This window comes from Calothrix sp. NIES-2098, from assembly GCF_963875125.1.
Lineage (GTDB): Bacteria > Cyanobacteriota > Cyanobacteriia > Cyanobacteriales > Nostocaceae > Aulosira.
The window spans coordinates 6,365,832-6,423,502 of sequence record NZ_CAWNKJ010000001.1 but is presented as its reverse complement, the minus strand read 5'-3'; the positions used below and the strand labels follow the sequence as shown (position 1 = coordinate 6,423,502).

The window sequence follows — 57,671 nt, the reverse complement described above, 5'->3', positions numbered from 1 at the left end:
CCCGCGTACAACCTGTCCCTGACGATCTACAATTGCTCCGATCGCATTCACAATCGTAAATACAGCTAGCTTTGTCTCGCCAATTTGACGGAACGCACCGCCTTGACCAGCAGATTCAGCATTGCTAAAGTCAAAAACTTTACCAACAGTCGCAGAACGACCAGCGCCTCTTGCACCTAAAGGAAAAATATCGGGTTTTGCGGCTTTGAGTGCGGCTTTTCCTAATTCTTTATCTGGATAAATCGAGTTATCACGTGGTAAAAAGTCAAAAATAATTGCACCCCGCACCACAGCTATGTCATACCAATGAGTGCTATAATTCCGCAAAGCAAATAATTCCGCAGATACGCCAGTAGCAGCCTCTAAACCATAAAGTGAGCCTCCAGCGTAGCAAATGGCATCTACCCAACCGTCACCCGCCATGATTGTACCTGGCGCACCACCTCGAATATCAACAGATGCGATCGCACCATGAGGAAAATAGAAAACCGTGCAGCCAGTTTTGCCTAATTCGTATTCTGCAACGCCAATATGAATGCTAGGGAAGTCAAATTTTAAGAGTGGTTCGTCGAATTCTGTTTTCGGAGTCAACTTCATTTGTCTCTTGCTTGCCTAAATTCTATTCGTTACCAACGGCTACCAGCACCGCTTCTACCACTCACTGTAGCCAGAACTGCGATCGCTACTACCGCTACTGTAACAGTTATCGCTAATCAGGCGATCGGCACGATGATGTTGTTGAAACCTCACAAGTTTCTCAAACTATTTTTCTATGATGAAAATGCAGCAAAGTGAGAGAAACCAGATATAAAGATCGGCTTCACGAGTTTAACTCCCATTGTCACAGCTAATTAAACTCAAAAGGAGCAGGAAATTATGAGAACCGCAACACTACTTGACCCAGCGACAAAAATTCCCGATCGTTTAAGCGAACAAATTAAACACTACTTTCCCGATAAAGAATTAAACGATTTGACAATCCGATATTACGAAAGCGTAGAAGATGTAGGCTATGAGTACTTTCAAGACAAAGTCTTGCCAACTTCTAACTACGATCTGGTTGTTAAATATCTTGAACCCTTTATTTCCTACATCAAATTGGGAGAGGCTTTAACTCTGTCAACACCAGGAATAGTAGTCTACGACACTCAGGAAAATAACAAATGCACCGAAACAGGGCCATTTTGGTTTGTAACTGTTAAGTCGGCAGATGAAAGTTAATTATAAAACTGCCTGCTTTCAGTTTTACTTTTTTCCCTGTATCCTACATAGAAAAAATGCGATCGCTCTATTGTTGTTGATATTTAACCAGAGCGATCGCTTTTAATATGATTAGCCTTGAAAGCAATGGAAGCGCTGGCCAGATTTTAAGTAATCGGGGTGACTTCCTCACAAGTTCCTCAAGCTTTAGATATATCTTCAAGATGGTGCCAGAAAAATCAAGGCAGAGAAGCTGGCAAAGGTTGAACCAAAATGACGAACAGAACATTTGCAACCATTGATGGCAATGAAGCTGTAGCCCAAGTAGTCTATAAATTAAATGAAGTCATTGTCATTTACCCAATTACTCCTTCTTCACCAATGGCCGAGTGGGCAGATACGTGGTCTAGTGAAGGAAAACCTAACGTTTGGGGAACTGTTCCATCAGTAGTACAGATGCAGAGTGAAGGTGGTGTTGCTGGTGCTGTACATGGTGCTTTGCAAACAGGTTCGCTCACAACCACATTTACCGCATCTCAGGGATTATTGTTAACGATCCCGAATATGTACAAAATTGCTGGAGAATTAACACCTACAGTATTTCATATTGCCGCGCGATCGCTCGCTGCTCAAGCCCTCTCCATTTTCGGCGACCACAGCGATGTGATGGCAGCGCGGAGTACTGGTTTTGCTATGCTGTGTGCTGCATCAGTGCAAGAGAGCTACGATTTTGCTTTAATCTCCACGCGAGCGACGTTAGAATCACGAGTACCATTTCTGCACTTTTTTGATGGCTTCCGTACCTCCCACGAAATTAACAAACTGGAACTGTTAGCAGAGGAAGATTTACGAAAATTTATCCCTGATGAATTAGTACTGGCGCATCGTTCCCGCGCTCTCACTCCCGATAAACCCGTTTTACGCGGTACGGCGCAAAACCCTGATGTCTACTTCCAAGCTAGGGAAACCGTTAATCCTTACTATCTAGCCTGTCCAGAAATCACTCAAAAAGTGATGGATGAATTTGCGGCGATGACTGGACGACAGTACCAACTATATGAATATTACGGCGACCCAGTAGCCGAACGAGTTATTGTCCTCATAGGTTCTGGTTGTGAAGCTGTCCACGAAACCGTAGATTATTTAAATAATCGCGGTGAAAAAGTTGGTGTTGTTAAAGTCAGATTGTATCGCCCCTTTGATGCCCAAAGATTTGTCGCCGCTTTACCAGCAACTACCCGTAGCATCGCCGTCTTAGACCGCACCAAAGAACCTGGCGCATCAGGCGAACCTTTATATTTAGATGTGGTCGCTGCAATTCATGAAGCATGGGAAACAGGAAAAGCCTCATCTCCCTTGTCCCCCTTGCCTCTCCCCAAAATCATCGGTGGTCGTTACGGTTTATCTTCTAAAGAATTCACTCCAGCAATGGTGAAAGCCGTATTTGATAATTTGGCGGCGGCTGAACCGAAAAATCATTTCACGGTGGGAATTAACGATGATGTCACCCACACCAGCTTGAATTATGACCCAGAATTTAATATTGAACCAGACAATATAGTTAGAGCCATTTTTTATGGTTTGGGTGCAGATGGTACAGTAGGTGCTAATAAAAACTCAATCAAAATTATTGGCGAAGACACAAACAATTACGCCCAAGGTTATTTTGTCTACGACTCTAAGAAATCAGGTTCAGTTACAGTTTCCCATCTCCGCTTTGGTGCCCAACCAATTCGCTCTACATATTTAATTACTAAAGCGAATTTCGTTGCTTGTCATCAATGGGATTTTATAGAAAAATTCCCGATTCTTAAAGACATAATTCCCGGCGGTACATTCTTAATTAATTCTCCTTACGACAAAGAAGAAGTTTGGCAGCATTTACCAACCTCAGTACAAGAGCAAATTATTCAAAAACATCTGCAAGTTTATGTAATTAACGCTTACAAAGTCGCCCGTGCAGCAGGTATGGCTGGACGCATTAACACGGTAATGCAGGTTTGTTTTTTCGCCTTATCTGGTGTATTACCACGAGAAGAAGCGATCGCAGAAATTAAAAAGTCCATCCGCAAGACTTATGGTAAGAAAGGCGATGAAATTGTCCAGATGAATATCAAGGCCGTAGATACCACCTTGGATAATTTATATGCAGTAGAAATTGGAGAAAAATTCTCCGCATCTGCTGTTCAATCCCCAATCCCTGAGACTGCGCCTACTTTTGTCCGCGATGTCCTGGGTAAAATGATTGCCCGTGCAGGAGATGAACTACCCGTGAGTGCTTTACCATGTGACGGTACGTATCCTACTGGTACAGCGAAATGGGAAAAACGCAACATTGCTCAAGAAATACCTGTTTGGGTTCCCGATGTCTGCGTTCAGTGCGGTAAGTGCGTGATGGTCTGTCCTCATAGCGTGATTCGTAGTAAAGTTTACGAACCGCAGGAGTTAGAAAAGGCACCAGCGACTTTCAAGAGTACGAATGCTAAAGACCACGATTGGAAAGGTTTAAAATACACTATCCAAGTAGCAGCCGAAGATTGTACGGGTTGCGGTATTTGCGTAGATGTTTGCCCAGCGAAGGATAAAACAGAACTCCGCCGCAAAGCTATCAATATGGCTCCGCAATTGCCATTACGAGAACAAGAACGGGAAAATTGGGATTTCTTCTTAAGTATCCCTAATCCAGATAGACGAGATTTGAAGCTAACTCATATTAACCAGCAGCAAATGCAAGAACCGTTATTTGAGTTTTCTGGAGCTTGCGCTGGTTGTGGCGAGACACCTTATATTAAGTTAGCCACACAATTATTTGGCGATCGCATGATTGTCGCCAACGCTACTGGTTGTTCTTCGATTTATGGCGGCAATTTACCGACTACTCCTTGGACGCACAACGCCGAAGGACGCGGCCCGGCTTGGTCTAACTCGTTATTTGAAGATAACGCCGAATTTGGTCTTGGTTTTCGCGTTTCTATCGATAAACAGGCAGAATTTGCGGCGCAATTACTCCTTCAACTCACGCCAGAACTAGGCGAAAATTTAGTAAATAGTATTCTCAAGGCAGTACAAAAAGACGAAGCCGATATTTGGGAACAACGCAAACTAGTAGAAATACTGAAAAAGCAATTAGATGAACTGATTGCACTCGACACTCAAAACTCAAAACTCAGGACTCTTAAATCCCTGGCTGATTACCTGGTGAAGAAAAGCGTCTGGATTATCGGTGGTGATGGTTGGGGTTATGATATCGGCTTTGGTGGATTAGATCACGTCTTAGCTAGCGGACGCAACGTGAATATTCTCATCCTCGATACAGAAGTTTATTCCAACACAGGCGGACAAAATTCTAAAGCCACTCCGAAAGCAGCAGTAGCTAAATTTGCCTCTGGCGGAAAAGCTGCTGGTAAAAAAGACCTAGGCTTAATGGCGATGACTTACGGCAATGTTTATGTTGCAAGTGTGGCAATGGGTGCAAGAGATGAACACACTCTGAAGGCGTTCCTCGAAGCGGAAGCTTACGCAGGGCCATCACTAATTATTGCTTATAGCCATTGCATCGCCCACGGCATCAACATGAGTACAGCAATGCAGAATCAAAAAGCTGCTGTCGATTCCGGTCAATGGTTGTTATATCGGTTTAATCCAGAGCGAGTCAAGCAGGGAGAAAACCCATTACAGCTAGATTCGCGATCGCCTAAATTACCAATAGAGCAATATATGTACTTGGAAAACCGCTTCAAGATGTTGACTAAGAGTAGTCCAGAAGCGGCGAAGCAGTTACTTCAAGAAGCTCAAGAAGATGTAAATACCCGTTGGCAGATGTATCAGTATTTGGCTGCACGCCAACTACATAAAGCCTAGTGCAGGAGGTTATTATGGATTTAACTACATCTTATCTGGGAATGATATTGCGATCGCCTTTGGTTGCTGCTGCATCTCCCCTATCTGAAGACATTGACAACATTCGACGCATGGAAGACGCAGGTGCGGCGGCGGTAGTGATGCATTCGCTATTTGAAGAACAGTTGCGCTTAGAACGCTATGAACTTCACTATCACCTGACTTACGGTACTGAAAGCTTTCCTGAAGCTCTCACTTACTTTCCCGAACCCATGAGCTTTCGGGTAGGGCCAGAAACTTACTTGGAGCATATTCACAAAGCCAAACAGAAGGTAAGTATTCCAATTATTGCTAGCCTTAACGGCTCTTCGGTTGGCGGTTGGACGAACTATGCCAAACAGATTCAGCAAGCAGGAGCAGACGCACTGGAACTGAATATTTACAACGTCCCTACTGATATGGAATTGACGAGTGCAGAAATTGAGCAGACTTATATTGATATTCTGCTGGCAGTGAAAGCAACAGTAACTATTCCTGTCGCAGTCAAACTCAGCCCCTACTTTACGAACATGGCCAACATGGCAAAACGTTTAGATGAAGCAGGTGCAAATGCATTGGTATTGTTTAACCGCTTTTACCAACCGGATATTAATCTCAATCTTTTAGAGGTGGAACCCAACGTACTTTTAAGTACGCCGCAGTCATTGCGCTTACCCTTACGTTGGATTGCAATACTTTATGGTCGCATTCAAGCAGATTTAGCTGCAACTAGTGGCGTTCATAAAGGCGAAGATGTAGTCAAAACGATCGTGGCTGGTGCGAGTATCGCAATGTTTGCCAGCGTACTGCTACGACATGGTATCAACCACATTCGAGTCATCGAGCAGGAAATATGCCAATGGATGGAAAAACACGAGTACGAATCAATCAAACAAATGCAGGGCAGTCTGAGTCAGAAACATTGCCCAGATCCCAGTGCTTTTGAACGCGCGCAATATATGCGATCGCTCTCTACCTACAAGCCAGAATGGAAAGCTGCTCACGATACATCTTACTATTTTGGCTAATTTGTTCAATAAGGGAACAGGGAACGGAGAACAGCAAAACTGTGACTTTGGATATTGTCACTCTCCTCTGCTCCTCTGCTACCTCTGCTCCCTCTGCTATCTTTACGATGCCCCTTGGCAATCCGGCAAAAAGCGAATACACTAAAGTAACTCAATATGAGTACAGATGTTCTACGCTAGCAGACCTCTACTCAGGTCTAAAGTCGCCACGCCATTACTAATTAACCCAAAGTCGGGGCAAGATGAGTAACTTTCATCAAAATGGGAAAGGAGATGCAACTGATAACAGTCAGAGTCAGCAATACGCCTCCTTGGTAGAGCAACTTGATTTGATGATTCGGGCAAGGTATCCCTTACTGTATGTGATTTCCGTTGAAGAAGAACCTGTAGAAGAAGTGCTGCTACAAGTTGCGTCGCGTTCTGTGCCCAAACGACAGGTTTTATTTTGGGATATTGTTCGGGGTTGGAGTGACAATGGTGCAGATAAAGGTTCGGTGATGGCTGCATTAGCACGCATTGCCAAAGCTGATGCTCAAACAGCGGCGATGTTTGTACTGCGAGATTTGCATCCATTTGTGAAAAACCCTACCACCGAGAAGAATGCACCTATAGTCCGAGAGTTACGAAACTTGACCCGAGAGTTAAAGCGATCGCGTAAAACTATTATTACGACCAGCCATACTTTAGAACTTCCCGACGAGTTACTGCAAGAGGTGACAGTCGTTGATTTTCCCTTACCTAGCGTCAGCGAAATCGATTATTTAATTCAAAAATTAGTAGTACCTGATAAATTAAATGTTTCTGGTTTGGCGCGGGAACAGTTAGTTAAAGCCTGTCAAGGTTTAAGTCGCACTCGGATTTCTAGGGTGTTAGCAAAAGCCTTAGCCGCCAAACAGCAGGTAAATGAGTCTGACATTGATGGTGTGTTGGAAGAAAAAAAGCAAGCAATCCGACAAACTGGAATTTTAGAATTTTTCACACCGCAAGAATCACTCAAACGCGTCGGGGGATTAGATCAACTCAAGCAATGGGTACTGATGCGTCAAGATGCTTTTACCGAAGAAGCCAGACGCTACGGTATTCCTAACCCCAAAGGTATGTTGCTGGTGGGGATACAAGGAACAGGTAAATCCCTCTCCGCCAAAACTATCGCCCATGAATGGCGCTTACCCCTACTGAGATTAGATTCTGGGCGATTATTTGGTGGAATTGTTGGTGAAAGCGAAAGCCGCGTCCGCCAAATGATTCAGCTAACCGAAGCAATGGCACCTTGCGTTTTATGGATTGATGAAATTGACAAAGCCTTTGGCAATATTACCACTGGTATTGATGGGGATTCAGGAACATCGCGCCGGGTATTTGGCAGTTTGATTACCTGGATGCAAGAAAAAACCAGTCCAGTATTTATTGTCGCCACCGCAAATAATGTGCAAATATTACCAGCCGAATTGTTACGCAAAGGCAGATTTGACGAGATTTTCTTTTTAAATTTACCTACAGAACCCGAACGCCAAGAAATTTTTAAAGTGCATTTGCAAAGGTTACGCCCTAGTCGCCTGCGAGAATTTAACTTAGCTTTGTTAGCCAAACAGACTCCTAACTTCAGTGGTGCAGAAATTGAGCAAGTAATTATCGATGCCATGCACCAAGCATTTTCCACAAGAGTTGAGGGACAAAGACGAGACTTCAATACAGAAGATATTTTACAGGCTGTAGCGCAGACAGTACCCTTAGCTGCGATCGCCCGCAATCAAATTGAAGCCTTAAAGCAATGGGCCGCAGAAGCAGGTGCAAGGGCTGCATCCAATGATATTCAATTAGTGGAGGAATTAAAGCAATACTCAACCCAACAAGGAATCGGGCCATTAGAAGTTGATTAACAAGAAAAACTCTGCGTTCTCTGCAATTTTTTTGAAATCTACAAACCATAATCAATTATGTCTCATTTCACAACTATCAAAGTTCAAATCAAACGCGGTGAAATTCTCCATGAAGTGTTGCAAGAATTGGGCTATCAAGTTGAATGCAACACTAATGTACGCGGATATCAAGGTAGTACCACTCAAGCCGAGTATGTAATTCGCCAAAAAAACGGTTATGACTTGGGTTTTCGCCGCAATGGTGAAAACTACGAAATAGTTGCAGACTTTTGGGGAGCAAAAATCAATCAACAGCAGTTTGTTAATTCTATTAGTCAAAAATATGCTCATAAAACCTTGATGGCAACAGTGCAAGAACAAGGCTTTAATGTGGAGGACGAAGAAGTATTAGCAGATGGAACAGTGCGGGTAGTTGTAGGGCGTTGGGTGTAATTGATTGTCAGCAAAAAAATCCCCGACTTGAAGAAGTCGGGGATATGAAACTTACTATTCTTACAAATATGAGCGATAAATTAATGGAATTTGATAGTAGTATCCGGCTTCTGATGAGCTTACTAATTAGTATTCCCAATCACTTGAGTTAGGCGATCGCTTTTTCTAAGACTTAATACCCCATATTTTGATAGTTTTATCTCTACTGCCGCTGACAAGAGTCTTGCCATCAGGACTGATAGCTACACAATAAACTGCATCAGTATGTTCTTTGAGAATGCGTAGGCATTCCCCAGTTTGCAAGTTCCAAATTCTGATAGTTTTGTCTCTACCACAACTAATAATAGTGCTTTCGTCTGGACTAATATCTACACAATAAACCCAATCGGAATGCCCTTCAAGTGTGAACTGAAGCTGTTTTGTCTGTAAATTCCATACTTTAATTGTTTTGTCTTTACTACCACTAACAATTGTCTGCCCGTCTGGGCTAATAGCTACAGACTCAACACCATTTGAATGCTGTTTAAAAGTGTGTATTAGTTTTCCAGTTTCAAAATTCCACACTTTGATGTTTTTGTCATTACTACCACTAACCAGAGTTCTTCCATCTATGCTGATAGCTAATGCTTGAACTAAGTAGTGTGAATGTCCGCTAATAGTACGTATAATTTTTTCTGTCTGCAAATCCCAGACATTAATTTCACTATACTCGCTGCCGCAGGCAACAGTCTTTCCATCTGGACTAATAACTAGGGAAAAAACGCTGTCAGTAGATTCTTTTAAAGTTTTTTTATGATATCCAGTATATAAATTCCAAACTTCTATTTTTCGTCCCCCAGCATAAGTGCCTCCTCTACTAATTAAAGTTGTTCCATCTGGGCTAATAACCAAGGATTGAACGTTGAAATCTTTTATTGAAATAGTTTGAAGTTGTCCGCTATACAAATCCCAAATATTAATAGGGCTTCCAGCACTGACAAAAGTTCTCCCATTTGGGTTAATGGCAACAGATGTGATGCCTTTATTCTGCTGTAAACTATGTAGACAAGTGATATTTAGCCAGGGATTATATTCTTGTAAAGACTGTTTGACTCTTGCTTCTTCCCGGTGGCAAAGTAAGGAATAAGCAGCCCACTTTAACTTTCCTGATTCAGATTGCCAAGTATGAATTACTAAGTCTAAACCTGCTTGTCCGTAATTTAATGCTTCTTTTAGTGCGGCATTTTTTACTTCTATATCTAAACTTCTCAAGCGGCTTTTAACACCCTCTATGCCACCTAAAACAATACCATCAGCAGGTGGTAAGATTTGCCCACCTAACACAACATCATATTCTCTAGGTTGCTTCTGATTTTCTGGCATTGCATTTTACTAATTTATGGTTCTTGTTTAAACGAACCGCCAAGACGCAGAGGGCGCAGAGAGGGGATTATTTGAGTTTAGCGATCGCACTTTTATTTACTAACATCTTCCCCGTCAATAAATCTTTGACCGTTACTACTAATATCCGTTGTTCGTTAACTTCAAATTGTGCTTGTATTCTGTCTACTCCTGTTTGTCCAGGTGGTTCGAGATGGGCAACACATACTTGTTGATGATGAGTTTCTAAAGAACGATAGCTATCTTGTTTTACTAACTGGCTACTCGTCATTCTGCCTTGAACATCGTAAGAAACTTCTGCTTGCGAAACTTCTGCTACTTCGCCAATATCAAGGCGAATTTCTCGCTGTCCTTCGGTGGCTACTTGCAAAGTTAAATTTTCAGAACGCGCCCCTGGATATTTTGCACCTTTTTCAATCAAAGTGAAATAAGAATAAGTTTTGCTGTGGGGTTCCCAAAGCCGGATAGCATAACTGTGGCGCAGGTAATCATCAACTGCTGTCATCTCGCTAAGTGCTAATGCGCCATGTGCAACAGCTTCAAATGGTTTATCTAGCTTTACTTTTTGTCTGCCAAAATAAGAAATTACTAGTTGTTGGATCGCGGGAATTTGACAAGTGCCGCCGACTAATAAAACTTGTTCGATGGCAGATTTGGCGATACCTTTAGAAAGTGCGATCACTAATACTTCATCTATTGTTTGTCTTAACTGTTCTAATAATTGTTGATTTTCTAAAATTTCGCCTAATTCGTCCCTATCTAGCTGCAATTCATGGGACATAAAATTTTCATCATCAAACCAAGCTTCTTTGGCTTCATCTGTTGTTGAAAGTTGAATTTTCACCCTTTCTGCTACTTCCAATAAATTCATAAAACCGATTTCTCCTACTTCCGCACGGTAGGAACCGATTTTTTGCAGATAATGTTCGACAATCCAGGTATCAATATCTACACCGCCAATAAAAGCATCAGATTTGGCTAAAACTTCAGCGCGTACTGCTTGCTGTTCGGAAGCAACGCTAACAGTCCGCACTAAACTTAAATCTAGGGTTCCGCCACCAAAATCAACTACCAAAACTACAGCACCAGGACGCTTGACTGCATAACCAAGGGCGGCTGCTGTCGATTCATCCACAATTTGCACTGCGGGAATATTTAGCTTGTCGCCTAAGTTGCGGAACCAATCAAGATATCGTTCAAACGCACCTACGGGAACTGTGAAAATAGCGTGGCTTGGTTGTAGTTGCTGTTCAATTTGCTGCCAAATTTCTCTTAGAAATAGTTCTGAAACTACTTCAGCACTATAACTATTACCATCTAATTGTCGTGGAGGTGGTACAAAATCTGCTGCCAAATCGCGTTTGAAAGCGCGAAAACAGCGTTCGGGCTGGGCAAACCCTAAGCGTTTGGCGCGTACAGATTCACCAAATAAAACACTATTTTGCCCTTCCACAAACACCAAACTTGGTACAACGCTTACCTGTTCCGCCCCAAGTTCAAACCGACGCGACATCGAATCAAATCGCAATGTACGGGGTTTTTGCGTAATCAAATCTGTAGTACAAACAACAGTATTACTTGTACCAAAATCAATTATTACTGTAGTCATTGCTCAGTTGTCATTTGTCATTTTTCTCCCTTGTCCCCCTTGTCTTCCCCCTCTTCCATATCTCCCTTTTCCCTCACTTCCCCTGTCCTGGTAAAGTGCGGCTAACTTTGGCTGGGCAAAGAATTTTTCCTTGATGCTGATAACCGATAAATCGAATGTAAACTAACTCTCCTTCAGTAATATCAGCGGTGTCTGGTTGATGAAGTTGGGAATTATAAGTAACTTGTTCCCAAGGTTTGCCTATTTGTTCGTAGCCCCATTTACCAAGCAAATTATCTAGAGGCGTAAACAACGAAAGTAAATTTTTTGCAGGTAATTCTGGTTTCACACTCACCATTTGGTAAATGCTGGGATAGTTGGTCAGCAATGTCTGCAATTGCTCAAATGTAGAAATGCGAAATTCTTCTGTCAGTTCAAGATGCTGTTGTTGTAATTCTTCATGTAGTCGTAAGCCTTCTTGATGCAAGGCTGCTTTTTCGGAAATAAGTTTCTGTATCTTTTCTTGGGATTCTAAATATTTTTGATGTGACGTTTGGAGTTCATCTTCTAGAAGTTTAATTTGTAATCCTAAGTCTGGTTTTTGGCTTGTTACAGCCTTAATCGCTGGAACTATCAACAGCACTAGACAAAACTCTATTGCCATTGTTAAAAGGCTTAAAGGAGAAAACATTCCCATCTGCATCCCTCTTAAATTTGTTTGAGAGATTGGTTTTCTGTTGCTGTTTCACCTTCACTACCTTCGTAATACTCAGGCAATAATTCTTGATTTTCTACTTTTCCTAAAGCGTTTTCGATTTCTGATGTTGTATTCGTACAACTCGAACCAGAAGCATTAATTACTGTTTCAGTAATTTTCCCATCTTTACCAATGCGGTACTCAATTTTTTGATACTCAGCCATAAGTATAGATTTTTGATTTTTATCAGTTTGGAAGTGACATAATAATCACCATGTTGTAGCAAATTCCCAACAATGGCAATCAGTACTGGCACTAATACTTTTTCACATTAACGCTGATACATCTAGGCAAGCTGGGAGAGTTAAGTGTATCAAAATTTCTGCGAAATGGTATAACAGTATTTTCATATTTTAGTACTAAAGTACTACTATAAGTCAATCGGGCAGAAGATAATTAAAAAAAATAAGGTAAGCATCGCTTACCCTACTTTTGATGTCTATGTGTTTGTTATCTCTGAAATTATGTCAACGGACGATAAACGCGATAGTTGAGATTCGGGAAGATATTATCCATCAACTCGACTTTTTCTAGCCAGCCGCTATCAACTTTGCCAATTTTCACATCTTCGTAAAGCTTATTAAACCGCATTAAGTGCGATCGCGTCCTTCTCACGGCATAGGGAACCATTGTTCCCGTGCGCATAATAAACGCCCAATCGGAAGATTGTGCCAATAGTAACTCCCGCGCTGCTTGGTTTAAGGCTTTCCATTGCAATTCATCTTCTGGTTCCAAGTGGGAGATTTCAATCATGCGTTCGGCTGCTTTATGCAAATGCGGGTAAATCCAGGCATTTGTATCGTTTAACCAATACTCATGGAATCCCTTGAAACCCCAACTCGACTGGGAAGGACGACAAACTTGCTGAGTCGGTTCTGCCCGTAAATAATCTGCTAAGTGAGTCATGGCGTAGGTTCCTTGGTCATACCATGATTTACGGAATAGGTAATCAATAAACCAAGGGCCTTCATACCACCAATGCCCAAATAACTCGGCATCGTAGGGCGAAACAATAATCGGCGGACGCTGCATGATTCCATGCAAATGTTCAGCCTGCCGTTCTCGATTATACATAAAGTTGGCAGCGTGTTCTGCTGCTTTTTCTCTTGCCCAATAAGGATCGTAGAGTGCTTTATCTGAAAGCCCTAAGCCGCGTCCGGTAATTTTGTGATACTTAATCCCAGTATTCTTGCGCTGTCCATTGGGCATGATGTAGGGCTTGATGTACTCATACTCAGCTTCCCAGCCCAAGTCTTTGTAAAACTCGCGATATTCTGGCGCACCAGGATAGCCCACTTCCGAAGACCATACCTGTTGAGAAGATTCGTGATCTCGTCCAAAGGCAGCGACACCAGTTTCGGTAAAAATAGGGGCATAAGTGCCAAATCGCGGACGGGGACGGGCGTAAAGAATCCCATGTCCATCGGTGAGGAAGTAGCGCAATCCTGCATCTGCCAGCATTCGCTCTACACCTTCATAGTAGGCGCATTCCGGCAACCAAATACCTCTAGGTGCTTGTCCAAAGGTTTCTTCGTAGTGTTCGCAAGCTACTTTAATTTGTGCCCACACGGCTTGTGGATACATTTTCATCAATGGGAAGTAGCCGTGAGTAGCACCACAAGTAATGATTTCCAGGTTATTAGTATCTTGGTACTGCTTAAACGCTGTCACTAAATCGCCCTTGTAGCGTTCCCATATCTGACGCGCTTCGTTAAACTCTGCGGCGTAATGTTCGGCTAAATATTTAATATGACCGTTGTGAACATTACGTTCAGCTTCTAGTTCTATGAGTTCTTCTAGTTGGGCTAAGTGTGCATCATAGCGTTCTTGTAACAGCGGATCGCGGAGCATTGATACCAAAGGTGGTGTCATGCTCATCGTAATTTTAAAGTCGATGCCGTCTCGCTTTAAGCCTTCAAATACTTTCAATAAGGGAATATAAGTTTCAGTAATGGCTTCATATAGCCATTCTTCCTCCAACACATAATCACTTTCTGGGTGACGAACGAAGGGCAGATGTGCGTGGAGTACTAGCGCGACGTAGCCTTTAGCCATAGTTATTCTGGGGTGGTACGTGTAAGTTGAAGGTCGAGAGGTTTGGCAGAAATTAACAATATTTTAAGACTTTATTGGGATCGTGACATTATTTAATGATTTTTTCTGATAATTTTTTTATTTTGGAAAAATTTTAATCTGAATATTTTAATGAAGAGTCTAGATAAATTTTCTTGCAGATGCATTTGCTAGGCGATGTCTAACGACAAGCCGCTTTGCGCCTACGCAATTTTAAACAAACAAGCTTGAATTCTGGTATTTATAGACTACTCGATCGGGCGGCTCGGTAAATCTATTTGTTTGCAGTATAAATTAGATTCTCAGGGAGGTGCATCAATGTAAATATCGCCTGCGGGAAAAATTATACTTTCTGTGACATCTTTTGAACTAGGTGCAGCAACAAGGGTATTGAGACACAAGTAATTCAAAATTAGAAAGACTGATTTTTTATCAATCTTTTAATGGCTAATTCTATGTAAATTAAATAAAAGACAATGTGATTTAGTATTTATATCGTTACAAGCTTGGCGATTTTCTTATTCCTCACTGTCTTGATACAAATCTTGCAAAGCTTGCAGTTGCGTCTTGCGAGAAACACGACGATATTTTTTACTTTCTAACTTTGGTTCGTACTGAGTTTGACCTTTGCCTTTAGTTTTCAGTTTCAGGTTAGATTCGGGGTCTGCTTGCTGGTTACGCTGAGTTTGATAAGCGATCGCTTCGTCTAAAAATTGCAGATAATGTGGATAGCGTTCCCAATCACCCCGCACAGCACAGTCAGGCTCCTCCCGATGCAAACAATCACTAAATCTACAGCTAGCAACTGCTAACCGCGCTCTCGCTTCGGGGAAATAATATACTAATTCTTCTGGAGTGCAATCGAGGTCGGGTTGATTAAAGCCTGGAGTATCTGCTAGTAAACCTTGGCTAGGTAGTTCAAATAATTCTACATGACGGGTAGTATGGCGACCGCGAGCTAATTTCCCAGATACTTCCCCGACGCGCAAATTTACATTAGGAACTAGTGAATTTATCAAACTAGATTTGCCAACGCCAGAAGGGCCAGCAATTACAGTAGTTTTATGATTTAAATATTTAGATAAATGGTCAATATTTATACAATTTTTGACACTAATAAATATTGGTTGATAACCCCAGCCAACCAAGCGATCGCTAATTTCTTGCTGTATCTTTGGTGAAATTAAATCGCTTTTATTCAAGCATAAAACCACATCCAAACTAGTAGATTCAGCTTTCACTAGAAAACGACTTAGCTGATAAGGTTCCAGTGGTGGATCTGCCACAGCAAATACCAGCATAATCTGGTTGACATTGGCAATTGGCGGACGGTCTAACTGAGTTTGACGGGGTAAAACATCAGCGATCGCGCCTCTTCCCCCAGACCAATCGGGTTCTTCGATGACTACGCGATCGCCCACCATCACCTGTTGTCCAATTTTTTTTAACCGCGTTCTACGGGTACACAGAAGCATCGGGGGATGAGAAGAATCTTGCTTCCCCATCTCCCCAAACTCTTGATCCAGCTGGACTTGGTAAAAATTCGCTTGTACAGCTAACACTGTACCGAGTAACTGTCCAGTGGTGAAATTAGTTGCTCCTGTCATTGGGCGATCGCAGGACGGCGGACTAACAAAGAAAAATAACCAGTGCAATCTGCAATTTGTTCTACCTGATAGCCAGCCATTGCTAAACTATCAGGAACTTGCTCAATTGGCTCTCCAGGGTCTAGCCAAACTTCTAGCAAACCTCCCGGTGGCATTTTTTCCAGACGTAATTTTGTCCGGACAAAATTAATCGGGCAAGGAGTGCCGCGTAAATCAAGTTGAGCATCAGGAGATGATAGAGAAGATACACTCATTACTTAAACAGATTACCCAAGAATCCTTCTAAACCGCCTTTACCAGTCCGATCTCCCTTAATTTTAGCCAGCTTCTCTAACAATTCTCTCTCCTCTGGAGTGACTTTAGTAGGAATATCAATCAGTACCGTTAGCATATGATCGCCCCGACTGACTGGATTGCCTAAGCGTGGTACACCGCGATTTTCTAGCTTCATCACCGTATTTGGTTGAGTTCCGGGCGGGATAATTAATTCTACTGGCCCATCAACCGTATCCACCTCTAAACGGCAGCCTAAAATTGCTTGCAGGTAACTAACTTTGATTTCCGAGAGAATGTTAATCCCATCCCGGTGAAATTCTTCGTCTTCATTCACAAACAAGTAGACGTATAAATCTCCTGGAGGGCCACCTCTTTGACCTGCATCACCTTCTTGGGAAATTCGCAGGCGCGTACCATTATCTACACCAGCAGGAATGGTAATTTTGAGTTTCTTAGTGATTTGATTTGTGCCTTTACCGTCGCAAGCATCACATTTATCCTCAATCACCGTTCCCGTACCATTACAGGTAGGACAAGTAGAAACTTGAGTAAAACTACCAAAAGGCGTTCTCGTGACACGGCGTACTTGACCTGAACCGCTACAAGTCGAACAAGTCCGCGGCCGAGTTCCGGGTTTTGCACCCGAACCGCTACAAACATCACAGGTTTCTAAATGCGAAATGCGAATTTCTTTTTCACCACCAAATACCGCTTCCCGAAAATCTAACTTCAGGTCTAATCGCAGATCGTCACCGCGCACAGGCCCGCTGCGTCGTCTTTGCGTTGGGCCACCCATTCCACCAGCAAAACCACTGAAAATGCTTTCAAAGATATCGGCAAAACCGCCCATATCACCCATATCTTGGAAGCCAGCCGCCGCCGCACCAGAGACACCAGCCTCACCAAAACGGTTATAACGCTCTCTCATTTCTGGCTCGGAAAGCACTTCATAAGCACGGTTAATTTCCTTAAACCGCTCCTCTGCTCCCGGTTCTTTGTTCACATCTGGGTGATACTTCCGGGCTAGGCGGCGGTAAGCTTGTTTGATTTCTTCTTTGTCGGCGTCACGAGAGACACCCAGAATTTCATAATAGTCGCGGGCCATATAGCAAAGGTAAAAGTTAGAAGGAAGAAAGCAGAAGAGCCACTGCGCCCTTAAGGTTTTCCCAGCTTGTACTCCTAAGGAATCAAAGCTGGGTAGCATGTGGCGTGGCAGAAAGTAGAGGGCGAAAGGTACTAGTTAAATTTTGTTAATAATTGATTTTACCTTTTCCCCTTTACAAAAATCACCAGTAAGTATTAAGCAACAGGTGCTTTCCTCGTAGGAGACGATAAAAGCTACGAAAATGACGAGCAAAATCAAATATTTGCTCTGACTTCCCACTGCCTGAAGCTGTCTCTTTTACAATTGTGCTACGTGGCAGGTAAAACCCCGCCCATCCACTAGAGGGGCTAGCCGCACAATTAGGTGTGGAAAACCCCCCATAGGTGTTTTGGCATCTGTGCTGGGACAGATTTAGCCCACGGCAATCGCTTATACAATCTAGCAAACTTAAGGATTTTCAGGGAGATGAGGGTCTGAGGAAGAAAAAGAAGCAGCGAGCAGAAGGCAGAAGTTTCTCCCCTGCCACGCCAGTCGCCTCAAGTCGGGAAACCCTTTCGGCAGTTCCTCATGGGGGTTTCCCCCATGAGGAACTGCCTCACCACGGCGCTGGCTCCCCTACACCCTGCCCCTCTGTCTCTTCCCCAATCCCTAATCTATCGCTTCGTAATCAGCCTGTGCAGTGCTTTCTTCATCAAAATCAAAGTTAAATTGAGGTATTAGCGTACCGCCCATTGGTGGCTCTGGTTGGGAAGCAAACTGCTCCTGTGAAATTTCCGATTCTACATCTATGTGGCTGTTAGTACGGTTATATACGTTAGCACCAATGGCAAATAGAGTTTTTTGGAATTCCTCCAAGTTCTGCTGAAATTCTGGTAAGGAAATATTAGAGTTAGTCATGGCTGCTTGGAGTTGTTTGGCTTTCTCATTCGCCAAAACTTTCATATCATCAGCAATTAAGCCACCGTTGTCCTTGATAGTCGATTCGTAGCTCAAAAATAGACTTTCGGCTTGATTTTTCAGTTCTACGAGTTCTTTACGCCGTTTATCTTCTTCAGCAAACACCTCGGCTGCTTGCCGCATCTTCTCGACTTCTTGGGTACTTAAACCACCAGTATTAGTAATCCGAATACTCTGCTCTCTACCAGTGCCTTTGTCTTGCGCACCAACCTTGAGAATGCCATTCACATCGATTTCAAAAGATACTTCTATTTGCGGTACACCACGGGGAGCTGGAGGAATTCCTGCCAACAGGAACTTGCCGAGACTTTTGTTATCTCGTGCCATTGCCCGTTCACCTTGCAGAACGTGAATTTCTACTGAGGTTTGTCCATCAACTGCTGTGGAAAAAATTTGCGATCTACTAGTAGGAATTGTGGTGTTACGTTCGATGATTTTGGTAAAAACTTCACCCAAGGTTTCAATTCCCAATGATAGGGGGATGACATCTAATAACAGCAGATTATCGACTTCTCCACCCATAACCCCTGCTTGGATAGCAGCACCTAGCGCAACTGCTTCATCAGGGTTAACTGAGCGATCGGGTGTTTTGCCATTAAAAAATTTGATGAGAGCGTTTTGGACTGCGGGAATGCGCGTAGAGCCACCTACCAAAATTATCCGATCGATGTCTTGTGCTTTGCGATCGGCATCTTTCAGAGCTTGAATCATCGGTTCGATGGTAGCTTCAATCAAGTGCCCTGTCAGTTCTTCAAATTTTGAACGGCTGAGTTCTAGCTCTAAATGCTTCGGGCCGCTGTCATCGGCGGTGATAAACGGCAAGTTAATCGAGGTACTGAGCATACTAGAGAGTTCGATTTTTGCCTTTTCCGCTGCTTCACGCAAGCGTTGCAGTGCCATCTTATCTTGAGATAGGTCTATATTCTCTTGTTGCTGGAAGCGTTCAACGATCCAGCGCAAGATACAGTCATCAAAGTCGTCACCACCGAGTTGATTATTACCATTGGTTGCCTTGACTTCAAACACTCCATCTCCCAGTTGCAAGATGGATACATCAAACGTGCCGCCTCCCAAGTCAAAGACTAAGATGAGCTGCTCTTGGTCTTGCTTATCTAAACCAAAGGCTAAAGCTGCCGCAGTTGGTTCATTAATGATCCGTAATACTTCTAACCCAGCAATGGTACCAGCGTCTTTGGTCGCTTGCCTTTGGGCATCTGTAAAATAAGCCGGTACGGTAATTACTGCCTTAGTAACAGCTTCACCCAAAAAATTTTCTGCATCCTGTTTAAGCTTTTGCAGGATCATCGAAGAGATTTCTTGTGGTGTATAGTTACGTCCGCGAATTTGGACATCAACAGTATCGTCTCGACCTTTGACACAGGTATAGGGTGAGCGATCGCGTTCTGTTATTGTGTCTTCCCAACGCCGACCAATGAATCTTTTGATACTGAAGACTGTGTTTTCAGCATTAGTGACAGCTTGCCGTTTAGCCAGCTGGCCAACCAAGCGATCGCCCCCCTTTCCAAATCCCACAATACTTGGAGTTGTGCGTCCTCCCTCAGAATTAGCGATCACAACTGGTTGACCACCTTCCAAAACTGCAACGCAACTGTTAGTAGTGCCTAAGTCGATTCCTATAACTTTTCCCATACTGTTCAGTAATTTTACGGATTTTTTTTAACCGTGAGGCTTTGCGGACTATCTTATTTGATTTTTTTGTTACAGACCAACACCTACGGAAATGTTTGTGAGAAATGGGGAAACGAGAAAGCAGGGGAAGATGAGGAAAGCCAGTTCTTCCTGATTCGCCTCATCCACCTCATCCCTCAGTTACTTTTTTTTATTACAGTTGAGGTAAGCGATGCTCGCCCTTATAAAAACCAAGGCACTTTTGGTCAGTGAGGCGAGCAACTACAGGTTATGAGTTAGCTGGACTCGACTGATTATCTTGTGCTGGTGTATCTTCCTTGGGAGCCGCTACTTTTACCATTGCATGGCGCAGTACGCGTTCACCCAAGTAATAACCACGTACTAACTCTTCTAACACTGTTCCTTCAGGATGTTCATCCGTAGGTTCGCGCATTACGGCTTCATGCAGATTAGGATCGAATTCTTGACCTTCAGGACGCATTGGGGATACACCTAGGCGTTTTAAGCAATCGACTAATTGTTTGTAAACGCCTTGGTAGCTTTTATGAATAGTCATTTCACCATCAGTTTGTGGTTTGAGGTGCGATCGCGCCCGTTCAAAATTATCGACTACTGGCAACAATTCCGTAATCGTGTTGCGTTTTACCTGCACCTCTAAATCTTCTTTTTCTTTTTGATTGCGTTTGCGGTAATTCTCAAAATCTGCCGCAATTCGCAGATATTGAGTGTTGCGCTCTTCTAGTTGTGCTTTGAGAGATTCGATTTGTTGAGTCAATTCTGCTAAAGCTGCCGTTTCCTGTTCAGTTCTCTCAGCCGCCGATACACCATTTTCTGGTGTAAATGTAGTATCTTCTGATACATTATTCTGTGCTGTCACTGGCTCGTTCACCTCGCTGCCAGATTCGTTAGAGTTAATTTGGGCTGCGGAGTCGCTCTTCATTGCTTGCTTTACCTCTATTGGTTCACCCAATTGTTGGCTTGTATTGTTTACCTGTTTATTTTCGTCTATCATTGTCCACTCATCCCAGATACTATTTGCGGCATTATTTCACCACATCTACCAAACGTTGCGATTAACGGTTCGCAGAAGAGGCTGGTGTTTTTGCCAATATTTTCCTGGAAGTGATTGTCACTGCCCTCTTATTGTGACAAATGGTGAAAGCGTTAGCGCAGAAGCTTCCAGGGCGGTAAGCCGAACCGGGATAGTGGTTTGAGCACTATCATCGTTTAGGATGAGTGGCGATCGATAAACCTTTGCGCCTCATCATTAAGTTATAAGTGGTTTTTTTTACTAAAAACTACTGAAAATTTAATTATTAACCAAGCTCAACAACTTTCAATCTGCTTTCGTTCCAAACTACAACAGTTCTCTTGCAGATAAAGTACAGATGATGCATGTTGCGCTGAAGTTGTTTAATTTTCTGTAAGCAAAGAAAATTTTTGGCTGGAATTTACTCAAGATCAATGAGAATTCTATGCCACAGGCTGGGAATACTTTACTCAGAGGTTTTCCCTACCCATTGCTCAATTATGACTTACTCGTCACCGCAACGGCGCAGTACCGCTCTTACTACAAAAACAGAGTTTTCGCCCTTTGGCAATAAGCTAGTGCAGGCTGGCTATGTTAATAGCGAACAGATGCGGCAAGCGCTGATTGAAAGCCGCAAGTCTGGTGTCCCCTTAACCGAGATGCTAGAGTCAATCACCGGGCGACAACTATCACCTGAATTACTTAGGCAATACAAGAAACAGCAGTTATTTGAACTTAAAATACTATACGGTGTTGAATTCCTCGATCCGGAAGTCAGCCAGCTTGGTAATACGATGGTGGGGAGGCTGATTGAAACTCTAATCCCAGTAGATATTTGTCGTCGCCATCGTTTGATTCCACTATCAAAACATGAAGACCAAAACCCACCCTGCGTTTTAGTGGCGATGGTCGATCCGGATAATCTAGAGGCTTCAGATGATCTCAACCGCATCTTGCGCCCACAAGGTTTAGCATTACAGCGCATGGTAATTACCCAAGAGGATTACCAACAACTAATTAATCAATATCTAGATGAACTAGCTATTCGGCAAAAACATCTCGAACAAGAAAAGTTTACAGATATCAATCAGGATTTAGAAAATCTCAATAATCTTGACATTGATGATACTCCTGATGAGATGGAGGCTGACTTGGGATCTGCGATGAAGGGTGCAGAAGATGCACCAATCATCAATCTCGTCAATAGAATTCTTGCCAAAGCCTTGCATGAGAAAGTTTCTGATATTCATATTGAACCGCAAGAAGAAAACCTCCGCATTCGCTTTCGTAAGGATGGGGTGCTGCGAGAAGCTTTCGACCCGCTACCGAAAAAAATCATTCCGGCAGTGACAGCCCGGTTTAAAATCATCTCCAGTTTAGACATTGCTGAAAGGCGTCTACCCCAAGATGGACGCATCCGCAGGATGTTTGAGGGACGGAAAGTGGATTTTCGTGTCAATACCTTACCCAGTCGCTACGGGGAAAAGGTTTGTTTACGGATTTTGGATAACTCCTCTACCCAACTGGGATTGAATAAGTTGATTACCGACCAGGAAACCTTAGATATTGTTAAGGATATGGTCAGTCGTCCCTTTGGTTTGATTTTGGTTACAGGGCCGACTGGTTCTGGTAAAACCACCTCACTGTATTCTGCACTGGCAGAAAAGAACGATCCGGGGGTCAACATCAGTACGGTGGAAGACCCGATTGAGTACAGTTTGCCAGGGATTACGCAAGTACAGGTCATTCGGGAAAAAGGGCTAGATTTTGCTACCGCTTTGCGGGCTTTTCTGCGGCAAGACCCAGATGTCCTACTAGTGGGTGAAACCCGAGACAAGGAAACTGCCAAAACGGCAATTGAAGCTGCTTTAACAGGTCACTTAGTATTAACCACCTTACATACTAATGATGCCCCAGGCGCGATCGCTCGTTTGGGAGAAATGGGTATTGAACCTTTCATGGTTTCTAGTTCTCTGATTGGCGTTTTAGCACAGCGCTTGGTACGACGTGTTTGTCCTGATTGTCGAATTCCTTATACTCCTACGCCCGAAGAACTGGCTCGTTATGGTCTGTCAGCTTCTCAAGAAGTGAATGTAACTTTTTATAAAGCTAACAGCATACCCAACGAATCTCAAGCAGAAGCTAAAGCCAAAGGTCAGGTTTGCTCAACTTGTAATGGTGTTGGTTACAAGGGACGTTGTGGTGTTTATGAGGTTATGAGAATCACCGAAAACTTACAAACCCTAATCAATGAAGAAGCACCTACAGAACGCATTAAAGAAGTAGCTGTAGAAGAGGGTATGAAAACCTTGTTGGCTTACAGTCTAGATTTAGTACGCCAAGGTTCAACAACCCTAGAAGAAGTTGAGCGAGTAACTTTTACTGATACAGGTTTAGAAGCTGAGTTAAAAGCTAAACGCAAGAGTGGTCTGACTTGCCGCACTTGCGATGCCACATTACAACCGGAATGGCTAGACTGTCCCTACTGTATGACACCGCGCTTTTCCGATTAGTCAATAGTCAAGGGTGAATATTTTGACTATTGACTATGGACTTAAAAAATAACTAGGGGAGCAAAACTATGGAAATGATGATTGAAGACTTGATGGAACAGCTGATTGAACTGGGAGGTTCGGATATGCATTTATCCGCAGGTTTACCTCCCTATTTCCGTATCAGCGGCAAATTGACTCCTATAGGTGAGCATGTATTGACTGCCGACCAGTGCCAAAGACTGATCTTTAGTATGCTCAATAATACTCAGCGTAAAACTTTAGAGCAAACTTGGGAGCTAGACTGTTCCTATGGTGTCAAGGGATTAGCTCGTTTCCGCGTCAATGTCTATAAGGATCGCGGTGCTTATGCTGCCTGTTTGCGTGCTTTAAGTTCCAAAATTCCCAACTTTGACAAATTGGGTTTACCAGATGTGGTCAAGGAAATGACAGAAAAGCCCAGAGGGCTGATTTTGGTCACAGGGCCAACTGGTTCTGGTAAAACAACGACCCTAGCGGCAATGATTGACTTAATTAACCGCACCAGAGCCGAGCATATTTTAACAGTTGAAGACCCAATAGAATTTGTTTATGAACCTATTAAAAGCTTGGTTCACCAACGACAACTTGGTGAAGATACCAAAAGCTTTGCTAATGCTTTGAAAGCAGCCCTGCGGGAAGATCCAGATATTATTCTGGTAGGGGAAATGCGTGACTTGGAAACAATTTCTTTGGCTATCTCTGCTGCGGAAACAGGACATTTAGTTTTTGGTACTTTGCACACTAGTTCTGCTGCACAAACGGTTGACCGGATTATCGACGTTTTCCCTCATGAAAAACAAACTCAGGTCAGAGTGCAGTTATCTAACTCTTTAGTGGCAGTATTTAGCCAAACTTTAGTACCCAAGAAAAACCCTAAACCAGGTGAATATGGTCGGGTGATGGCTCAAGAAATTATGATCATTACTCCTGCCATTTCTAACTTAATTCGAGAGGGTAAAACATCTCAAATTTACTCAGCCATTCAGACTGGTGGTAAATTGGGTATGCAAACTTTAGAAAAAGTTTTAGCCGATTTATATAAAGCTGGCACTATCTCTTTTGAAGCAGCTATGTCTAAGACTTCTAAGCCCGATGAAATCCAACGTTTAATTGGTGGCGCTCCACAGCCACAAGCAGGTGCAAAACCTGTAGCAAAGGCACATTAAAGAGAACTCCACTCTATTTCGAGGAGTCCAGAGTCTAAAGTTAATATTCTTAGGAAAAATGACTTTTGACTCTTATTAAATTTTGAATTTTGAATTGATAAACTATGCCTACCTATGTTGCCCGTGTGCGGGACTCACAAGGAAAATCCCGAACTGAAAAATTTACTGCTGAATCTTTAGCTCAAGCCCGTACTAATCTTAGAGATCAAGGTTTTGTTGTCCAAGAATTAAAAGAATCTCAAAGTTTAGCTAACTTTGATTTTCAAAAATTCCAGACATCAATGGTTAAGGTTTCTGTTAAAGATAAAGCAGTTTTTTCTCGTCAATTTGCCGTTTTAACAAATGCTGGTGTCGCGATTGTCAGAAGTTTGGGAGTACTGGCCGAGCAGTGTAGCAATCCTAAATTAAAAGCAGCTTTGATTGATATCGGTAATGATGTTCAAACAGGCACAAATCTTTCGGATTCAATGCGTAAGCATCCTCAGTGTTTTGATAATTTGTATGTGAGTATGGTTCAAGCTGGCGAAATTGGTGGTGTTCTCGATGAAGTATTAAATCGCCTAGCAAAGTTATTAGAAGATGTCGCCCGCCTACAAAACCAAATTAAAGCAGCACTGTCTTATCCTATGGTTGTAGGTTTTTTAGCAACTGCAATTTTTGTGGGTATGACTGTTTTTCTAATTCCCATTTTTGCCAGAATTTTTAAAGACATAGGAATAGAGTTACCTGCTCTCACACAATTCTTAATGAATTGTAGTGAAATCTTACGCAGTTACTGGTCTTTAGTAATTATTGCGGGAATTATGGGATTTGTTTTTGCCTATAAGCAGTATTACAAAACTCCTGTTGGTAAACTAACTATCGATCGCTTTTCTCTCAAGATGCCTTTGTTTGGTGACTTGATTCAAAAATCCGCAGTTGCTCGCTTTAGCCGTACTTTCGGAGCCTTGACTCGTTCTGGTGTACCGATTCTTACTTGTTTAGAAATTGTTCGAGATACTTCAGGTAATCAAATAGTTGCTAATGCCATAGATGCAGCCCGTATAGAAATTCAACAAGGAGGTATGATTAGCGTTGCTTTGCAAAAAGATGCAGTGTTTCCAGCTATGGCAATTCAGATGATGAGTATTGGCGAAGAAACTGGAGAATTAGATGCAATGCTCATGAAAGTTGCCGATTTTTATGAAGATGAAGTTGAGCAGGCGGTTAAAGCACTAACTAGTGTTTTAGAACCACTGATGATTGTAGTCTTAGGGGGTATGGTTGGTACGATTTTGTTAGCGATGTATTTGCCTATGTTTAAAGTATTTGAAAAGCTGGGCTAGAAAAAGGCTGTAGATGAGAATCGGTGGGTCAGGGAGGTCTGGAGGTTTCCATGCCACTGAAGTAAAAAGCAGGAAATCCACGTGAGACAGTCGCTCCCCCGGAAGGTTTACCGCAGACTAGGCTCAAGCATAAAGGATGAAAATATTGAATAAGTCATATTTCATCCTTGAACTTAACAGTTTCTACTTGATATTTCAGAGTTCATACTTCATCCTTTGCAGAAAAATGCCTGTGCAAAAATCTGATTACGAAGCTAGTTTGGCGGAATATAGCCATCATCTGGCAGCGATCGCTTTGTTAAAACAGTATCGACCTTACTTGGAAATGATTCCTAGTCTCCGCCGTCCTGATGAAAGTGTGATCGCTATTCCTTTGCCAATTATACGTCTACGCCAAACCGAGACAACCGCCGCGCAAACAACTTGTCTACCCTGTGATGTAGCAATATTAATGTGCGATCCAGAGTGGAAGATTAAAACTGGAGCCGAGATTTTAATCTTTATTCATCGTCCCCATGAAGACTTTTCGGATTTGTTAGGTCGCTGGCGGCAAACTCAAGTTCTGTTAGACAAGGATTATGAGTGGCTAATGCCCGATCGCCACAATCATATTCTGAGTGAAGGAGCTAATACTGTGTATCCGTTATTTGTAGTCTTTAGTGAAACTTCAGAACGCATACAACGAGGTCTTGTAGGCGCAGAACTTCCATTTATTATGCAAAAACCACAATGGCTATTTGAGGAGGAAAGAAGGAATGAAGAGGGGCTAGGAACTATAAGCTAGGAGCTATATTTGCTTCGTAAAACCTAACAGTAACGTCCCACAAATATTCTCACAATAACTCAAGCCGTCTAACTTTCCCAGTCAGCAACTGCTAGTATGATTCGTAATCTAACCAGAGCTTTGCTCAAACATCGATCGCAGGCTTTTCTTGCCGTGTAAACTACGATATATCAACACCTTCAGCCGCTAGTTTCTCTTCATTCACTACACGCTCAAAAGAGAGATTTCTCAGCTTTTTCTGGCACTCCTCAAACTTTTTGCATATCGATAAGCAAACGCTTCTTGATCCTTACCGGATTTTCAGGCTCATTATACAAACCGTAAAAGCTTTAAAAAACTTTGTTATTCTCTATACTAAATAACAGTTGCGTTGCAATGCTGTGTTGAGTAGGGCTTGATATTCTTCATCGCCAATACGATAAGCACCAAATCTTTCTAAATGAGGATTCATCATTTGTGCGTCAAACAACACAAATTGCTGCTGACGCAATCTCTCTACCAATTTTACCATTGCTACTTTGGAGCCTTCGGGAATGCGGTAAAACATTGATTCTCCAATGAAAGCACCGCCGATCGTAATCCCTAAAATTCCGCCAGCGAGTTCCTCACCTTGCCAAGTTTCAAAACTATGAGCGTAACCTCTCTGGTATAGTAGCCAATAAATCTTTTGTAATTCTGGCGAAATCCAAGTTGTATCGCGGTTAGCACATCCAGCTACCACTGCTTGAAAATCACGATTAATTGCAACTGTAAACCTCTCTTGATTCAGGATACGCCGCAAGGATTTAGGATAGCGAAATCTTTCATCTAAAGGAATTAATGTGCGATCGCGACTACCATACCAGCCCAAGCTTTCGCTGTCATCAGCCATGAGAAAATAGCCTTGAGCGTAACCCTGAATAATAGCAGCGATATCATATTCCATAGTGAAGATCACAATTAACAAAGCTTATTAAGAACGCAATTCGATGTTAACAGTCATCTTCTGCGTTCCTCTGCATTTACCTTTGCGTTCCTCTGCGTTGAAAAAAATGACAGAACCAATTCCACCTATCACCCTACCTCCATCTGAAAATCCACAGCTTGAAGGCGAATGGCTGCAACAATGCCTGCTGCGATGGCTGGATGCAGAATTTCTCCCAGAAACAGTTAATCAAAAGATTGCCCAACGCGCCGCCCAGATTTTTATGCGCCAACGCATGGAAGGAGAAAACGACCTCGGCTCTTTGGTCATTGCCATTGTTACAGAGATGCAGGCCTTTGATTTTTCCAAAAGCTTTTATGGAGAGTTTGCGATCGCTAACGCTGTCAGCGATCTACTCTTAGAAAGTCTGGGAATCGATCGATGTTGTGGTCAATAACCTTTGTCATTTGTCATTGTTCTTAGTACATAACCAATGACTAATGACCCTTCGGGTTCACCAGTTGCTCATGGGGGAAACCCCCAAGACCGCACTGGTTCACCAATGACTAATGACTAACTACCAACTAGACTTAACCACTCCAGGTAGAAGACCTTCGTGCGCCCATTCTCGCAGAACGTTCCGAGATAGCCCAAAGTCGCGATAAACACCTCTAGGACGACCAGTTACCCAACAACGGTTACGGCGACGGCTAGGTGCGCTATTGCGTGGTAATTGTTGGATTTTCCGGTGAATTTCTAGCTTGTCTAGGGGAGATTCAGCATTTTGGAACTCAATTTGCAATGCTTCCCGCTTCTCGGCATACTTTTCTACCAACTTAGCGCGTTTTTTCTCGCGCTCAATCATGCTCTTCTTGGCCATACATTCTCAAATTTATTTAAAGACAGCATTTTCCATTCTACAGTTAGGCAAGGTGTTTAGCCTGTATTCCTGCAATTATGGGCTGCTAATATAGCTTAACCTACTGACGTTGGCTTATTAGCAGCTGGACACAAATCTGCCAATTCACAAGCAGCACATAAGGGAGAACGGGCTTTACAGATAGCTCGTCCATGATAAATCAGGCGAATTGACCAATTTTCCCAATCTGCTTGTGGCAATAACTTCATTAAATCTTGCTCAATGTGAACTGGGTCTGTATGTTTTGTTAAACCCAAATGATTGCTGAGGCGCTTAACATGAGTATCAACCGTTACCCCAGCATTAATGCCATAAGCGTGAGCCAAAACTACATTAGCCGTCTTTCGTGCTACTCCAGGAAGCCGTAACAACTGCTCCATCTGGTTGGGAACTACACAATCAAACTCATTGACAATCATTCGACAGGCGGCTTGAATGTTTTTGGCTTTATTGCGATAAAAACCTGTCGAACGTACTAATTCTTCTAACTCTGATAAGTCAGCATTTGCTAAACTTTCAGCATCGGGAAAACGAGTAAATAGGGCTGGTGTAACTTTATTTACTCGTTCATCAGTACACTGAGCTGATAGAATTGTTGCCACCAAAAGCTGCACGGGTGTTGAATAGTTCAACGAGCAAGTTGCATCAGGATACAGACGCTTCAAGCGAGTCAGAATTTCCAGCGCCCGTTGCTTCTTAGATAATGATTTGCGAGTAGCGATCACTGGAATAATTTTTGTACCCACTCCAACTGTGTTGTTAACTGAGTAGTTTCTTTAACAATCAGAAAAATTCCTAGTCCTAACAGTAGCACCAAACCAGTTTGCATGACGCTTTCTTGAATCTTGGTAGGTAAGGGCTTACCGCGCAAGCCTTCAATCAGCAAAAAAGCCAGTTGTCCGCCATCTAAAGCTGGTAGAGGCAAAATATTGATGATTGCTAAGTTAATACTGATCAGTGCTGCAAAGAAGAACAAACTGCCTGTATCGTTTTGGGCAATATTAGCACCAATTTCTACAATTTTAATCGGCCCAGCTACTTGGCCAGCGGTTTCACCAAAGTTAGTTATCAGTTGTCCAAAACCTTTAAATGTCATCAGTACAATGCGCTGAAATTCTGTAGCACCAACTGACAAAGCTTCTATGGGATTAGCAACACGACGACGCTCAACTTTACCGTTGGGAGAAAGTCCAATTCCAATGGTACCACCATTAGATTTGGCTTCTGGAACCACAGTCACCGATACTTTTTGGTCGCCACGAGCAATTTCCAGTTCAACTGGCTTACCTGCACTAGTTTTAATGAAGTCTCTAAAAGCGTCTATCTCTTGCAAAGAAGTGCCAAATTGTCTTTGATTAGCCGCTACGATGACATCTCCTGACTTAATTCCAGCGTTAGCGGCTACAGAACTGACGTCCGGTGCTAGCTGTTGGATTAAAACGCCTGGTTGGCTGGCTTGTCCGACACCGACAACGCTTACCTGTCCTACTAGCAGTAAATAGGCAAATATTAAATTTGCAATCACGCCTGCACTGATGACGATCGCTCTGTCTAATATGGGACGATTGCGCAACAGATTCGGGTCATTAGGAGGAATATCGCTATCTGGGTCATCATCGGGAAAACCAACAAAGCCTCCTAAAGGGAAAGCGCGAATAGCATATTCGGTTTCTGGACCTTGGTATTTCCAAAGAACCGGGCCAAAACCTAACGAAAATCGGTTAACATGAATGCCCTGAGAACGTGCTGCAATGAAATGTCCTAGTTCGTGTACCAAGATCAAAACAGCCAAAACTGCGATCGCTGCTAAAACTGACATAGATCAAACAAGATATTAAGCTATATACATATCTCCATTCTAAAATGTGTCACTGGTTAGCATTGGTCTTGACAAGTTGGAATTGAAAATTTTCTCTCTTGTGGTCAATAGTCTATAGTCCGTTGGATATAAGTCATTAGAAATTTTTGTACTAATAATTAATAACTAATGACTACAACACCTCGCGCGCTAAATAAGGTTGCAGTACTTCTGGTATCCGCACTGTCCCATCAGGTTGTTGATAATTCTCTAAAATTGCTGCCATCGTTCTTCCCACGGCCAAGCCAGAACCATTGAGGGTATGTACAAACTGTGTACCTTTTTTGCCTCCTTCTTTAAAGCGAATGTCAGCTCGTCGTGCCTGGAAGTCAATAAAATTGGAACAACTAGAAATTTCCCGGTATTTCCCAGAAGAAGGTAGCCAAACCTCTAAATCATAAGTTTTAGTAGACGAGAATCCTAAATCCCCAGTACATAAATTGATGACTCTGTAAGGTAATCGCAATGCTTGTAAAATAGCTTCTGCATTCCCTACCAATTTTTCTAGTTCTTCAAAAGAACTGCTGGGATGGACAAATTTCACCAATTCTACTTTATTGAATTGATGCAGTCGAATTAATCCCCGCATATCTCGCCCATAACTCCCAGCCTCACGACGAAAACAGGGAGTATAAGCACAATGGTAAATAGGCAAATCTTCCGCAGCCAGAATTTCCCCTCGGTAGAGGTTGGTAACTGGAACTTCTGCTGTTGGGATGAGCCAGAGATCGTCATCAGCACATTTAAAACTTTCTTCAGCAAATTTGGGTAGCTGACCTGTTGCTGTCAAAGACTCAGTATTTACTAAAATTGGTGGACTGACTTCTAGATAACCAGCTTCAGTCTGACGCGCCAGCATAAATTGAATTAATGCTCTTTCTAAAGCTGCACCTGCACCTATTAGGTTGACAAAGCGACTTTGGGCAACTTTTACAGCCCTCGCTACATTGAGAATACCCAGCTTTTCGCCAATTTCCCAATGGGGAAGAATATTCTGATTTTGAGGAATGTACTCATCTCCCCAACGGCGGACTTCTGGATTATCTTCTTCACTATTGCCGATGGGTGTGGAGTCGCTAGGTAAGTTGGGGAGTGCAAGCACTAGTTCCTCAATTTCAGCTTTGAAAGCTTTTTCTTGCGGCTCTAACTCGCTCAATTGAGTTTTTATGGAGTTACCCTCATCTCGTAAAGATTGAATTTCTGGAGACTGAGGATTGGTTCCAGATTTAATCTTTTGCCCAACAATTTTACCAATTTCGTTGCTTCGAGCTTGGAGCTGATTGCGTGTTGCCTCCAATTCTCTCTGTTTTCGATCTAGCTCTAATATTGGCTGAATATCGTATTTACCACTACGAGTATTCAAGCGTTCCTGAACTAATTGGGGGTTTTCTCTTATTTGCTTAATGTCCAGCACAGATTTTTCTTTTATCTTTTGCTTAGTATTTCCTGCCAACACATCAGCATATACTGATTTTGGCGTGTCATGACAGGAATTGCAATCCAAAAATTTCGCCCTGCAAATCTTGCCAATGTTAGGATACAACAAATTTCTTTTGATGTTCCTGAATCTGAAAAATTTTGATTTAGTCGATCAAGCCACTGGCACTCTGAAAATTCTCAACAGCGTTGCTTCTGCCACTAGCCTTATATTCTTTGGTTAAACTTCTAAGGTTTATTAATTCGATTCAGCAGCCAAAGTGAGGCAAGCAAACCGCCAAAGTGAGCCATGACAGTGTTAGTATTTGCCTGCACTACAAACATATCTAGCCCGCTAATAAATGGTTGGTTCCCTTGCGGCGAAAAGATAAATTGAGTTTGGGTAATTGCCCTTGCTGCTAGAGTTCCAACGATCGCTTGTGCTCCTAAAAGGGTTAATAGTATTCCTAGCAAGTTTACTATCACTCCTAAGCGTAATACTTGTACAGTTTCGCTTTTACGCGGTCGATTGTTGGGATTAGAAGATAGTAGTTGACCTCCTAATCGTGTGTAACGAAAAGCCAAATAAATTCCCACACCTAAAGCAACTAAACCACAAATTGCCAGAAAAATGCCAAACCCTGCTCCTGCATTATTAGCTGCGCTACCAGGTCTTTGACTAGAGATGGCATATAACAACAGAATTACGCCAGAAACTACGCCTAGTACCAACTGAATCCAAAAACTAATCCAACCTATGAGGCGAAACTTCTGGCCAATTGCCCGGATAGTAGAGGAAGAAGATGTAATGTCGGAGTTTTGTGACATAACCGATTGCTAATTTGCTAGAAGCTTCAAAAAAATTGGGTATGGGGCATGGGGGAAGCAGTATGTTGTGGAGGTCTCCTCCTTGTCCCCCTTATCCTCTGCACCCATATTCTACGATCTGCACTGGGATAATCATTGTAAAAAAAGTGTTTATTAACTTTTAAAGACAAAATTGCATTTTACCTGTAAAATTTCTTCGATGGCATCTTATGCTTAAGCAGTTCTAACCAGCTCGGCATCACTTGACACTAAGGCATTGGCTTTGCCAATATCTTAAATTGCTCCTCACCACATCGTCTTGAGCTTGGGCAGGGATGCATATTCTGTTTCCCTGAAACTCACACACTCGTCCTACAACTTCAAGCGTGGGGCATCTTTAGAGATGTCTACGCTTTGTAAATTATGCCTAAGTAGCGTTATATACTTACTTAGGTATATGTATCTCTATATACTGGCTACAAACATTGTAGATCTCACCCTAAGGCATTTTTTAGCCATTCACTAACCATGAAACTTGAGGATATATATCAATTCTTTGAGAATCCTCCGCCAACTTACCTCTGTCAGGAACTAGCAGTTTGTTACATTCTGTATGTTTTACTACAAGGTGAATCTTACGGAACCGAGTTGATCCAGAGACTGGAGACTGAATATCCAACCTATCGGCTTTCGGATACCGTACTGTATAGTGCGATCAAATTTCTCGAAGACCAAAGGGCAATAAACGGATACTGGAAGAAACTCGAAGGGCGGGGACGCCCCAGGCGGATGTACCAAGTTTCTCCAGAATGGCAGGTTCAATCGCAGGATTTAGCTCAACTTTGGTTAGATTACATCAATCAAAGAACAAATTAACGAATAATTGATAATGAAATGAATAAGTCCCCTCCAATCAATTAGTAACTATTTCAGTTATGGATACTGCTATTCTGCCATCGACATTTCTACTAACTTTGTTGTTGTCGGTTGGGCTGTTTTTCTTTATTCGTGCCTCAACAAAAGAGCGTACACAGACAGCACAACTGATATCTGAGCAAGATGAAGCCACTTTAATGCCTCAACTACAGGAGTATTTTCGCTCCCGGTCTTATCGAGTGGCAGCGGTAGACCGAGCAAAAAACCAAGTGACTTTTGAAGGGTTTGTTAAACCAAGCTGGTTTCTAGCTGTGTTTTTAACACTGCTAGCATTTGCTGGTTTGGTTTGTTTATCACTGGTTTTATCAATGCTGATTCCGAGTCTTAGTACCCTTTTTTTAGGTATACTACTGCTCTCCCCTGTGAGTGGTATTTTTTATTGGAAAAAAGCTGGAAGAATTGAGAAAGTGTGGCTCAAGCTGGAAGCAACCCCGAATCAGCAACACTCCTCAAGTAAAATCACTGTTACTGCCCATCGAGACGAACTCATTGAGTTGCAGAGGGCACTACAGTTAAAACCAATTGCATAAATCTTGAATTTTTTTGCACGTCTTTTGAGTAAGAGATGCAGACTTCTGTCCAAATTTTCCGGAAACAAACATTAGGGAGCTGAATATACAACCTAGAATATGTTGATTTTCCCTACGATAAAAAATCGTAGGGAAAAACTATAGCTGTTGACAGAGCGTCTTGAGCAATCTACCGAATGAACGTGCAATGTCGCTCCCGCTTTAAGACACTTTTCGCTTTATGCTGACTTCCTTGTGCATTATGAAACTCTAAATCAACCCATGCAAACAAGCTTGGTTTGAGACAAGTTAGCTCTACTGGCAAATCAACTACAAGTTAAAAAAATGAAGTTTTTGCATAACAGGAGCAATTTCGCCAGTTAAATGATTGTCAGAAGTCACATAAATGCGTAAGATAACCATTTATAGTTTAGCGAGCAGCCAAAGCTAGGTTTTCCTGACCAGTAGGAGCTTCTAAGATCCTGAGGCTGGGAAACAAGAAATGGTTCTCTTCGACGTATTGAGCACCAAACAGTCCCTTTTCTGCCCAGAAATAACGGTCTGTGGTGTGTTCGTTCCGTTTCACAAGTAGCAACGCAGGTGGTGTGATTCCTTCAGCTTGAATAAATTTTCTTGCTGCTGTCACAGGTTTTTCTTCACCACTCTCGATGCTATATTGAGGCACATGCTCCAGAATTCGACGCCCTTCTTGGCGACGACGACTTTTCCGTTTCCGTCTCCTTGCCAACCTATTTTCCTCCTCTTTCAAGCTATAGATTGTAGTGATAGCTACAAAATCCGTCGTAATTATATAAGTTCTAGTTCAAAAAATCAACAGTTTTTAAGCTTTCGATACAACCTAATTAATATCTTTAAAAATAGAGAAATCAAAATTGGGGAATATATAATTCCCTAGGGCAAACCATTACTAAGAAGATTTAGTTAAGCTTTATTAAATAAGCGAGGGAAAAATTCCCCTCTTCTTTAATTTACCCTCAAATTCTATAATCTTGAGCAAAATCTGAAAAATGTTAATGTCTGCCAGTTCTGATTTTGTTGCTCTATGCCGAGAGCAAATAGCACTGTTAACCCAAGGGCTAGGAGCATCGTTAAGTGTGGTCTACTTAACACAAGAATTGGTAGAGGCTCCCACAGGGGAAGCCAAACTGATTCCGGTGGTGATATACCCAGAAACGGCAAGATTAAGGCTATTTGAGGGGAATGCGGCGGAAAAAACACCTGAGCAATTGAAAGTGAGGAATGTTTTGGCATTACCTCAAAATCATGGAAAATTATTGACAGGTAAGGCAGAAAGCTCTAATTCCTCACAGGAGGCTGAGACATCAGAAGAAGAATATTTACTTAGTGAAAACCAAATTGTTTTACCCTTAATCCATGAGGGTGTGATGATGGGGTTATTAGTAACTGGTAGGGAAGACAGGGCTTGGAACGAACAAGAACAAAGCGAGATTCAGAGAATCGCCCAAACCCTAGCGATCGCCTGTATTTTAGATCAGCGTCGAGCTTGGTTACAGCAGCAATTGCATCAACAACAAATCCTGCAAGAACAGCAGCGAGATTTGCTAGATAACCTCTTGCATCAGTTTCGCAACCCGTTAACGGCAATCAGAACCTTTGGTAAACTGCTGATGAAACGGTTACGTTCTGGCGACCCTAATCGGGATGTAGCTGGCAATATAATTCGCGAAAGCGATCGCTTGCAAGAATTATTGCAACAGTTCGATCGAGTAATTGAATTAACGGAAGCAGATTTAGCACCTCTGTCACTCTCAGAAAATGAAGTAGTTGTAGAAGCAACTATCCAAAAAGAATCAAAGCCACCTCTGTTATTGCCAGGATCGGGAGAAAAAGCGGCTGACTGCGCCTTAGCAGATTTATTAGCACCATTATTAGTATCTGCTAAGGCAATTGCTCAGGAACGAAACCTACAATTAATCGCTAAAATTCCCCGAAATTTGCCCTTAGTCCGCGCTAATGTGAAAGCTTTACGAGAAGTATTAACCAATATCATCGATAACGCTTTGAAATACACTCCTGCTCGTGGCAAGATTTTGATTGAGGTAGGGCAAGAAAAAGATAATTTACAAGGAATTACTATTAGTGACACCGGCCCTGGTATTCCCCCAGAAGATTTGGAACGTATAGGAGAACGCCATTACCGGGGCGTGCAGGCGCAAACAGAGATTCCTGGGACAGGTTTGGGGTTAGCGATCGCGAAACAGTTAATAGAGCAAATGCAGGGCAAAATAGAAGTTTTTAGCCCTGCAATTAATTCCACAATCGCATCACCGAATGCACCAGGAACAACGTTTATTATTTGGTTGCCAGAAGTTGGGAATTAGCCCATAGTCGATTATTCATTCACTACTTGAGTGAAACCAACAAATTTTGATTGATTGTCATTTGTAGGTCGGTATCTGGGTCAATTGCAATTAAGTCAACACTGTTTTTCCCAAAGAACAACCCAATTAATGCACCAATACCAGCACCACCTAAGACTTCTTCTGTTGCAATTGCGCGATCGCCTGTTACCGCAGATACCGCAGCAGCTGCTCCTGCACCCAATACGGTATTCTGAATAATCGCACCAGTACTTGTACCTTTTTTAACTGTTTCTGTCTTGGTAATGACTTCAGAAGTAGCATTAACTGGATACTCTTGACCTGTAGTTAAAACTAGTTTTTCAGCAACAAATTGAGAACCACCTTGAGCAGGTTTTAGTTGACCGATTACTTGACTCCCAGCAGGAACTACTACAGTTCCTTCTTGTGTCACCACATTTTGCGATACTGTCAGGGTTAAAGGTGCTGTCTCATTCTTAGTCACAAGAATTTTTTCAGCCTTATCGTACTTCACAGGAATAGTAGTTCCTTGAGGAATTGTGATTGCAACAGGTGTGGGTGTAGTAGATTGAACAGCCACAATGTAAGGAGAGTTGATTGCTGAAGCTTGATTGGAACTAACTAACGCTTGATAGATAAAAGCTGCTACCTGTGCCCTTGTAGCGGTCGCTGTAGGATTAAGGAACTTCACATTGGGATAGTTGACCACAATTTGTTTTTCAGTGGCAGCAGCAATAGGGCTACGGGCATAGTCAGCAATATTATAAGCATCGTTGAAATATTGCAGAGTATTTTCGACAGTAGCACGAGGACTATATTCTAAACCGTTAGCAAGGGAAACCAAAACCTGCTGGCGAGGAATTGCTTGGTTAGGTTCAAAGCGATTCCCAGGATATCCAGATAGGAAACCGATGGTATAGGCTTGTTGAATGGCACTAGATGCCCAATAGTTGCTGGGTACGTCAGTAAAATTGATTGCTTGCCGTTGAGGTGCTTTTTGGAAAGCTTTGTTGACCATAGCGGCAAATTGAGCGCGTGTAACTGGTTCTTCTGGGCGGAAACTACCATCAGGAAATCCCGCAATTACACCCCGGACTGATAATTGTTGAATGAATTGTGCCGCCCAATAGTTAGATGAAACATCAGAAAAAGTAGTTTGAGCAAAAGAAGGTGCAGCAGTAATAAAGGGTGCTAGAGTACCTGCTGTGACGCTTAAAGCCATTAATGTAGCAGTTCCAGATTGCCAACGATTTAAAGCAAACATTATTTTTTATCCCTATACAATTTTTTGTTTTTCTTGTTAATTACTTAGACAATTTATTAATAATGAAGTTCCCAATTATTTTGTCATTTGATACAATCATTACTTAAGTCATAGATGGATAATAAAACTGTTGAGAAAAAGCTAAAACCAGATAATTATGTAATTACCTCATAAGTTATTATCTGCTTTGCTTCTAAATTAGTATGCCCAAAATCGAGTGAAGAATTAAGACGATAGAAAAATAAAATAGTTGCGGCGCAATAAGACTGTTATAACGTGCCAAAAATTATGCGATCGCCACTTTATTATCGGTGTGCGATCGCATATTGGAGATGATTAAAGTCACGACTTAAATTAAGTTAAGCCTAGTAGCGAGAAAGAACCAAACTAGAGTTCAAAGTGATATCCAAATCCTGTTCAGGTCGCAATACGAAGACATCAGCTTGTTTTTTCCGCAACAGTATACTTGCTACAGCACCAACCGCCGCACCACCCAGAGGCTCTAAAACTTCGATTTTGCGGTTCCCTGTAATTGCTGCAATTACAGTAGCAGCACCAGCACCGATAGCTGCATCTGTTAATATATTGCCAGTATCACTTCCTTTTGAAATCCTTTCAGTTTGGGTAATTGTTCTAGAAGAGGCATTAATTGGTTGACGCTTACCAGAAGCAAATACTAATTCTTGGGCTACGAACCGCACACCTTTATTGTTATTGTTATTATTCCTGTCGCTAGAAGATCTTCCATTAAGGTTTACAGGTTCGAGCCTGCCAACAACTTCAGTTCCACGAGGAATTAATACATTCCTGTTATTATCGATAATATCATTAGCGATTTTCAGCGTTAGAGGTAAACTCTCCCCAGGATTAACAATCACTTTCTCTTTTTCGTAAGTCACAGGAAACGTTACATTATAAGGAATGGTAATTGTTCGGGATTGATTAATATTGTATTGGGCACTAGCAGGAGCAGATGTAAATAAAGGAGTAATAGCACCTGTGGTTATTGCCATTGCCATCAGTGCAGCAGTTCCAGATTTCCAACGATAAAGGCGTGTCATAGTAGGGTTTCCGTTTAAGTTTGAGAGATATTTAATGACGCAGATTTACTGAGATTGTTTCTGAATATTTTTAAACTTACCTATAGGGATATTCCAAAAGTTAGGTGATTAAATGACGCGGGGTACTTGCGATTGTTCCTCAAGCTTTTTCTACTAATCTCTACAGGTAATATACTGTTGATATACGTTAGTAAATACTATTTATATCTTTGATGACGCTTTAATTGAAGAAATTGTTCCTCAACTTTGTATTTGCGTAAATAGAAGCGAATAGGCTGACAGCGAACTCTTACTTATATTGTATGTTTATTTGCTAGAAGTTAGAAAATGTTTTCTCTTACTGTTAGAATTTCTCAAATCAATGTGTAGAATAGCTACAAATGGAACATAGTAAAGCACAATACTGAATTGTCAACGCACTGGCTACCCTGGATTGGCTTGGGTATATGTTCTATGATGGAAAGAGAGGCAATTGGTATATAAATACTCCCAGCCAAGCGTTGCCAATTGCTATGATTTAACAAAAGGGTGATATTCCATAAGTTGAGACTAGTGATTATGGCAAACTGGACTGAAGAACAAAAACGAAAGTATGCAAGATTTCAAGAAATTTTAGAAGCAGGAAAACAGCGTTACGTGGATGCTGGTGGAAATCCTCAACGTTATCGTGCAGGTTTCAAGGGTAAGGATTATTTGACAGATCAAGAGCGAAAAGAAGCAGCAAAATTAATGCGTCAGATGTTTGGTATTTCTATTAAAAACGGTTATGTCTATTGTCAATGACGTTATTGAAATTTGCCTGCAATGAGTCATAAATAAATAGTAAGTAAAGCAAAATATTAGAGTAGTAGCTTTAATAAGCGATAGTGAAAACATCTAAAAATTTATATAACTGCTAAATAAAAATAACAGTTAGATATTAGACATATTTGCAAAACTGCTGCTGATGTTTTTTAATATCATCAATGGGTAATAGCAAAGTATTCTCTACATATTGTCGCACTTCACGGCTAACATAACAATCACTATTCAAACAATGTACTAAAAACTTATTGGCATCATAATATTGTTGAAGTAATGTCTTTTGGATAGTAGTAAACTCCCAATCATGACCAATATTGCGATATTTAATAATTATTTCTCGTAATTCCTTGCTCCAATATTGACTATCTGTTTTCCACCAATTTAAAAATCTTTCACTATCTTTTGTATTTGGTATTTTTTCTTTAAGTTGTTGCAACGAATCTTTGAGTTCTGGAGTTTGGGAGAGAGAGAAGGTGTGGAAGAGAGTTCTGGAAATGGAGAGTCTAAGGGAAATGGAGAGACCGAATGAGAGGGAGAGGGTTCTAGAGAGGGAAAGGTCAAGGTTGAGTGATAGGTCAAGATCGAGTAAGAGGTCAAGTGAAAGATCTCTGTCTAAGCCTAGATCTAAATCCCGATCGATACCGAGTCCGAAGTAAAAAGCTCTAACTGCTGCTGCTTTGTAAGTAACATCAACAGAACAAGATTTATCTCTTACCCATACAAGAAATTGTTGCAATCTCTGGTTCACAGACACTATCGCATCAATTTTCTCTTTCATCAACAACAATAACCTATCTGCACTTGGTGACATACCAACTGCTAGTAAAAAAACTTCTCGCCAGCGTTTTTCAGTAACATAATTGACAAGATTTTGTAACGCTTCTTCTGATGACTGTCTCACCACAACAAATTCTCTTGCAGTAAAATATTCATGAAATGTGAGATGGGAATATGAGTAAATCCCTTTTGCTCTTGCTACTATTAACCCATGATGATGTTCAATTGAACGTAAAACTTCCTCACTGTCGAGTTGTAATGCTTCCTCATCTGCATTAGCACCAGGTAAGTTACGAATGTAATTTGTAATGTATTGTTCTGCCATTTTCTGTTTGAAGAAATAGTCACCGCGCTCAAAAGTAATTAGAGCAATTTTACTCAGTAAGTCTTCTTTGCGTTGGACTGATAACTTTCTATAAATTTGATCGCGCTGAATTCCTCGCTTGGCATCCCATTTTTTCAATAACGCATCCAATCCTTCTTTATATAACTCAGAACGATTTGCTGGAAAATCACCTGATTCTTCAAACGCTAGGCATAAAAGCGTCAGCAGTAGAGGACTGGTAGCTAATTGTTTGATACGGTTATTGTCTTCAAGGCGTTTAATAAAACTTTCCGCTTTAACAGCTTTACCCTGAAACCATTTATTTGCAAAGTTCTTAATTTGTTTATCATCAAAATCTGCAACTTCTACCTCTGTGAATTTCTCAAAGGTATATTCCCGTGCGGCAATCCGGCAAGTCATTACAAAATTGCTATGTTGAAAGCGGTCAGAAAACTCACGAATCTCCTTTAAGATGCGGCTGTTGTCTTCTTCTCTAACCTCGTCTAAGCCATCAAGTAAAATTAACGCATTGCCATGATTGATGACATCTTGAATAAATAAAGTAAATTGTTTCTCTATAACACTAATTTTTGTAGAGATATGATTGATCGCATCTTCACAGATGTATTGTAATAAGCCAGGTTTATTTGTGGCTTCTGCAAAGTTTTTCAGCGTAACAAAAATCGGAACGCGTTCAGATTGAAACTTACCTGCAATACATTGAATCGCTAAATACTTCAAAAACGTAGTTTTACCTGCTCCTGGCTTTCCCAAAATCATTAGCTTGGGATGTTTCTCAACTGCTTCCTGTCCAGACACTCGTTTTTCAGTAATTTTGCCTAGCCCAAAGCGCTCAAAATCTCCATCAGTAAAATCTTTGAGAAATTCTGCAATTTCTTTGCGTCTCTGTCCAGTAATTTTCTCTAATATATTGACGTTAGTATAAATATCTTCTAAACCAACGGGTTGAGTCATATCTAGTACTCGCATTGTGCCACAGCGTTCTAAGATGAGGGGTTTTATCTTTTCGCGTATCTCTTGGGTTATGAAAGTGATATCAATGTGAGTATCCTGAGTCTGTTCTAACTTTGTTTCACTAGCTGGTTGAGTGACTATCTCTTCCCACTCAAGATCTAGCCTGTCGCAAATCTGGACAAAGAGATTGCGATCAACTGGCTTACCTGTAAAGAACTTTCCAACTGGTTGGCGAGTGATTCCTAAATCTTCTGCTAATGCTTTTTGAGTTAAAGAGTAGCGGATTAAAGCTCTTTTTGCTTGTTGAATACCTTCTGGAGAGCAGGAAAGCGATCGCCCAGTCATAGCCTCACCATAACGCTTGTGCTGATTTTAACGGTAAAATTCTGAATTCATACCCAGCGCATACATAACTCACCCAGATTGCAAGCTTGTATTCAAGCCGATCGCAAACACCTACCTGTAAAGCTAAGAATGTAGTGATTTACAGGATTCGGGAATAAACAAATGTTTTCGAGAAGATTTCCTTCCAGAGATGAAGTACTGGCTGTTGTAACTCTAATTATGGTGATTGGTTCTTTAACTCTCGCCATTATCGATGAGAAAAGTCGCCCGCAATTTATGGATCTGACAAAATTTGCGGTAGGTACATACGTAGGTATGTTAATACCTCGGTCTAAATAAAAGGAAAGCGATGTCTTTGACAAGCCGCTGCGCGTCTACGCAATTAGTGCCAGATCTGTCTTAACAACTGGTGCGGGTTGACATTTTTTAAGATTAATCACAAAATCAGATGCTCCCACTCTTTGGAGAAAACTTTAGGGCAGAAAATTCTCCCATAACCCCCATGAATTCAGTTGGCAACTTGGCAAATCTTGGGGGTTAATCTGGAAAATTTTAATTTTTTTGTGGTAAAGAGAAAATACTTTAGTCAACTCTCACCAGACACCTAAAGTCAATCTCACTTCAGTGATGCTCTCTCTACTACCCATATCTAAGCGGCTCAAGCAGAGGTTTAATTGATTTCTAACAGTGAATGTCAAAACCTTAAGCCAGTATCTCTAGAAGATTTAAGAGAAGAGAATTGTCTGTTACTGCCCTGCTTGTTTGATATATAAAGAAGTTAACAATCAAAAATCTTCTCGTTTCACACTAGTCAATTTTCTTTGAAGTTGAGAAAAATCCTTTGCTGAACAAGAAAAAACAGCTTATTATATTGTAAATTTTTGTAAAATTGAAGTCTTCAAGACTAGAATACTGATATGTAGATAGCTAAACTAACAAGAAGTACATCTTTACTGTTAATCATTAAAAGTTAATGTGGCGCAATAGCCTCAATGATCCCAGTACAACTAATTCTTAAAAATTTTCTCAGTTACCGTGAGGCAACTTTAGATTTTCGCGGTTTGCATACAGCTTGTATTTGTGGTTCCAATGGTGCGGGTAAATCTTCACTTCTAGAAGCTATTACTTGGGCAATTTGGGGTGAAAGCCGCGCCGCTGCTGAAGATGATGTAATTCATACAGGAGCTAAAGAAGTTCGGGTTGATTTCACTTTCCAAAGTAATCAGCAAAAATACCGAGTAATCCGTACTCGCGTTCGGAGTGGAACTAGCGTTTTAGAATTTCAAATCGAAACACCCTCTGGCTTTCGTCCGTTGACTGGCAAGGGGGTCAGAGCAACACAGGATTTGATTCTAGAACATATCAAGCTCGATTACGATACTTTTATTAATTCTGCTTACCTGCGTCAAGGTCGTGCAGATGAATTCATGTTAAAGCGTCCTGCTGAACGCAAAGAAATTTTAGCAGAGTTATTGAAACTCAATCAGTACGATGATTTGGAAGAACGAGCAAAGGAATCATCTCGTCAGTTTAAAGCGCGGGCGGAGGAATTGGAGCGTTCTTTAGAGTCGATTAAAATTCAGCTACAGCAACGCGAAACAACTCAGGCGCAAAGAGCCGAGTTAGAAGCAGAACTCAATCAACTGCAACAAGTGCAAGCTTTTGAGACGATTCAGTTACAAAGCTTGCAAGTTGTGCAGCATCAACGCCAAACAAAAGTAGAACAACTGAGTTTTGTCAGACAGCAATACCAAAATCTTACTCAAGACTGCGATCGCCTCCAACAAGAGCAGTTAGCTGTTAAAAGTCAAATTTCCGATTTAGAAAAATTACTAAGCCAAGAACCTGAGATAAAAGCTGGCTATCTTCAATATCAAAATCTGCAATCTCAAGAAGAAGCTTTTGCTACCAAATTTGAAGAATTTACCCGCGCCGGGCAAACTCGTCAACAAAAGCAACAGCAGCTTACCAAACAAATTCACGAAATTGAACGACAACTGCAACAAGCTCAAGCGCAATTAGAGGCTTTGCAGCAACAAGAGCGAGAAATTCAGCAAACTCTCACCAAATCTGGTGAGGTAGAAGCGGGTTTGACACAACTAGCAGCAGCGCGTCAAAGAGTAGCGCATCTCGATCGATTGCAAATGCAAGTGGCTCCTTTATTGCAACAACGCACGACTTTACAAAGCCAACTAGATCGATTTCATGCTGGTTTGGTAGCGCGCATGGAACAGCTAGCAACAACAGAAAACCAACTGCAACGCCAGCAGCGCCGCCAACCGCAACTGCAACAAGCAGTCATGGATGTGGCTATTCAAATTGAGGAATTGGAGAAAAAGCGGGTTTATTTGCAGCGAGTTCAAGAAAAAGGACAGGAAAGACGACATTTTATTGAACGGCTACAAGCGCACCAAAGAGACTATGAAAAACTGCTAGGAGAACTAGAGCAAAAACTGCAAATGCTCCAGAATCCGAATGCACTTTGTCCGTTGTGCGAACGTCCCCTAGATGAACATCACTGGAATCGAGTGGTAGAAAAAACTGAAGAGGAGTTAAAAGATACACAGGGGCAATTTTGGGTAGTTCGGGAACAGATGGCTGTCTCAGACAAAGAAATTCAGGTGCTTAGGAAAGAATACCGAGATATATCCCAACAATTGTCAGCTTATGATACTTTACGCGAACAAAGGGGACAGTTAGCTGCCCAGTTGGAAGCTACCAGCGATGTCGAACAACAACTACAGCAAATTGCTGCCGAAAAACAACATTTAGAGCGATCGCTACAATTAGGTGACTACGCCCCCGACAAGCAAGCCGAATTACAGCAACTAGACCAATATCTACAACAACTCAATTACAATGACCAAGATCATGCGCTTGCTCGTAGCGAAGTCGAGCGCTGGCGATGGGCAGAAATTAAACAAGGACAGATTAAAGACGCAATCAAGCGCCAAACTCAACTAGCAGCACGCAAACCAGAGCTAGAAGCCACTATTGCTCAATTAAAAACAAGAATCCAACAAGAGCAAACTGATTCTGACTGTGCCAAACAAATTGCAGCCCTCGATCGCTATATTACAGAACTCGGCTATAGTTCAGAGCAGCACAACCAGTTACGGATGGCTGTAAGGCAAAATCAATCTTGGCAGTTACGCTATCAACAGATGTTGTCAGCCCAGCAACAGTATCCTCAACTCCAGATGCGATCGCAAGAGTTAGAGGCTGCCAAAACCGCTAGATTGGCAGAACGGCAAACCCTCGCTAGCCAAATCGATACTATTCAAGAACAGCTAGAAGAAACTGCTAACCCAACTGCTCAAATTCAAGCTTTAGAACAGCAACTTCAAGTACGAAGAAGACAATTAGACGAACAAATAGCCAAGTTAGGACGTTTAGAACAGTTGGCGGTACAACTGGAAGCATTACAAATTCAGTACGAACAACAACAACAGCAATTACAAGCTTGCAAGCAGCAATATCGCGTGTATCAGGAATTAGCGCAAGCATTTGGTAAAAATGGTATCCAAGCACTGATGATTGAAAACGTGTTACCTCAACTGGAAGCTGAGACAAATCAATTGCTTTCACGTCTAAGTGCCAATCAGCTACACGTACAATTTATTACTCAAAAAGCTGGACGTAACGGAAGATCAACCAAGAAAAATGTCAAGCTGATAGACACTTTAGATATTCTCATTGCCGACGCTAGAGGAACGCGGGCTTATGAAACTTACTCTGGTGGGGAAGCCTTTAGAATTAACTTTGCTATTCGATTAGCCTTGGCGAAATTATTAGCGCAGCGGGCGGGGGCGGCGTTACAGTTGTTAATTATCGATGAAGGTTTTGGCACTCAAGATGCAGAAGGATGCGATCGTTTGATTGCAGCAATTAATGCGATCGCATCTGATTTTGCCTGTATTCTCACCGTTACCCATATGCCTCATCTTAAAGAAGCTTTTCAAGCCCGAATCGAAGTTAACAAAAATCAACAAGGCTCGCATCTACATTTGTTAACTTAAGATTAATGTCGATCGTAAAAAATGTAGTCTTATTTACAAAAGCTTGAATTTATGGCGATCGGCTAATACCGAGTTAAAAACAAGAATGTGACATAGAAATAACAGCCTCTCATCAAATGGTTCTACGGTGTGAGGAATCTGTTACAAAGATTTTTTGAGTTTGGATCGTCTAGTTTATATTCTAAATACTTGTCTGCATCAGAGTTTGGTTAATCCATCTGTTGCAATTTATAGTATTGCCCAGTTTATCGAGGTAGAAATACATCTGTGTTCTCACTAAATTCCAGATGCCTGCGGCAAAACTAATTTTCTTAAAACGAGAACTATTATAATATTCTAATTAATATTAATTATTTGTCAAATTTAATACTAAATAAAAAGAAATATTATTGTTTAATTTCTCGTTTATAGCTAGACGAAACTCGTTTTCTAGTTAAGGTAAGAATAAGAATATTTTTTTATAAATCTAAGTTAAGAGATTATTAAAAAATATAAAAATAAATTTAAACTTAAGTTCAACATATTAAAAGCTCAGAATTTTAATATAAAAGTTTTATTGAAGTTAAAGAAACTTCTATGTGAGTTAATTTCTCACATGGGCATGAATATTTTGCAGAATAATATAATATTTTATTATTCGGAAACCCACAATTATCCGACTAAAACTTATAATGCGCTAGGCTACGAACAAAATAATAAGAAAAAACAACATTAGGTAGAAAAGTAGAAAGAAAATATTTGATTTTTCATGTCTGCTGTTATCTAATTAGCTATCAATATTTGATCGTCTGTCTTGAGACAATTATGAGATGTCTAAACACCAAATAATCTATATAAGCTGAGTCTAAAAATACAGAATATCTCCAAAGTCAGGAAATTATGACTAACATACTGAAAAAATTGGTAGTTACCAAAATTTTAACTCAATCTCAAAAAAATATAAAAAAAGCCAGTATAAAGAGCAAAATTACTTAAAATACTTAGAAAAAGTGGCTATTAGCTATATATTAACCAGGTTATCAAGATGCACAACTCAAGAATATTCACGGTACTCAAAAGTACGATATTTACAATATTTGAAACTTTCCTAATCCTCAGGATAGTTAATTCATTCACCTGGTTAAGAGCAAAAAATATTTTTTTATATCTAGCAAACTCCTTATTCTCTAAATTTATAAATACACAAAAAAATCAAAATAAAAGTTTGTATACACTAGATAAAAATCAAATTATATCGCGTAAAGATAATAAAAATAAGTTCTCGATCGCTCATAGCCAAGTAAAAGTATTTAATCAAAAGGAAACGCATGAATGTAATGAAGCCACTTACAATTGCACCACTGGCTACTTAGAAGCTATTGTGGCAATAGAACGCTCTCTACTAAGTTTCGATCGCCGTTTCAAATCCTATCAAGAAATTCTGCAAATCCTAGGAAAAACTTGTAAAGTTAGTCATATATATGCATTTGAAAATAATTTGGCTGATAACGGCGGCTTAATTATGAGCCTGCAAGCTGAATGGTATTTTCAAGATATATCGACAAAAATTGACAACCATCCTTGGCAAAATCTATCCTATACAAAATTTCTGCCGCATTGGCTCAGTCTATTAGTACGCGGTGAGATTTTTTTTGAGAAAGTAGCAGAATTTAGCGAAATACAACGCCAAATTTTAGGGTTAGAAGGCATTCACACGCTTTTATTTTTACCAATCATTGCTAAAGGCAATTTCGTAGGATTTATTCGGCTTGATAGCTGTGTAGCAACGCAAAATTGGGACGCAAAAGAAATAGCATTTTTGCAAGCAGTAGCAGGTATGCTTTCACTAGCTCACGAGCATTTATTAGTAGACAAGGCTTTACAAACAGTAATATCACAAACTCAAGATTGTGCTGCCAACTTAGAAAATTTAGTGCAAGAACGCACTGCTGAATTGCATCGAGAAATTGCCGAACGCAAGCGGATACAAACAGAACTAGAAAAATCTTTATCTTTGCAATGTGCAACTTTAGAATCAACAGCCGATGGCATTTTAGTAGTAGATAGCCAAGGTAACATTGCAGGTTTTAATCAAAAGTTTCTTCAGATGTGGCGTATTCCTGAGCAGCTGATAGCATCAGGAAATTACAGAACAGCGCTGAGATTGGCGATGAAACAGCTAGAAGCGCCAAGACAGTATCTTACGACTATTAGAGAATTACATTTGAACCCAGACCTACAAATTTATGATGCGATCGCATTTAAAGATGGAAGAGTATTCGAGCGTTATTCTCAACCGCAAAGTATTGGCGGCAACATTGTTGGTAGAGTGTGGAGCTTTCGGGATGTCACTGCTCACAAATTAGCAGAAGCTAAAATCTGTCATCAAGCTTTGCACGACCTATTAACCAATTTACCAAATCGAGTGCTATTCAATGAGCGACTTTCTCAGGCATTAGCACGGGCACAAAAAAGTGGTAGTAAACTAGCGGTATGTTTTTTGGATCTAGATCGCTTCAAAACCATTAATGACACATTAAGTCATGCGATTGGAGATAAACTATTGCAGAGTGTCGCTCAACGTCTCAGACAATGTCTACGAGATGGCGACACCATTGCTCGCTGGGGCGGTGATGAGTTTACTTTGCTGTTACCGGACATTAAAGATACTAAAGAAGTTACCCAGATTCAAGAGCGTATATTAGCGGCTTTCAAACCAGTATTTAATATAGAAAATTATCAATTACATATTAGTCCTAGTATTGGTATTGCTCTCTATCCCCTACACGGGCAAGATGCCGAAACCCTAATTAAACATGCTGATGCGGCAATATATATTGTCAAGTCTCAAGGACGTAATAACTATCAGTTTTACCACTCAGCAATTAATTCTGACTCTTCTGAATTATTAATCTTAGAAAACAGCTTACACTATGCCTTAGAACGGCAAGAATTTGAAATTTATTACCAGCCACAAGTAAATAGCACTACTGGGGAAATTACGAAAATTGAGGCTTTGTTACGTTGGCGACACTTACAGCTAGGTTTGATACCTCCCGAAAAATTTATACCTCTTGCTGAAGAAACCGGATTAATTTTATCAATTGGTGAATGGGTTTTACAAACTGCCTGTACTCAAAATAAATTTTGGCAAGATACCCTAGGTTTACCAAGACTTTCAGTAGCAGTTAATCTTTCAGCACGACAATTTCAGCAACCAAATTTAGTAAATATAGTGAAGCAGGTATTATCAACAACTCAATTAAATCCTCAATGTTTGGAGCTAGAAATTACTGAAAGCATTGCTATGAAAAACGTTGAATTTACTCAAAAAGTTTTGAGTGAATTATATGAACTAGGCGTCTCTATATCTATAGACGATTTTGGTACAGGATACTGCTCTTTAAGTTATCTCAAAAATTTTCCTATTCACTGCTTAAAAATTGACAGGTCCTTTGTACGCGATCTGTCTGAGGATCGCTATGATGCCGCTATTACAACTGCTATCATTGCCTTAGCTCATGGGCTGAAGCTTGCAGTTGTTGCTGAAGGAGTGGAAACTGAAGAACAGCGCAATTTGTTACAAGTTCTAGATTGCGAACTGATGCAAGGTTATCTTTTCAGTCGTCCTTTATCGACTGAAGACACCACAATACTATTGGGACAGTCAAAATCCTGCCGAGTTAATACTTCTTTTTTATTTGCATAGTCAAAACAGAAAATCTGGCGCTGGCAAGCACAGATCCACTTCACACGCTATTTTAGGCCGAGTCTTGGGCGAATGAAGCATTGAGTCGCGCTCCTAAATATGAGTAGAATAGTTAAAAATTATTATCAATATCTCAAAGAGTCTGAAGCTTTCAATCAATTACCACGGGTGCAAACTGTGCTTTTACACAAAGTTGGCGCTTGATTATCCAGTCCTTCAAGGATGAGGGGGGTAATACTTCTCACTATTCAGAGAAAAGAGTTTGGCTTGAGTATTAGACTATTACGAATTTAAAGCTAAATCTCTTCTTGACTTCTCAAGATAGATATCTTAGGCTGTCTGCGTATCAGTTGCTATTCTTCAAGTCAAGTTTTAGCAACAAAAATACAAACAAGCTTTTGCAATTATGAGAATAGTTGTTATATTAGTTTACATAAGCCAATAACCCTTAGTAAACTCTGTTTGGAGTACCAACCATGACAAATGCAACAAAAGTAGTGACTGCTCCTGTAGTGGAAGATCGTAACGCTTGGCGCTGGGGCTTTACCCCACAAGCAGAAATTTGGAACGGTCGTTTAGCGATGATTGGTTTTTTAGCAGCAGCTTTAATTGAACTGTTCTCTGGTAAAGGCTTTCTACACTTTTGGGGTATTCTCTAATACCAATTTTCAATTTAAGGTTGTTAAGCTATGCCGTGCGATCGCTTCCAGCGTTAACAGTTTTGAACTAAAAGCTTTGACCGAGTGTTTACCTAATTTCAACGAAAACGATCTATCCTTAATTGGTTTGAGTATTAAAATACAAAATTAACTACAAATGAAAAACCTGGGTATGTTTCCATTCCCAGGTTCTTATTTTTTGTAATTTTTTTTGGTTATTAGTCATTAGCTTGAGACAGATGACTAATAACTACTAACTAATGTCTAACGGATATATTCCTTGAGAACACTATTGCGATTGGGATGACGTAACTTGCGGAGTGCTTTCGCTTCAATCTGACGAATCCGTTCGCGAGTCACATTGAAAATCTGGCCAATTTCTTCTAGAGTCTTCATCCGACCATCATCCAAGCCGTAGCGCAATCTCAATACATCTCGTTCGCGAGGGCTAAGACTGTCAAGTACTTTTTCTAGGTCTTCGCGCAACAGATTTTTGGAAACTTGGTCTTCTGGAGTCTCACCATCGGATTCAATAAAATCACCTAAGCGAGAATCTTCTTCTTTACCAATAGGCGTTTCTAAAGAAATTGGCAATTGGGCAGATTTAGCGATAAACCGCAGCTTCTCAATTGTCATTTCCATGCGAGTAGCTATTTCCTCTTCAGTGGGTTTGCGACCCATTTCTTGAGAAAGCAGCTTGGTGGTTTTCTTAATCCGAGAGATGGTTTCGTATAAGTGAACTGGAAGACGAATAGTGCGGGATTGATCTGCGATCGCTCTGGTTATTGCTTGACGAATCCACCATGTAGCGTAGGTAGAAAACTTATAACCTTTTTCATGGTCAAACTTTTCTGCGGCACGAATCAAGCCAAGACTACCTTCCTGAATTAAATCTTGGAAGGACAAGCCACGATTCATATATTTCTTGGCAATTGAAACTACAAGGCGCAGGTTTGATTGCACCATCTTATCTTTTGCTCTGCGACCAATATGCAGTTTATAGCGAAACGATGACAATGGTAATTGTACAGCTTCTGCCCATTCGCTATCTTTAGGATCGCGTTCCAACTGTTCGGAAAGCTTTTCCCTGATTCTCTCTAATTCCAGCAATTCGGCGATTTTTCGCGCCAATTCGATTTCTTCGTCTGCCCGCAACAAACGAATTCGGCCAATTTCTTGCAAGTAAAGGCGAATTGAATCTTCGGTGTAGTGCTTTTTCTTGCTTTGTGCCCGACGACGCGATTTAGCGGCTTTTCCAGACTTTGCGTCGTCCTCATCAGACTGAGGCTCTAAAAACTCATCAATTTCGCCTTCATCGTTAAGCAGTAAGTCCTCATCGACTTCGTCATCGATTAATAGTGGATCTAACTCGAGCTCAGGCTGATTTATCATTTCTAGGTCAGGCTGATAAATGCTTTCGAGTACGTTGTTAGCCTGGTTCATGCCGCGTTCCTCATGCTCCTTGCAGAATCAATTACTCAAGATGTGTTTAATGCTCTTAATTAAGCGAGCTAGTTTTTGATACCGAAAATATTTTTTTGGCTGGGTTGCCTGAGATATTTTCGGAAACTTTGTGTCTCCTTTAGAGGAGTTTTTTACTAAGTGTGGAAATCGCTGTTGTAGCTGACTTACTCACCTTAGTAAAGGCTATGCGTACTTATCGCGCATACAACCTTTAACTGATTTGTCTTAAAAAAGACATAACTTGAGAAAAAAATTTACCACTACAGTTAAATAAACATAACTGTTGGTAGATTTTTTCCGTAAAGACTGTTCCGATTGTAGCCTGTTTCACAGAAATTGCACTCTTTTTGTGTGTTAATCTTGTAGTCTTTCAGGGAGGTAAAGCCACTATTATCAAAAAGAACTTCAATATGGTAGCTATGCCCTTAAATCTTTTCTGAAACTTTTGAGAATTGCAGTGGCATCGCGATCGCATTAAACGGTAAGTACACCTGTTAATGAACTCTTCTAAGTACAATGCACAACATTAATTACTTAGAAACAGCGCATTTTATATTAACTCAAGCGAGAAGCAATAGCGCACGTATTTTTACATTTCCTTTATAAAGTACTCAGTTCGTGAAGCTAAGGCGAGAGTTCTCGCTAGGTAGATACAGCAGATATGCTGATGCTTGTCTTGGGGTATTTCGCATGGTGTACACTCATTACCTAAACTGAGGAGTTGAAGTAAGGTGGAATCAGCCTGATAGCAGAACAATTTAAATTCAACTAATTTGGTCTTATTCACACGTTAGCGCACTGTTGCGATTTCAGCCCTATGAAACTTGACAAACTCTTCCTATTGTATACAACGATATTTTAATCAATTCATAAAGGATTTGACATTAAAGACGAGCAATTATTTGTCTAATGAAGTTAAAGAATATTAGTTAGGGGGTTGGGCAAGTAGTTGAAAATCAGCTTTAAGTAAAATAATTGTAAATTTTAATACTCATATCCAGTAATTTCTTAGCTATATTTTTAACCATTAATCCCCTAGTTACTTAGCTAGCTTGCATAAGTAGATAGGTTTTAGCTTTGCTATTCAAGGATAACAAATACATTGCTAGAAAGTAGACAAAATTTACTGGTATTCATCAACAGTTTTTTCTACTTAACTGTAACTTAAATATCGAGTGAAGTTAACAAACTTGCCAATGCGCGATCGCCTCAACCGAAAGATATATATTGACAGAAAAAATTTGATATGCATCTCAGGGTATAGCTGAATTTTATTATTTTTGTGATTAATGTTTATAAATTTTTTAACAAATTTTTATTATCTAACTGTATTGCTGTTGAGGTAGGTACAATTAGCTGTTTAATAACAGACATGCTAGTACCAGATAGCAATATGGGGCATCAGTCTTCTTGACCCATGCCCCATACCCATATAATGCTACTCCTTCCTAAGTAGAATGAGCTTATTTTTAGATGTCTAGATCTGTCAAGTTGAGTTTAGAACCATAGGTTTCGATAAATTCTCGCCTAGGTGCAACGCGATCGCCCATTAAAATTGTAAAAATGCGATCGGCTTCGGCGGCATCTTCAATTTCAACTTGCTTCATTTTGCGGGTTTCTGGGTTCATGGTAGTATCCCAGAGTTGTTGTGGCATCATTTCACCCAAACCTTTGAAGCGTTGGATATTATAGTTGGCATTGCTAGGAAATGTGGCGATTTTTTGTTGTAATTCGCGATCGCTATAGCAATACTCATGATTGCGTCCCCGTTCTAATTTATAGAGAGGCGGACAAGCAATATAGATGAAACCCTGTTCAATTAAGGCCCGCTGATACCGATAGAAAAATGTTAACAATAGTGTACGGATATGCGCGCCATCTACGTCAGCGTCAGTCATAATCACGATGCGATGATAGCGCAGTTGGGATGCATCGAATTCTTCACCTTTGACACCTAAACCTAGGGCTGTAATTAACGCTTGGACTTCATTATTTTTATAAATTTTGGAGTCGTCAGTTTTCTCAATATTGAGGATTTTACCGCGTAAAGGCAGGATGGCTTGGGTACGGCGATCGCGTCCTTGTTTAGCGCTACCACCTGCTGAATCCCCTTCTACGATGAAGATTTCCGATTCGCCGGGATCGCGTGAACTACAATCAGCCAACTTTCCAGGTAACGGCGATGATTCAAGTACAGATTTGCGTCGTACTAACTCCCGCGCATGACGGGCAGCTTCAGCGGCTTTAAAAGCTTGGATGGCTTTATCTAACACAGAATCAGCAACACCTGGGTGAAATTCTAGGTATTCGGTAAGAACCTCACCAACTAAAGAATCGACTATTCCGCGTACTTCCGTATTACCGAGTTTAGTTTTGGTTTGTCCTTCAAACTCCGGATCGGGGACTTTTACAGAAATAACTGCTGTCAATCCTTCGCGGACGTGTTCGCCGCTGAGATTGGCTTCATTCTCTTTAATTTTGTTACGTTTGCGAGCGATCGCATTTAATGTTCTAGTCAGAACCGCCTTCAAACCTTCTAAGTGCGTACCACCATCAACTGTACGAATATTATTGGCAAACCCTAGGATATTATCTGTATAAGCATCAGTACACCACTGCAAAGCTACTTCTACTTGGACATTGCTGCGTTCTCCCTGCACATAAATAATTTCTTCATGCAAGGGCTGCTTCTCGCGGTTCATGTAAGTCACATACTCTTTGATCCCGCCTTTGTACTCATAGGTTTCTACCTTGGGTGTATCGCTTTTGAGCAGTTCTAGTCGGTTATCAGTAAATGTAATTTTTACACCTGCATTTAGATAAGCCAGTTCCCGTAAGCGACCTGCTAAAGTAATATAATCAAACTCAATACCAGTAGTAAAGATTTGAGTATCTGGCTTGAAGGTGACAGAAGTTCCGGTTCTGGCTTCTTTATAAGGTTTGGCTTGCAGTTCAGTAGCTGGGATACCCCGTTCATAGCGCTGGATATGAACCTTTTTATCCCGCCAAACTGTAACCTCAACAAACTCGGACAGGGCATTAACTACAGAAATCCCAACCCCGTGCAAACCTCCAGAAACTTTGTAGCCGCCGCCGCCAAACTTACCCCCAGCGTGCAACACTGTCAATACAGTTTCTAAAGCCGACTTTCCGGTTTTTGGGTGAATATCAGTAGGAATACCTCGGCCATCATCTGTTACAGTAACAGAGCCATCGGCATTTATATCCACCTCCACATGAGTACAGTAACCAGCCAAAGCCTCATCAACCGAGTTATCCACCACCTCATAAACTAAATGATGGAGTCCCCGCGGGCCAGTGGAACCGATGTACATACCTGGTCGTTTGCGGACGGCTTCCAGACCTTCCAGAACTTGAATCTGATCGGCACTGTAACTGCTCGTCATGAAAATTCTCCTGATGCGTGGGGTTGAAATCGCCAAAGGGCTAAAAAAGTCAAATCACTCCAAAATTCTAACACAAAAGCCTTGCTGGCGTCTGTAGGGCATTTTTGTGGGAAGTTTATACAGGGGCTGCATCCCTGTTGGAATTGGGAGAGCAAAGGGATGAGGAGGACAAGGGAGACAAAGGAGACAAGGGGGAAATAATTAATTGACTGTTGACTATTGACTCTGGACAAATGGCAAATGACTAAATTGGTTGTAATTTGTGGAGCAACGGCGACCGGTAAATCTGGTTTGGCTTTGGCTTTAGCTAGGCAATTGGGTACTGTTATTCTCAGTGCAGACTCTCGCCAAGTTTACCGAGAGTTTGATATTGGTACAGCTAAACCTACATTGGCGGAACAAAAATTAGTGCCGCACTATTTAATAGATATCTGCGCTCCTACAAACACGATGACGGTAGCAGATTACCAAGAACAAGCGCAAGTTTTAATTAGTTCTATTTCTAGTTCTCCTATATTGCTAGTGGGTGGTACAGGTTTATACATACGTTCTATTGTCCAAGGTATGAAGATTCCTAGGGTTGCACCACAATCAGAATTGCGATCGCAACTTGAAGAAATTGGTCAAAATCAACTTTACGCTATGTTGCAACAAGTTGATCCTATTGCGGTACAAAAAATTCATCGCCACGATTCAGTACGTACTTTAAGAGCTTTGGAAGTGTATTATGTTACTGGAATTCCTATTTCAGCACAACAAGGGGAAAACCCTCCAAATTACCCGATTTTGCAAATTGGTTTAGACTGTAACCCCGAACGGCTACGCCTACGCATTCACAAGCGTACCGAGCAGATGATAGCAGACGGATTAGTTGCTGAGGTGGATTATCTGTGTCAGAAATATGGTGCTGATTTATCTTTGTTAAATACTTTAGGATATCAAGAAATCAAGCAATATTTGGCTGGAGAAATTTCTTTAGATGCAGCCAAAGAATTAATAGTTTTACATACACGGCAATTTGCCAAGAGACAACGCACTTGGTTTCGAGCATATCCACAAATTGAGTGGTTTGATGCTAACGAGCCTGATTTATTCGCTAAAGTTTTACAGCGTGTAGAAGAGTTTATTGAGAAATGAAAAATGGCTATCGAAAGGCTGCACGAGGAAGATTACAATACAAATAAATGACTATATAATTCTAACGTTTTATAGATTCATATAGAGCATCTAATCTAGCTTGGATAGCTGGAGGCTTGGCAGTGAAATGAATATAAAAACTGCCATCTTCTACTGGTTTATCGAACACCTTGGCATAAATATCTTCTTGAAGTTCTGGTGGAATATTTGCTACTAAGAATTTCAGCTTGATATTCGTCTGTGCATCTGGTAAAGGAACACCTGCGGCATTTTCACTGCGAATTTTAGCACCCTTAGCTGAAAGTTCAACTATACTTCCTTGATAGATAGTTGTGCTAATATGCTTTTCCTCTAAAAGTGTGTATTGTACTGGGATGATTCCTGGCAGTGGAAAAAATTCCTCTTCTTCTCTAGGTAGAAAAAGATTATAAGCACCGCTGATGCCATAAACTTCGTATATAGTAATTGCTTGTTTTACACCTTTCGGTTGTACCTGTCGGTGTCCGCTGACTTTGACAATTGAACCAGCTGCTTTTAATGTTTCTTCGGAAATCAGAATTTCCCCACCTGTTGTATAAGATTCAATCCGATAAGTTAGGTTTACTTGACTACCAACTATCCCATACTTGCTACGTTTTTCTGAGCCGATATTTCCTAAAATTACCAGTCCGGTATTGATACCAATACCCATATCTAGTTGGGGAAAACCTAAGTTTTTGAGCTTTTCATTAACAGCACTCATTGCTAATTGCATAGCACAAGCACAAGCTACAGCTTTAGCAGCATCGTCTTCTCTTGGTGTAGGCGCACCAAACAGAACTAAAATACCATCACCCATAAATTCATTAATAGAACCGTGATACTGGGTAATCACATCAGCCATGTATTCTAGATAGATGTTGAGGATAGTAATTACTTCTTCGGGTTGCGATCGCTCTGATATAGCTGTGAATCCTCTTAAATCTGATGTCAGAATGGTGATTTTCCGCCTTTCACCACCAAGTTTTAATCCTTCGGGACTTTCTAATAAATTAGCAACGATTTCATCGCTGAGGTAACGTCCAAATACCTGGCGAATTAATGAATTGCGTTTTTCTAAGTCTGTGTTAGCTTGTGCCAAATCAGCAGTGCGTTCTGTCACTCGCACCTCCAATTCCCTAGCAGTTTGACGCAGCCTACCAATAACCAAAGTCAACCCAGCAAGTCCCAATACGGATAATCCACCCAACATTACAGATGCTGTTTGTAGACTTTCATTAGTCTTTTCTGTCAAAATATCTAGAGACTGAGTAATTGCCAAAACTCCTCGCACATCTCCAACTTGCCAGTCGCGTTTTGGACTATTAGGGTCGGTGTCATGACAAGCAACGCAACTAGCTTCCA

Annotated in this window: 45 protein-coding genes (2 of these 45 cut by a window edge); 21 read left to right on the top strand and 24 right to left on the bottom strand. The window is 41.2% G+C overall.

Annotated elements, in window-relative coordinates; all coding sequences use genetic code 11:
* Window positions 1–597: the 5' portion of a P1 family peptidase gene (locus tag AACU33_RS26910; protein ID WP_096592474.1), read on the bottom strand. It extends 354 nt beyond the left edge of the window; only the first 597 of its 951 coding nucleotides appear in the window; it begins with the start codon at window positions 595–597; its stop codon lies off the left edge, out of view.
* Between AACU33_RS26910 and AACU33_RS26905 the strand changes: the two genes are divergently transcribed.
* The 6 genes from AACU33_RS26905 (at window position 598) to AACU33_RS26880 (ending at window position 8,419) form a co-directional block, all read left to right on the top strand.
* Window positions 598–795, top strand: coding sequence for a hypothetical protein (locus tag AACU33_RS26905; protein ID WP_096592472.1), 198 nt, complete (start codon window positions 598–600; stop codon window positions 793–795). It begins immediately after the preceding gene.
* An 81-nt stretch (window positions 796–876) separates the two neighbouring features.
* Window positions 877–1,221 carry a hypothetical protein gene (locus AACU33_RS26900; protein ID WP_096592469.1) on the top strand — a complete coding sequence of 115 codons (345 nt, stop codon included), beginning with the start codon at window positions 877–879 and terminating at the stop codon, window positions 1,219–1,221.
* A 252-nt stretch (window positions 1,222–1,473) separates the two neighbouring features.
* Entirely contained in the window at window positions 1,474–5,061 is a 3,588-nt protein-coding gene (nifJ, locus tag AACU33_RS26895) for a pyruvate:ferredoxin (flavodoxin) oxidoreductase (RefSeq protein ID WP_096592466.1), read from the top strand.
* Window positions 5,062–5,075: 14 nt separating this feature from the next.
* Complete coding sequence (locus AACU33_RS26890; RefSeq protein WP_096592463.1) at window positions 5,076–6,107, top strand: dihydroorotate dehydrogenase-like protein; 1,032 nt, start codon at window positions 5,076–5,078, stop codon at window positions 6,105–6,107.
* Between the two features lie 242 nt (window positions 6,108–6,349).
* On the top strand, window positions 6,350–7,987 hold the full coding sequence (locus AACU33_RS26885; RefSeq protein WP_096592460.1) for an AAA family ATPase: 1,638 nt from the start codon (window positions 6,350–6,352) through the stop codon (window positions 7,985–7,987).
* Between the two features lie 57 nt (window positions 7,988–8,044).
* Window positions 8,045–8,419, top strand: a complete 375-nt coding sequence (locus AACU33_RS26880; RefSeq protein ID WP_096592457.1) for a DUF1257 domain-containing protein — start codon at window positions 8,045–8,047, stop codon at window positions 8,417–8,419.
* A 165-nt stretch (window positions 8,420–8,584) separates the two neighbouring features.
* Here AACU33_RS26880 and AACU33_RS26875 read toward each other — a convergent pair whose 3' ends face one another.
* The 9 genes from AACU33_RS26875 to dnaK all read right to left on the bottom strand — a co-directional run bounded on the left by AACU33_RS26875 (window position 8,585) and on the right by dnaK (window position 19,812).
* Window positions 8,585–9,781: a WD40 repeat domain-containing protein gene (locus AACU33_RS26875; RefSeq protein WP_096592454.1), complete on the bottom strand. Its 1,197-nt coding sequence runs from the start codon at window positions 9,779–9,781 to the stop codon at window positions 8,585–8,587.
* A gap of 67 nt (window positions 9,782–9,848) precedes the next feature.
* Entirely contained in the window at window positions 9,849–11,408 is a 1,560-nt protein-coding gene (locus tag AACU33_RS26870) for an Hsp70 family protein (protein ID WP_096592451.1), read from the bottom strand.
* 73 nt (window positions 11,409–11,481) lie between these two features.
* Window positions 11,482–12,078, bottom strand: a complete 597-nt coding sequence (locus AACU33_RS26865; protein ID WP_339376315.1) for a hypothetical protein — start codon at window positions 12,076–12,078, stop codon at window positions 11,482–11,484.
* A 17-nt stretch (window positions 12,079–12,095) separates the two neighbouring features.
* The gene (locus tag AACU33_RS26860; protein ID WP_096592448.1) at window positions 12,096–12,308 is read right to left on the bottom strand and encodes a DUF2997 domain-containing protein; all 213 of its coding nucleotides are present in this window, start codon (window positions 12,306–12,308) and stop codon (window positions 12,096–12,098) included.
* 298 nt (window positions 12,309–12,606) lie between these two features.
* Window positions 12,607–14,199: a glycoside hydrolase family 57 protein gene (locus AACU33_RS26855; protein ID WP_096592445.1), complete on the bottom strand. Its 1,593-nt coding sequence runs from the start codon at window positions 14,197–14,199 to the stop codon at window positions 12,607–12,609.
* A 536-nt stretch (window positions 14,200–14,735) separates the two neighbouring features.
* Window positions 14,736–15,824: a small ribosomal subunit biogenesis GTPase RsgA gene (gene rsgA / locus AACU33_RS26850; protein WP_096592443.1), complete on the bottom strand. Its 1,089-nt coding sequence runs from the start codon at window positions 15,822–15,824 to the stop codon at window positions 14,736–14,738.
* A complete protein-coding gene (locus AACU33_RS26845; protein WP_096592440.1) occupies window positions 15,821–16,078 on the bottom strand; it encodes a sulfurtransferase TusA family protein in 258 nt (85 codons plus the stop codon). The genes rsgA and AACU33_RS26845 overlap by 4 nt, the downstream gene beginning before the upstream one ends.
* A complete protein-coding gene (gene dnaJ, locus AACU33_RS26840; protein WP_096592437.1) occupies window positions 16,078–17,205 on the bottom strand; it encodes a molecular chaperone DnaJ in 1,128 nt (375 codons plus the stop codon). The genes AACU33_RS26845 and dnaJ overlap by 1 nt, the downstream gene beginning before the upstream one ends.
* Window positions 17,206–17,853: 648 nt before the next feature.
* Window positions 17,854–19,812, bottom strand: a complete 1,959-nt coding sequence (gene dnaK / locus AACU33_RS26835; protein WP_096592435.1) for a molecular chaperone DnaK — start codon at window positions 19,810–19,812, stop codon at window positions 17,854–17,856.
* A 66-nt stretch (window positions 19,813–19,878) separates the two neighbouring features.
* Here dnaK and AACU33_RS26830 point away from each other — a divergent pair, with 66 nt between their 5' ends.
* Window positions 19,879–20,064, top strand: coding sequence for a hypothetical protein (locus AACU33_RS26830; protein ID WP_339376314.1), 186 nt, complete (start codon window positions 19,879–19,881; stop codon window positions 20,062–20,064).
* A 16-nt stretch (window positions 20,065–20,080) separates the two neighbouring features.
* On the opposite strand, the gene grpE is transcribed toward AACU33_RS26830, so the two are convergent.
* The gene (gene grpE / locus AACU33_RS26825) at window positions 20,081–20,824 is read right to left on the bottom strand and encodes a nucleotide exchange factor GrpE (RefSeq protein ID WP_096592429.1); all 744 of its coding nucleotides are present in this window, start codon (window positions 20,822–20,824) and stop codon (window positions 20,081–20,083) included.
* A 518-nt stretch (window positions 20,825–21,342) separates the two neighbouring features.
* Between grpE and AACU33_RS26820 the strand changes: the two genes are divergently transcribed.
* The 4 genes from AACU33_RS26820 to AACU33_RS26805 all read left to right on the top strand — a co-directional run bounded on the left by AACU33_RS26820 (window position 21,343) and on the right by AACU33_RS26805 (window position 26,651).
* A complete protein-coding gene (locus AACU33_RS26820) occupies window positions 21,343–23,355 on the top strand; it encodes a GspE/PulE family protein (protein WP_096592426.1) in 2,013 nt (670 codons plus the stop codon).
* 68 nt (window positions 23,356–23,423) lie between these two features.
* Window positions 23,424–24,542: a type IV pilus twitching motility protein PilT gene (locus AACU33_RS26815; RefSeq protein ID WP_096592424.1), complete on the top strand. Its 1,119-nt coding sequence runs from the start codon at window positions 23,424–23,426 to the stop codon at window positions 24,540–24,542.
* Between the two features lie 104 nt (window positions 24,543–24,646).
* Window positions 24,647–25,867, top strand: a complete 1,221-nt coding sequence (locus AACU33_RS26810; protein ID WP_096592422.1) for a type II secretion system F family protein — start codon at window positions 24,647–24,649, stop codon at window positions 25,865–25,867.
* 226 nt (window positions 25,868–26,093) lie between these two features.
* A complete protein-coding gene (locus AACU33_RS26805) occupies window positions 26,094–26,651 on the top strand; it encodes a hypothetical protein (protein WP_096592419.1) in 558 nt (185 codons plus the stop codon).
* 349 nt (window positions 26,652–27,000) lie between these two features.
* Here the strand turns inward: AACU33_RS26805 and aat are convergent, their stop codons facing one another.
* Window positions 27,001–27,576 carry a leucyl/phenylalanyl-tRNA--protein transferase gene (gene aat, locus AACU33_RS26800; protein ID WP_096592416.1) on the bottom strand — a complete coding sequence of 192 codons (576 nt, stop codon included), beginning with the start codon at window positions 27,574–27,576 and terminating at the stop codon, window positions 27,001–27,003.
* A gap of 106 nt (window positions 27,577–27,682) precedes the next feature.
* Here aat and AACU33_RS26795 point away from each other — a divergent pair, with 106 nt between their 5' ends.
* Window positions 27,683–28,012: a hypothetical protein gene (locus AACU33_RS26795; protein ID WP_096592414.1), complete on the top strand. Its 330-nt coding sequence runs from the start codon at window positions 27,683–27,685 to the stop codon at window positions 28,010–28,012.
* Between the two features lie 120 nt (window positions 28,013–28,132).
* Here the strand turns inward: AACU33_RS26795 and rpsN are convergent, their stop codons facing one another.
* From rpsN to AACU33_RS26770, 5 genes are all read right to left on the bottom strand, one after another.
* The gene (rpsN, locus tag AACU33_RS26790) at window positions 28,133–28,435 is read right to left on the bottom strand and encodes a 30S ribosomal protein S14 (RefSeq protein WP_096592411.1); all 303 of its coding nucleotides are present in this window, start codon (window positions 28,433–28,435) and stop codon (window positions 28,133–28,135) included.
* 95 nt (window positions 28,436–28,530) lie between these two features.
* On the bottom strand, window positions 28,531–29,220 hold the full coding sequence (nth, locus tag AACU33_RS26785; RefSeq protein ID WP_096592409.1) for an endonuclease III: 690 nt from the start codon (window positions 29,218–29,220) through the stop codon (window positions 28,531–28,533).
* Window positions 29,196–30,293 (bottom strand): RIP metalloprotease RseP, encoded by a 1,098-nt coding sequence (gene rseP / locus AACU33_RS26780; protein WP_096592406.1) that lies wholly within the window; start codon window positions 30,291–30,293, stop codon window positions 29,196–29,198. Before rseP ends, nth begins: the two co-directional genes overlap by 25 nt.
* 172 nt (window positions 30,294–30,465) lie before the next feature.
* The gene (gene serS / locus AACU33_RS26775) at window positions 30,466–31,746 is read right to left on the bottom strand and encodes a serine--tRNA ligase (RefSeq protein WP_096595398.1); all 1,281 of its coding nucleotides are present in this window, start codon (window positions 31,744–31,746) and stop codon (window positions 30,466–30,468) included.
* A 251-nt stretch (window positions 31,747–31,997) separates the two neighbouring features.
* Window positions 31,998–32,576: a DUF3611 family protein gene (locus AACU33_RS26770; RefSeq protein ID WP_096592404.1), complete on the bottom strand. Its 579-nt coding sequence runs from the start codon at window positions 32,574–32,576 to the stop codon at window positions 31,998–32,000.
* Between the two features lie 507 nt (window positions 32,577–33,083).
* On the opposite strand from AACU33_RS26770, the gene AACU33_RS26765 reads away from it, so the two are divergent.
* Together AACU33_RS26765 and AACU33_RS26760 are read left to right on the top strand one after the other, a co-directional pair.
* Window positions 33,084–33,431: a PadR family transcriptional regulator gene (locus AACU33_RS26765; RefSeq protein ID WP_096592401.1), complete on the top strand. Its 348-nt coding sequence runs from the start codon at window positions 33,084–33,086 to the stop codon at window positions 33,429–33,431.
* A gap of 59 nt (window positions 33,432–33,490) precedes the next feature.
* Complete coding sequence (locus AACU33_RS26760; RefSeq protein ID WP_096592398.1) at window positions 33,491–34,021, top strand: cofactor assembly of complex C subunit B; 531 nt, start codon at window positions 33,491–33,493, stop codon at window positions 34,019–34,021.
* A gap of 409 nt (window positions 34,022–34,430) precedes the next feature.
* Here the strand turns inward: AACU33_RS26760 and AACU33_RS26755 are convergent, their stop codons facing one another.
* Window positions 34,431–34,748, bottom strand: a complete 318-nt coding sequence (locus AACU33_RS26755; protein ID WP_096592396.1) for a DUF3155 domain-containing protein — start codon at window positions 34,746–34,748, stop codon at window positions 34,431–34,433.
* Between the two features lie 280 nt (window positions 34,749–35,028).
* Here AACU33_RS26755 and AACU33_RS26750 point away from each other — a divergent pair, with 280 nt between their 5' ends.
* A complete protein-coding gene (locus AACU33_RS26750; RefSeq protein ID WP_096592393.1) occupies window positions 35,029–36,363 on the top strand; it encodes a GAF domain-containing sensor histidine kinase in 1,335 nt (444 codons plus the stop codon).
* Between the two features lie 22 nt (window positions 36,364–36,385).
* On the opposite strand, the gene AACU33_RS26745 is transcribed toward AACU33_RS26750, so the two are convergent.
* Window positions 36,386–37,627: an S-layer homology domain-containing protein gene (locus tag AACU33_RS26745; protein WP_096592391.1), complete on the bottom strand. Its 1,242-nt coding sequence runs from the start codon at window positions 37,625–37,627 to the stop codon at window positions 36,386–36,388.
* A 365-nt stretch (window positions 37,628–37,992) separates the two neighbouring features.
* Window positions 37,993–38,688, bottom strand: a complete 696-nt coding sequence (locus AACU33_RS26740; RefSeq protein ID WP_096592388.1) for a conjugal transfer protein TrbI — start codon at window positions 38,686–38,688, stop codon at window positions 37,993–37,995.
* A gap of 558 nt (window positions 38,689–39,246) precedes the next feature.
* Between AACU33_RS26740 and AACU33_RS26735 the strand changes: the two genes are divergently transcribed.
* Window positions 39,247–39,471 (top strand): hypothetical protein, encoded by a 225-nt coding sequence (locus tag AACU33_RS26735; RefSeq protein ID WP_096592385.1) that lies wholly within the window; start codon window positions 39,247–39,249, stop codon window positions 39,469–39,471.
* Between the two features lie 136 nt (window positions 39,472–39,607).
* On the opposite strand, the gene AACU33_RS26730 is transcribed toward AACU33_RS26735, so the two are convergent.
* Complete coding sequence (locus AACU33_RS26730; protein WP_096592383.1) at window positions 39,608–41,914, bottom strand: NACHT domain-containing protein; 2,307 nt, start codon at window positions 41,912–41,914, stop codon at window positions 39,608–39,610.
* 162 nt (window positions 41,915–42,076) lie between these two features.
* Between AACU33_RS26730 and AACU33_RS26725 the strand changes: the two genes are divergently transcribed.
* The 4 genes from AACU33_RS26725 to AACU33_RS26710 all read left to right on the top strand — a co-directional run bounded on the left by AACU33_RS26725 (window position 42,077) and on the right by AACU33_RS26710 (window position 50,280).
* The gene (locus AACU33_RS26725; RefSeq protein ID WP_339376313.1) at window positions 42,077–42,253 is read left to right on the top strand and encodes a hypothetical protein; all 177 of its coding nucleotides are present in this window, start codon (window positions 42,077–42,079) and stop codon (window positions 42,251–42,253) included.
* A 653-nt stretch (window positions 42,254–42,906) separates the two neighbouring features.
* Complete coding sequence (gene sbcC / locus AACU33_RS26720) at window positions 42,907–45,933, top strand: exonuclease subunit SbcC (RefSeq protein ID WP_096592380.1); 3,027 nt, start codon at window positions 42,907–42,909, stop codon at window positions 45,931–45,933.
* Window positions 45,934–47,137: 1,204 nt separating this feature from the next.
* A complete protein-coding gene (locus tag AACU33_RS26715; RefSeq protein WP_339376312.1) occupies window positions 47,138–49,621 on the top strand; it encodes a sensor domain-containing phosphodiesterase in 2,484 nt (827 codons plus the stop codon).
* 476 nt (window positions 49,622–50,097) lie between these two features.
* A complete protein-coding gene (locus AACU33_RS26710; RefSeq protein WP_086769141.1) occupies window positions 50,098–50,280 on the top strand; it encodes a chlorophyll a/b-binding protein in 183 nt (60 codons plus the stop codon).
* Between the two features lie 264 nt (window positions 50,281–50,544).
* Here the strand turns inward: AACU33_RS26710 and rpoD are convergent, their stop codons facing one another.
* Both rpoD and gyrB read right to left on the bottom strand, forming a co-directional pair.
* The gene (rpoD, locus tag AACU33_RS26705; RefSeq protein ID WP_096592375.1) at window positions 50,545–51,723 is read right to left on the bottom strand and encodes an RNA polymerase sigma factor RpoD; all 1,179 of its coding nucleotides are present in this window, start codon (window positions 51,721–51,723) and stop codon (window positions 50,545–50,547) included.
* A gap of 1,490 nt (window positions 51,724–53,213) precedes the next feature.
* A complete protein-coding gene (gyrB, locus tag AACU33_RS26700; protein ID WP_096592372.1) occupies window positions 53,214–55,151 on the bottom strand; it encodes a DNA topoisomerase (ATP-hydrolyzing) subunit B in 1,938 nt (645 codons plus the stop codon).
* 240 nt (window positions 55,152–55,391) lie between these two features.
* Between gyrB and miaA the strand changes: the two genes are divergently transcribed.
* Window positions 55,392–56,288: a tRNA (adenosine(37)-N6)-dimethylallyltransferase MiaA gene (miaA, locus tag AACU33_RS26695; protein WP_096592370.1), complete on the top strand. Its 897-nt coding sequence runs from the start codon at window positions 55,392–55,394 to the stop codon at window positions 56,286–56,288.
* 61 nt (window positions 56,289–56,349) lie between these two features.
* Here the strand turns inward: miaA and AACU33_RS26690 are convergent, their stop codons facing one another.
* Window positions 56,350–57,671, bottom strand: the 3' portion of a protein-coding gene (locus AACU33_RS26690) for an adenylate/guanylate cyclase domain-containing protein (RefSeq protein ID WP_096592367.1). The gene runs 529 nt beyond the window's last position; the window shows 1,322 of its 1,851 coding nt (coding positions 530–1,851); the start codon falls outside the window, past its right edge; the stop codon is at window positions 56,350–56,352.

Coding starts and splice junctions, on each gene's coding strand:
- AACU33_RS26795 (WP_096592414.1), top strand. CDS start 27,683: ATGACAGAACCAATTCCACCTATCACCCTACCTCCATCTGAAAATCCA.
- aat (WP_096592416.1), bottom strand. CDS start 27,576: ATGGAATATGATATCGCTGCTATTATTCAGGGTTACGCTCAAGGCTAT.
- AACU33_RS26815 (WP_096592424.1), top strand. CDS start 23,424: ATGGAAATGATGATTGAAGACTTGATGGAACAGCTGATTGAACTGGGA.
- AACU33_RS26765 (WP_096592401.1), top strand. CDS start 33,084: ATGAAACTTGAGGATATATATCAATTCTTTGAGAATCCTCCGCCAACT.
- AACU33_RS26875 (WP_096592454.1), bottom strand. CDS start 9,781: ATGCCAGAAAATCAGAAGCAACCTAGAGAATATGATGTTGTGTTAGGT.
- AACU33_RS26900 (WP_096592469.1), top strand. CDS start 877: ATGAGAACCGCAACACTACTTGACCCAGCGACAAAAATTCCCGATCGT.
- AACU33_RS26860 (WP_096592448.1), bottom strand. CDS start 12,308: ATGGCTGAGTATCAAAAAATTGAGTACCGCATTGGTAAAGATGGGAAA.
- AACU33_RS26805 (WP_096592419.1), top strand. CDS start 26,094: ATGCCTGTGCAAAAATCTGATTACGAAGCTAGTTTGGCGGAATATAGC.
- AACU33_RS26810 (WP_096592422.1), top strand. CDS start 24,647: ATGCCTACCTATGTTGCCCGTGTGCGGGACTCACAAGGAAAATCCCGA.
- AACU33_RS26740 (WP_096592388.1), bottom strand. CDS start 38,688: ATGACACGCCTTTATCGTTGGAAATCTGGAACTGCTGCACTGATGGCA.
- AACU33_RS26735 (WP_096592385.1), top strand. CDS start 39,247: ATGGCAAACTGGACTGAAGAACAAAAACGAAAGTATGCAAGATTTCAA.
- rsgA (WP_096592443.1), bottom strand. CDS start 15,824: ATGACAGGAGCAACTAATTTCACCACTGGACAGTTACTCGGTACAGTG.
- miaA (WP_096592370.1), top strand. CDS start 55,392: ATGACTAAATTGGTTGTAATTTGTGGAGCAACGGCGACCGGTAAATCT.
- rpoD (WP_096592375.1), bottom strand. CDS start 51,723: ATGAACCAGGCTAACAACGTACTCGAAAGCATTTATCAGCCTGACCTA.
- grpE (WP_096592429.1), bottom strand. CDS start 20,824: ATGATAGACGAAAATAAACAGGTAAACAATACAAGCCAACAATTGGGT.
- AACU33_RS26725 (WP_339376313.1), top strand. CDS start 42,077: ATGTTTTCGAGAAGATTTCCTTCCAGAGATGAAGTACTGGCTGTTGTA.
- gyrB (WP_096592372.1), bottom strand. CDS start 55,151: ATGACGAGCAGTTACAGTGCCGATCAGATTCAAGTTCTGGAAGGTCTG.
- sbcC (WP_096592380.1), top strand. CDS start 42,907: ATGATCCCAGTACAACTAATTCTTAAAAATTTTCTCAGTTACCGTGAG.
- AACU33_RS26750 (WP_096592393.1), top strand. CDS start 35,029: ATGTTAATGTCTGCCAGTTCTGATTTTGTTGCTCTATGCCGAGAGCAA.
- dnaJ (WP_096592437.1), bottom strand. CDS start 17,205: ATGGCCCGCGACTATTATGAAATTCTGGGTGTCTCTCGTGACGCCGAC.
- AACU33_RS26770 (WP_096592404.1), bottom strand. CDS start 32,576: ATGTCACAAAACTCCGACATTACATCTTCTTCCTCTACTATCCGGGCA.
- AACU33_RS26865 (WP_339376315.1), bottom strand. CDS start 12,078: ATGTTTTCTCCTTTAAGCCTTTTAACAATGGCAATAGAGTTTTGTCTA.
- AACU33_RS26885 (WP_096592460.1), top strand. CDS start 6,350: ATGAGTAACTTTCATCAAAATGGGAAAGGAGATGCAACTGATAACAGT.
- AACU33_RS26760 (WP_096592398.1), top strand. CDS start 33,491: ATGGATACTGCTATTCTGCCATCGACATTTCTACTAACTTTGTTGTTG.
- AACU33_RS26745 (WP_096592391.1), bottom strand. CDS start 37,627: ATGTTTGCTTTAAATCGTTGGCAATCTGGAACTGCTACATTAATGGCT.
- AACU33_RS26880 (WP_096592457.1), top strand. CDS start 8,045: ATGTCTCATTTCACAACTATCAAAGTTCAAATCAAACGCGGTGAAATT.
- AACU33_RS26820 (WP_096592426.1), top strand. CDS start 21,343: ATGACTTACTCGTCACCGCAACGGCGCAGTACCGCTCTTACTACAAAA.
- AACU33_RS26870 (WP_096592451.1), bottom strand. CDS start 11,408: ATGACTACAGTAATAATTGATTTTGGTACAAGTAATACTGTTGTTTGT.
- rseP (WP_096592406.1), bottom strand. CDS start 30,293: ATGTCAGTTTTAGCAGCGATCGCAGTTTTGGCTGTTTTGATCTTGGTA.
- dnaK (WP_096592435.1), bottom strand. CDS start 19,812: ATGGGAAAAGTTATAGGAATCGACTTAGGCACTACTAACAGTTGCGTT.
- AACU33_RS26710 (WP_086769141.1), top strand. CDS start 50,098: ATGACAAATGCAACAAAAGTAGTGACTGCTCCTGTAGTGGAAGATCGT.
- AACU33_RS26845 (WP_096592440.1), bottom strand. CDS start 16,078: ATGAGTGTATCTTCTCTATCATCTCCTGATGCTCAACTTGATTTACGC.
- nifJ (WP_096592466.1), top strand. CDS start 1,474: ATGACGAACAGAACATTTGCAACCATTGATGGCAATGAAGCTGTAGCC.
- AACU33_RS26855 (WP_096592445.1), bottom strand. CDS start 14,199: ATGGCTAAAGGCTACGTCGCGCTAGTACTCCACGCACATCTGCCCTTC.
- AACU33_RS26730 (WP_096592383.1), bottom strand. CDS start 41,914: ATGACTGGGCGATCGCTTTCCTGCTCTCCAGAAGGTATTCAACAAGCA.
- rpsN (WP_096592411.1), bottom strand. CDS start 28,435: ATGGCCAAGAAGAGCATGATTGAGCGCGAGAAAAAACGCGCTAAGTTG.
- AACU33_RS26890 (WP_096592463.1), top strand. CDS start 5,076: ATGGATTTAACTACATCTTATCTGGGAATGATATTGCGATCGCCTTTG.